Origin of the sequence: Variovorax sp. 22077 (assembly GCF_052044195.1) — a bacterium.
Lineage (GTDB): Bacteria > Pseudomonadota > Gammaproteobacteria > Burkholderiales > Burkholderiaceae_C > Variovorax > Variovorax atrisoli.
This window is the reverse complement of sequence record NZ_JBQEQC010000031.1, coordinates 1-54,293: the sequence shown is the minus strand read 5'-3', so window position 1 is coordinate 54,293 and position 54,293 is coordinate 1. Positions and strand designations below refer to the sequence as shown.

Below are 54,293 nucleotides of genomic sequence, written 5' to 3'. Positions count from 1 at the left end.
TGGGACCTCTATTCGGAAGCAAGTGGAATGCTGACACTACCGCCGAAAGCAAGATTGAACCGTGCGATAGCACACAGACCGAGCACCTGGGTCAAGCGATGATCTCGTTGACGGTCATCCAGCGCTGGTAGAGGTAGCTTAGGTGCCCGCCCTTCAAGGGGCGGAACCTCGATGCTGGCGGGCCGTCGCCGTCCAAGGCGCCTGCGAAAGTTCGTTCTCGAATCGAAAGCATGGCTTGGGAGCCTGACTGGACGCAGCGCGCAACTTCTTACCTCCGGTCCCGGCAAACGCCCAGAGTCAGAGAGCGACGTCGCAGCCGAATGGACCGGCAGCCAACATCGCAGCTTCACCAGGAATTCTTCCATATCCAACCACCAAGAAAAGAAGCCAGCCTCAACACCCGCAGCAGCAAAAACAGCAGGGCCAACCGTCCACAGGTCGAGCCTCATGAAGCCGACCCCATGCAACACCGCAAATCCTGACTTTCCAACGTTTTTGCTGCCCGCCGCTATCGGGCATTTCTCATGCCCGTGCCGAACACGGGCTTGTCGACGTGTCCCGTCTGCGCGGCGCAGCTGCCGTTGGACCTCACCGCATACCCGTTACGGCGAGGCGTTTTTCTCATCTCGCAAAAAGATGCAGGCGACGTTGCTGCTCGGGCCGAGCCGTTGCCCGTTCTCCCTTCGAACCTGCTCTTGAGGAACGCAGCGCTCATTGTGTGCGGCAACGCACAGACCGATCTTCTCGAGTTTTTTAACATGCCATCGTACTCAAGGGAGAAACGCCAATGACAGGTCAAGTCATCCACAGCGCGACCATCACGCTGAGGTTGCCGCTTTACACGAGCGTTGCAGAGGAAGAGTCCGCGTTGCAGGCTGCAGGCATTCCAATCGACGCGATCGGCAACGCAGCGTCCGGCTTTCTGTTCGTTCGGCACACAAGCGATCGGAGTAATCCGGCCAAGATCTTTCGCTGGTTTGCCGCCGAGGTCGGGCGTGCCCCCGCATAGGGTAAACGCAGTGAGCTTATGTTCGCTGGCGCACTGTCCCGAGCCGGGAACGTGTCTGGTCTGAGGGGACCCTTCAAGGGATTCTTCAGGAGGCATCTGCCACCGACCTTGACGCTACTCGGCGTATCGAGGTTGGCCGCATGCGATGGACCTGCCGCCGTTGTCGCCGTACCGGCTGCATCTGTCGCTGTACCTGCACCCGCAGCGCCTCCAGATGTAGCGGGCGTTCAAGGCATCGATGGAATGAAAGGCGAGACTGGCAAGCCCAGCGAGAGCACTGCTGTGACCGTCACACCTTCTTCGAAGCCCCCGGCGAAGTAAAGCGCAGCGGACTTTGCGGATGTCTGACGATTCCCTTCTGCTCGGCAGGCAAGCAATCTGGGCGAACATAAAGAAATTCTTTGCATTGAGGAAAGCGACTCGACTTCCACCGCCGAAGCAATACCGATGAAAAAAGGGGAGCTGCAATGGAGAGAGAAAGCGATAGCTTGGCAGCAAGCGAGGAAAGTCTGACGCGAAACTACTCGGGGCGTGGACAATTCGAGGCGCCGCCTCCGCAAAATGCAACTGAGTTTCAGTGGCCGCACTTTCTGGCTGGGCAACACGCCAAACCGGTACGAGTGGTGCTGGTGGCTTCGGATCCCTCGATCCGAAATGTGATCGCGCAGGAATTGCTTGACGATCGTCGCATCCAGCTCGAAAAGGCGAACACGTTGCGCGGGGGGCGATGCCTGTTGATACGACATGAACTTGACGTGTTGATAGTGGACGTTTGCCTCGTGGACGGCAGCGGCTTCGAGCTGATTACAGAGGCCAAGAAGCATCGCAGTACGCCTGAAGTCATTGCCATTTCAGCGCACCTTGACGAGGCTCAGGCCCTGCATGCGTTTGAGCTCGGAGCCTCCGGCTACCTGGTTCAATCCGCGTGGCTACAGAGCTACGCGCAGGCCGTCTTGCACGTGGTCAACGGCGGAGCTGCCGTCACTCCGACCCTGGCTCGCAGGTTGCTCGTTCACCTGAACCACTCGCGCGCCAATGGCAATCCTGTCCGGTCGCCGACTGGCCGCGCAACATTGACTGCACGAGAACTGGAGGTGTTGCAGCTTGTGGCCCTCGGGAACGGCGGCGACGCCATCGCGAAACAACTCGGGATCAGCCCCCAAACTGTCAACGTCCATATAAAGAGCATCTACCGCAAGCTGCAGGTCCACACGCGCGCGCAAGCAGTGAGTTGTGCGACGCACAGGGGCCTGCTGTAGAGCGGTTGCCAACTTGCGCAACGGCGGTCGATCGCCAGCCAGTCCTCGGGGCCGTGAAATCCTGGAGATTGTCGTTGCTGCTTTGGACAGCCTGGGGCGCGCCCTATGGCAAGCGCTCCCGCCGTACAGGGTGTGCCGGGCACTGGTTGCATCTTCAGCATCTGACTGCCGCGCCACCCTCTTAGATGATCGGCCTCCCAGCCGTTGCCTGCTGCCAAGGGACTCCCATGGACATTCAATGCTGATGCGGCTCGAACGCGTGACTCAGCCCTGGTGGCTCACGCCGTCTGCAGACTTGGCGGCGGCAAAACGCTCGATTGCCAGCGGCATGATCGAGGCGACTCGTGAAACGCAATGCGGGCTGAGAGCATTCGCGACTAAAGCAGTGCTTGTTCGCGCAATCACCCGCGAAGGCGCGTTGGCCATCGCCAGCGAAAACCCTGCTTGCGAAAGAAAACGCCATTTCCGGCCCCCTGCTTTGAGCGAAACGGGTACCGAGTTCTCGACATGCCGATGTGTGCGCTAGCGTACCAAAGAGGCCATTGCTGCCTATACTGGATGACGCTCTGCGCATGAACGCGGATCCCGATTCATTTCCAGAGCCGTCTGGAGCACGCGATGTCAGCTGCGATCGACCCGAGAAAAAACAGACTTCTGGCTTCTTTGCCCGAGGCCGAATGGCAGCGATGGCGGCCGAAACTCGAGGCGGTGGAAATGCCGTTGGGTCACGTGCTGTACGAATCGGGCATCGCGCTGAGCCACGTCTACTTTCCCACCAGCGCCATCGTCTCGTTGCTGTACGTGATGGAGAACGGCGCATCGGCCGAAATCGCCGTGGTAGGCAACGAAGGCATCGTCGGCATCTCGCTGTTCATGGGTGGCGAATCCACGCCCAGCCGCGCCGTCGTGCAAAGCGCAGGGCAGGGCTTCCGGCTGAGGGCGCAGGCCATCAAGGAAGAATTCACGCGTCCTCCCATCCTCCACCTGTTGCTGCGCTACACCCAGGCGCTGATCACGCAGATGGCACAGACGGCGGTGTGCAACCGACACCATTCTTTGGATCAACAGCTTTGCCGTTGGCTGCTGCTGAGCCTGGACAGGCTGGAGGGAAACGAGCTCGTGATGACACAGGAGCTGATCGCCAACATGCTCGGTGTACGCCGCGAAGGCGTGACCGAAGGGGCGCTCAAGCTGCAGGCGGCCGGACTGATCCGCTACGCCCGCGGGCGCATTTCGGTGCTGGATCGCCGGGGCCTAGAGCAACGCGCCTGCGAGTGTTACGCAGTGGTCAAGAAGGAATACGACCGGCTCCTGCCTGACGGCGTCGCGCCGTAGGTGCTGGGGCGGTGACGTCAGGCGTTCGCGGACACCGGTGCGCTGTGTGCGCCATCGAACGGTGAATTCCCTGCCCTTGTTGCAGACTCGTCCGGACCACGAGCACAAGGAGGGCGAGATTGACTGTCATCGAGAACCATCTGATCCGAATGCTTCCCGCAAGGGAGCGGCAGCGCATCCTGGCCATCTGCGAGCCTGTGCCCTTGATCTTGGCCGACGTGCTCTGCACGCCCGCAAAGCGCACGCGCTATGCCTATTTCCCCACGGAAGGCTTTATTTCTCTGCTGACATCGACAAGCGGCAGCCCCGAACTCGAAGTCGGCATGGTCGGGCGCGAAGGCATGCTGGGCGTGCAGATGGTGCTGGGCGTGAGCGCGACGCCCCTGCGTGCGATCGTGCAAGGGTCGGGAACGGCGTGGCGCGTCGACGCAGGAGCCTTCCGGAAGGAACTCGAACGCAGCCCGATGCTGCGGCGCGTGCTGAACCGGTATCTCTACGTGCTGATGATCCAGTTGACAACGTCGGCCGGATGTCTTCGCTTCCATCAGATCGGCCCGCGTCTGGCCCGGTGGCTGCTGATGAGCCAGGATCGCGCCCACGCCGACAGCTTTCGCATGACACATGAATTCCTTGCCTACTTGCTCGGCGTGCGTCGCGTGGGCATCACCGTGGCTGCCAACGCATTGCAGCACAGCGGGCTGATTGCGTACCACAGGGGCGATCTCACGGTGCTCGATCGCAACGGCCTGGAAATGGCGGCGTGCGGCTGCTACGAGGCGGATCGGAAGGCTTACGCCGACACACTGGACTCACGATAGCAGCCGGCGTCTCCATAGCAGATATTGCGATCGCAACGAGAGCCGTCAAAGAAGAGGTGCATGCCGCACCCGGCACTCGAGTGTTCCATCCGGAAGCACGTCTTCAAGATGTGGCGAATGACGATCGGAGAGATCGGGCGGCCGACAAGAAAACGCACTGCGGCAGGTACGTCGCCGCACCGGCGCGGTCGATCGGCTCGGGAACTCAGGCTGATCAAGACTTCGAAGCCGGGCTGAAAGCGCCGGCTTCACCGGTTCCCCGCCACTGTTGGTCGCACGCGGGCCTGCTTACCAGGCCCGCGTGACGGCGCATTCGGGCGAACCTTGACGGCGACGGACTACAAGCGGCTTCCGGCAGAGCCTTAGATTCTTCATGCGCAACACCACTGAAGGAAATCGATGGTCGACGAAGCTGACTCCGCTGCTTTCAATGACTGGTTGGCGGCGGAAGCTGCCGCCTACATGGCCATCCATCAGCTTCACCAGCACACGCAGGGCGGGCGTAAGGGCGTTCCGAGCCACCGCATCGAGCAAATTGCCAAGCTGCGCAAGGAGGCGGACCTCCGGTTCGCCAGCCTAGCGGGCGCGCCGAGCACGGCGTCGCCGCAGCCCACCACGATCGCGCCGGTGCGGCACGGGCGCAGGTCCCGCCCGGCCTTCGAGCTTCTCTCGCGGGTGCCTGTCGACCGGCCGAGGATCACCCCGGACAGCGTCTGCACCCCTGAAGGCGCGTGACTTCACACCTCTTCGTCCCGCCATCCTGCCCGTTGCTCGGGGCCCGATGAAGATCGCCACATTCAACGTCAACGGTGTCAACAGTCGCCTTGAGCGCCTGCTCGAATGGCTCGCCGAATCGAAGCCCGACGTCGCATGCCTGCAGGAACTCAAGAGTCCCGATGGCAACCTGCCCATCGATGCAGTCCACGGCGCAGGCTACGGCATCGTCGCGTTCGGGCAGCGTGCCTGGAACGGAGTCGCCATCCTCGCGCGCGGAAAAACACCGATCGACACCGGACGTGGGCTGCCGGGCATGGAAGCCGACACGCAGAGCCGCTACATCGAGGCGGTGGTTGACGGCGTGCTGATCGGCTGCCTCTACCTTCCCAACGGCAATCCGCAGCCGGGGCCGAAGTTCGACTACAAGCTGAAGTGGTTCGAGGCCTTCAACAGGCATGCGAAGAAACTCTTCGCGAGCGGCATGCCCGTCGTGCTGGCCGGTGACTACAACGTCGTGCCGACCGATGCCGACATCTATAACCCGGCCTCATGGCAAGACGACGCACTGCTGCAACCCGAAAGCCGGGCGGCGTTCGCAAAGCTTCTCAAGCAAGGCTGGACCGATGCGATCCGCACGTGCCATCCTGAGCGCGTACCGTTCACCTTCTGGACGTACTGGCGCAACCGCTATCCACGCGACGCCGGACTTCGCATCGACCATTTGCTGCTGAACGCGGAACTTGCGCCGATGCTTCGCAGTGCCGGCGTGGACCGCGACGTGCGCGGGCGCACCGGCGCGAGCGACCATGCGCCGGTGTGGATCGAACTCGACATGCCCAATGCGTAGACAAACGCGCATGCATCGGCGAGGTTCTCGGCAGCACGCGGATTCCGCGGCGCGAGCGCTGGCCAGACAGGCGAACCCGCCGCTGGACTGAAGGTCCGTCGGCGTCGCAGCGAAAGGGGCGGCGATGAGCCTGCTTACCTCCTGTACCCGAGCCGCTTCATCGCTTCAGCCAGAGGCTGGCGCTTCTTCCAATAACCCTCCCAGGGATCCACCGTCTGGAAGGAAAGGTACTCGCGCGCGGTTCGGATGTTCCATTGCGAACCGCTCTTGAGCTGTCCCAGGTCGTCCCAGGCCACCGGCATCGACACGCCCAGTCCGGGCCTCGCCCGCGCGGAGAACGCCACCGCCGTCGTCGCACCATGGCCATTGCGCAGGTAGTCGACGAAGAGCTTGCCGACACGATTGCTCGGCCCGCTCTTGGCCACAAAGCGTGTCGGGATCGTTCGTGCCAAGTGCTGGACGATCGCCTGCGAGAAGCCCTTGACGGTCTCGTAGTCGTAGCGCGGCGCCAGCGGGACGACCACATGCAGTCCCTTGCCGCCGCTGGTCTTGAGCCACGCCTGAAGGCCCAGGGCATCGAGCAGCGCGCGCACCAGCGTCGCAGCTTCTTGCACATGTTCCCAGCTCGTTCCTTCGCCGGGGTCCAGGTCGAACACCATCCTGTCGGGCCTGTCGACGTTCCTCGCAGTGGAATTCCACGTATGGAACTCGATGACGTTCATCTGCGCTGCGCCTGCCAGCGCCGGGGCGCTGCCGATCTCGAGCAGCGCCGCATGGCCGGGCCACAGGCCTTCGGGCAGTTCGGTGATGCCGGGAATGCCGATCTTCTCGCCATGCTTCTGGAAGAAGAGCTCCCCGCCAACCCCTGTGGGCCCGCGCACGAGAGAGCAGGGCCGCCCCTTCAGATGGGGCAGGATGAATTGCGCGATGGACTCGTAGTAGCGCACCAAGTCCAGCTTGGTGGCGCCAGTGGCCGCATCGATCACGCGCTCGCCATGGCTCACCTTGACGGAGGTGGCAGACGATCCACCGGCCTTCGTGCCAACCGGCGCGGCGGACGTCCCGAGCTGCCGGGGCCGCTCGCGCACGATGACCTTCGCCGGCTTGTCGTCGCGCAGTCCGATGAAGGACGCGTGCCGGATCTGATCGTCCGGCGTCCACTCGGCAAAGCTCACCTCCGCCAGCAGCCGCGGCTTCACCCAACGCTCGCTGCCAGCCTTGCGCCTGGACCAGCGGCCCGGCCTCGGGTCGCCCTTGTCGAACGGGGATGTGGCCGCGGCAAGCGGCAGCAGTCTCTGCTTGAGCTCGCTGGCCTCCTCGCTGCTCCAGCCGGTGCCTACACTCCCCACGGACACCAGCTTGCCGCGGTCATCGTGGATGCCCAGCAGGAGGCTTCCGACTTGGTCGGTGCGGTCCGTCCGGTCGGTGTAGCCGCAGATCACGAACTCCTGCCGCAGCTTGCACTTGAGCTTGAGCCAGGTTTCGCTGCGCCGGGAAACGTACAGCGCATCGGCGCGCTTGGCGATCACGCCCTCCATCTGCATCCGGCACGCGGAGCGCAGCAGCGATGCGGGATCGGCTTCGAAGTTGTCGCTGAAGCGCACGTGCTCGGTGGCTTTTTCCGCGAAGAAGTCGCGCAGCAGCTGGCGACGCTGCGACAGGGGCAGCGAGCGCAGGTCGTGCCCCTCGAAGAAGGGCACGTCGAAGACGAAGAACACGATGTGCTCAGCACCCTGTCCGCGGTCGAAGGCGTTTTGCAGCGCGTTGAAGTCTGGTGCGCCGCTGTCCCCGAGCACGACGATCTCTCCATCCAGGAAGCTCGCGTGAAGGCCCAGGCCGGCGAGCTCCTGCGCCAGCGTCGGCATGCGTGTCGACCAGTCGTGCCCACCGCGGGTGATGAGCGCGACCTTGCGCTTGTCGAACCGCGCCATCAACCGGTAGCCATCGAACTTGATCTCGAACAACCATTCGCCGCCTGCAGGGACGCCCGCGGCGAGGGTTGCCAGCTGCGGCTTGATCTCGGCGGGAAGCGCCGTCTTGCGCGCCGGCCTGGGTGGTCCTGACGCCTTCCCGGCGCGCTTCGCCGCAGGCGCATCCGTCTCGCGGCGGGTCGGCCGGAGGGGCTTGGCGATGACGCTGTCCGGCAGGGCCGTGATCACGTCGTACTCGGCATGGGCGCGCGCGAAGGCATCCTTCTTCTTGAACAGGATCCAGGGCTCCTGACGCTCGCCGCCCTTGGCGATCTTCACGAGCTCCCACAATCCTTCGAGTTTCTGGCCGTGCAGCCGGAACACCAGCTTCCCGGCGGCCAGGCCCGCGCGGGGGTCGCCCACAGGCTCCCACGTGCCGTTGTCCCAGACGATGACGGTTCCTGCGCCGTACTGTCTGGGCGGGATCGTGCCTTCAAATGAGGAATAGGAGATCGGATGGTCTTCCACATGGATGGCCATTCGCTTTTCCTTCGGGTCGAAGCTCGGCCCCTTGGGCACGGCCCAGGACACCATCACCCCGTCGAGTTCGAGCCGGAAGTCGTAGTGCAGCCGCGAAGCGGCATGCTTTTGCACCACGAAGGTCAGCGCGTGCGGGCTGGGCCGGCCACCATCGGCAGGCTCCGCGGTGACGGCGAAGTTCCGCCTGGCCTTGTACGTGGACAGCGCATCGTTCTTGGCCATCGGGCGTCCCTCTCGGGGCCGGCGTGCGTGTTCAGGCCGCCTTGCGGGTGGGGGCTGTCGCCTTCTTCGAAGCCGTCTTCGAAGCGGTCTTACGCGCGGTGCCGCCCGACTTGCCCGCCGCCCTGGCACCGCGCTTCCTCGCGGCGGGAGCGTCGGCCCTGGAAGCCTTGCCACCCTTGAGGCTGCGCTGGAGCAGCTCGGTCAGGTCGATCACGTTCGAGCTGTCCTCAGGTGCTTCTTCCTCGGGCTCGATCACGGTCTCGGTGTCCCCGGCCTTGACCTTCTTCTGAACGATCTTCATGACGGCGCTTTTGAACTCGTCCTTGAAGTCCTCCGGTTTCCATTTGCCGGACATGCTGTCGACCAGCTGCTCGGCCATCTTCATCTCCGCCGCACTCACGTTGGCGCCCTTCATGCCCGCGGCTGGCAGATCGAGGCCTTCCAGCGTCTTGACCTCGTCGCCCCATCGCAGCAGGTTCAGCACCATCGCCCTGCCGGAGGGCACCAGCACGGCCAGATGCTGCTTGGTGGCGATCACCACCTTGGCCAGGCCGACCTTACCGGTCTTCAGGAGCACCTCCCGCAACAGTGCATAGACCTTCTGGCCCTTGTTGATCGGCGCGACGTAATAGGGCCGCTCCAGATAGAGGAAGGGAAGCTCCTGCGCGTCGATGAAGCGCTGGATCTCGATCGTCTGGGTGGTGCGCGGGTAGACAGCTTCGATCTCCTCGGGCGAGATCACCACGTACTTGCCGTCTTCATACTCGAAGCCCTTGACGATGTTGTCCTTGTCGATCTCCCGACCGGTCCTCTTGTTGATCCGCTTGTAGCCGACCGGGTCCATGCTGCGCTTGTCCAGCCAGTCGAAATCGATGCCCTGCTCGATGCTCGCAGTGTGCAGACCCACCGGGATGTGGACGAGTCCGAAAGTGATGGCGCCTTTCCAGAGGGTTCTGCTGCCAGTGGCCATGTCGAGTTCCTTTTCAGCCGCGCAGGGAGATGCAGGGAAGTGAAGAAGCAAAGTGGCGTCGCAAAGCCACTTCGAAACCTCGACTTTTCCGGATCCAGCGCCCGGACCTTGTGGGACATCGGCGGTCCCGCAGGGCAGACAAGTGCCAGCGCCAACGGCATTCACTGCCCCGGCGATCACACGTCTGCCTCGCCCCCCGCAGCCAAGACATCGATCAGCGCCCGTGCTGCACGCGACGCCTGCCGGTGCGGTGCATGGATCACCGAGAACGGCCGGGATCGCCCGCGCGTCTGCGATAGCACCTCGACGGCACGACCCTGGCCGATCAGGTCGAGCGCGATGAAGTCATAGGTCTGACAGATCCCGAACCCGTTCAGGGCGAGCGAGACCACACCCAGGACATCGTCGGAAACCTGCAGGCCCCCTTGCGGCGTCCAGTCCAAGTCACGCCCCTCATCGCGCAGGATCCAGGGCGATACGCGGCCGGTGCTCGGCATCACGAACGGCAGGCAGGCATGCGCCGCCAGTTCGCCGATGCTGCGCGGTGCCCCCGCACGCGCAATGTAGGCCGGTGCGGCGAGCAGGCACATCGGCGCATCCTCGAGCTTGCGCGCTACCAGCCCGCTGTCGGGCAACTGGCCCATGCGGATCGCAAGGTCGTAGCCTTCGGCCACCAGGTCCACGTTCCGGTTGGTGATGTTCAGCTCGACGCGCAGTTGCGGATGCCGGGCGGCGAAGCGCCGCAACAGCACCGGCAGCCGGTGATGGGCGTAGGTGGTGGGTGCGCTCAGACGCACGCTGCCCGTGAGTTCGCTGCCATGCCCCTGCATCGCGCGTTCGGCGTCGTCGATCAGGGCGAAGGCCGCGCGCGACTGCTCCAGGTAGTGCCGCCCTTCGTCGGTGAGGCTCAGGCGGCGGGTCGTACGGCGCAGCAATTGCACACCCAGGCGAGTCTCCAGCCGCGTGATCGCCCGGCTGAGCACCGATGGCGTGGTCGCCAGGGCCACGGCAGCAGACGTCATGGAGCCTTTGTCGACCACCGTCACGAAGGTCTCGACATCGCCCAGGTGATCGAATTTTCGGCTCATCTTGCCTCCTGAAGAACAAGTCATTTCCCTGCAGGGCAGTTTATCGCCGTCATAGCCACTAATACATTCGATTCCACGGGCACCAGGCCCCTTCCCTCACTTCTTTCCAGGAGCACACGATGATTTCCACCGCCCCCTCCAAGCCGTTCGTCGAGCCGATTCGTCCCGTTCTGATGGTGCTGACCAGCCATGGCATCAAGGGCGCGACCGGCGAAGCGACCGGCTTCTACCTCGGCGAACTGACCCATCCGCTGGCCGAATTCGAAGCGGCAGGCATCCCTTTCGAGCTGGCGTCCATCCAGGGTGGCGAGCCGCCTGTCGACGGACTGGACCTCGATGACGCGGTCAATGCGCGCTACTGGCGCGACGACGCGTTTCGCGAGGCCCTTCGCCACACGCTTCGCCTGGGCGAGGTTGACCCTGCGAGGTACAGCGCGATCTTTTTCGCGGGCGGTCACGGCGCGATGTGGGACTTTCCGACGAACGACGACGTGTCCCGCGTCACACGCGAAATTTATGAGTCGGGCGGCGTGGTCGGCGCGGTGTGTCACGGTCCTGCGGCACTGGTGAACGTGACGCTCGGCAACGGTGCCTACCTGGTCGCTGGCAAGAACCTCAGCGCCTTCACCGACGACGAAGAGCGTGCGGTCAAGCTCGACGAGGTCGTGCCGTTCATGCTCGCCTCCACGCTCGTCCTGCGCGGGGCGTATCACCATCCGGCCCCGGACTGGACGGCCAAGGTCGTCGTCGATGGCCGGCTGGTCACCGGCCAGAACCCGCAATCCGCCGCGGGCGTCGGGGCCGCGATGCGCGACCTGCTGCTGCACCCGCTGGCCTAGTCGCGCAACGGCGCCAACACCTCCATCCCCGCGCTCCACATCACACCCAAGGTTTCTTCGTGCTCCATCGTTCCTTCCTGACCGCCGCGTTCGCGCTGGCGGCACTCCTCGCTCTTTCGCAAACTGCCAGTGCCGCCAGCGGCCCCAGACTCGAACGCTGGCGCAGCTATGCCGGGCTGAGCTGGCAGCCCTCCAGCGACAGTGCGAACCCCGCGCCATTTGCCGGATCGGTCGACGCGCCGATCGCGGGTCTGCATTTCGATGCCAACGGCACCGCGTACGTGAGCACCCCGCGCCTCATCTCGGCCGGCGCGCCGGCAACCCTCAGCAAGCTGGACACGCGCGCGCGAACAGGTCCCGCGCGGCTGACGGCGTTCCCTTCGGTGCAAGCCAACGCGATCGACGGCGACCCGCAACAGAGCCTGCGCAACGTACTCGGCTTCCACGTCGACCGAAGGAACGGCTGGTTGTGGGCCGTCGACATGGGCTTCATCGCCGGTGAACCCGAGGCACCGGAAGGCGCCCAGAAAGTGCTCGTGATCGATCTCGCGTCCGGCCGTACCGTCAAGCGAATCCCACTGGACGGTGTTGCCGACCGCAGGGGCAGCTTCCTGAACGACATCGCAGTCGACGAGCGACGCCGCGTGGCCTACATCTCCGACAGCGGCATGCGCAGCGCCCCACACAACATGGTGGGACTGATCGTGATCGACCTGGCTTCCAACCGGGCGCGACGCGTGCTCGACAAGCACCCGACCCTGCAGGTCGAGCCCGGCGTGAAGGTCTTTTCTCATGGCAGCGAGGTCTGGCCAGGCAACCCGCTTCTGCTTGGCATCAACGGCATCGCGCTGTCACCCGATGGCCGCACGCTGTACTGGACCGTGACCACAGGGACTCGTGCCCACGCGATCCCCACCGCGGTCCTGCGCAAGACCGATGCCACCGAGGCGCAGCTTGCCGCGTCGATCCGCGATCTTGGCGCCGTGGGCGGCAACACGGACGGGATCGTCGTCGATGCGCAGGGCGACCTCTACATCACCGATGTCACACGCAACGGGATCATGAGGTACAGCCCTCGTTCGAAGGCGATGTCGCTGATGGCGGCCGACGAACGCGTCCGATGGCCGGACACCCTGTCCACGCTGCCCGGCGGTGATCTGGTTTTCACTTCGAGTGCCTTGAACGAGCACTTCGCGGGCTCGGTCAAGGGCGGCGAGGAGCGCTACGACCTCTGGCGCCTGCCGGTCGCCGGCAGGAACGCGAAGGCGCGCTGAGCGCACGGTGTCCGCGCGCCAAGAGGAACCCTCGCGACGGCCCGCGGCGGCAGGCAGGAAGCGTCATCTCCAATGCGCCGCACCCTCCGCGCCGGGGACGCCACCACTCTGCTGGTTCAGCCACGCCCGGCCGCGCGCATAGAGCGCCTCGACCTCCGCCCCCTGCAGCTGCGGCATGTCGCGCTTCACGGCATAGCCGATCTGGGTCTGCACATAGGCCAGGTGACGATAGCCTGCGGGAAAGGCAGCCAGGCGGTCGGTGTCGAGTTGCAGCGGCACGGCGGGATCGACGGGGTCGATGCGGTCTTTCTCGTAGATGGGCTGGCGAACGACCAGGCCCCAGCGGCCATCGCGCTTCTCAAGGAAATCGTAGAAGCGCCCCGTGCACACCACGTCGCAGAGCACGCCCTGAACCTCCGCGCGCTGCGAGATCGTCATCTTGGTCTGCGCAATGGCGCGCTCGCCCGCCAGATCGATCGACGTGCCGCCGAGGAAATGCAGGATGCTCACTCCCTTGGCCATGCCCTCCTGGGTGACCCGGATGAATTCGCGCGCGGGCCCCTGGAACCAGGTCGCGTGCATGAAGCCGTCGTCGTGCCACACGGTGGCGAAGCGCTTCCAGTCGCCGGCATCGCGCCATACGGCCCAGTTCTCGATGAGCTCGCGGATCGCGAGCTTGTCGCTCCAAGCATCGGTCATGTCCATGTTCCTGTTCGATTCCCAAAAAACTCAACGTGACGGCAGCGAGCCGGTCTTGCCGGTGCGCAGGCGATAGACCTTGCCTGCGCCGACGGTGGCCACATACAGCGTGCCCGCTTCCGGCCCCCGCCCGAATCCCAGGTTGACCGGGCTTTCGTTGTGGGGCAGCGCAAGGCGCGCAGCCAGCACACCGCCCGGCGTCATCACATAGATGCCGGGTCCCGACGCGGCGCCGGGCAGCGCGAGGTACACGTTGCCTTCGCTGTCGGTGGCCATTCCGTCGACACAGCCTGACTTCTGAAGATCGAGCAACACGCGCGGCGCCTCCGGCCGGCCAGCCTCATCGAGCGGATACGCGACGAGGCCGCCCGCGCCGGTCCGGTCGAGCGCCGCCTGCCCCTGCTCGCCGAGCGCATTCGTACCGGGGTCGCACAAGCCCACGTAGAGGGTGCGCTGGTCGGGCGAGAGCTCGATGCCGTTCATCTTCGAGTTGTCGCCCAGGATGCGCGTGAGCGGCCACAGCCCCTTGGCGCCGGGCCCGGGCGGGTCGATCCTGTAGACGGCGTTGATGCGCTGCTCGATCGTTTCGGGGCCGAAGAGGCGAAGGTCCGAGAAATAAATGCGGCCCGCGCGATCGATCGCCACGTCATTGGGTGCGTTGAACTGGCGGTTCTCGTGGAAGTAGGCAACCACGCGGTAGGCGCCGGTGCGCAGGTCGGTGATGGAGACGCGGCGCCCGCCGTAGTCAGCCCCCTCGGCGGTGACCATCCGGTCCTGTACGTCGATGGCCAGGCCGGCGGCCATGTTGCTGGGCTCGCGGAAGATGCGCGGCCTGCCGCCGGGCGGCACGACCCAGATGCGGCCACCCTGCACGCCGCCCGCGTCCGAGCAGCCGACCGAACGCGTGATCTCGGTGAAGTACACGCTGCCATCCGAGGCGCTCGCGATGCCTTCCATCACACCGCAGCCTCCCGAATGAACGAGCTCGAAGCTCGGTGCGGGGAAGAACTCCTGCTGCCGCGCTGGTGTCGGCACTTCAGCGTGGCTTTGCAGGACGCACAGCAGCGTCGCAAGGATCATCGGCAGTCGCATGGCTCGGTCTCTCCTTTCGATCGTCAGGCGTGACGCTGCAGAAACGGCAGCACGTGCGCCAGCACCTCGTCGGGTGCTTCCTCCGCCATCAGGTGGCCGCAGTCGATGGCCGCGCCCTCCACGTGGTCGGCCCACTGGCGCCAGATCTCGACGGGGTCGGGCCGCGCGGTGTTGGATGCGCTCCACAGCACCTGCATCGGACAGGCGATGCGGCGGCCGGCGGCGAGGTCCTCGTTGTCGTGCCGAAGATCGATCGACCCGGCAGCCCGGTAGTCCTCGATCATCGCGTGGCGCACCGAGGGCTTGGCGAACGCACGGTGGTATTCGGCGAGCGCCTGCGGCGTGACCGCGTCGAACCTGAGCACCGCGCTGCGCAGCGACCAGTCGAGAAAGTACGCGGGATCCGCGTCGAGCAGGCGCTCGGGCAAGTCGAACGGCTGCGCGAACAGATACCAGTGGAACGCCTTGAGCCCGAAGTCCATGTTCGCGCGGCGCCACATCGCTTCTGTCGGAACCACCGTGAGCGAGGTGAAGGCACTGACCACGCCGGGCTGGTCGAGGCACAGCCGGTAGGCCACGCGCGCGCCGCGGTCGTGGCCGACGATGGCGAAGCGATCGAAGCCCAGCGACTTCATGAGCCGGACCTGGTCGCCGCCCAGGGTGCGCTTGCAGTGATGGATATGCAACGGATCGCCGCCGGGTCCGGTGCTGTCGCCGTAGCCGCGCAGGTCGGGCGCGACCACAGTGAAATGCCGGGCGAGCGCGGGCGCGACGCGGTGCCACGCCACATGCGTCTGCGGATAGCCGTGCAGCAGCAGCAAGGGCGGGCCGCTGCCGCCGACCTCGGCGTGGATCGTGGCATTGCCAAGCTCGGCGCGATGGACCTTGAAGCCGGGGAAGAACGGCGTGCTCATGGCTGCACCTCGCCGAAGAAGAAGTCGGCCATCGCCTCGAGCTGCTCGTTCATCATGTGCCGGCCGTGGACGATGCGCGCGCCGCGCGCCTGCGCCTCCAGGAGCAAAGGTGTGGTGGCGGGCTCCATGATGACCTCCGCGACCGTCTGCCCGGCCTGGATCGCCGAGAGCGCGAACGGCCATGCATCGCCCGGCTTCATGCCCATGGGCGTCGCGTTGACGACGAGCTCGCGAGGGCTCGCGGCATCCCAATGGCCCGCTGCATGTCCGAGCGCGCGCAGACGCTCGACCAGTTCCGCGCACTTCGCCGCATCGACGTCGTGCACGTCGATCGACGCCGCACCCGCCGCTGCCAGGGCCAGCCCGATCGCGCTGCCCGCGCCTCCCGCACCGGCCATGCCCACGCTGCGCCCCTTCACGTCGAAGCCGTTGCGCGAGAGCCCTGCAACGAACCCCGCACCATCGAGCAGGTCACCCTGCCAGCCATCGCTGGTGCGGCGAAGGACGTTCACGGCCTGAGCCTGCCTTGCCGACGGCATCAGCTCGATCGACAGTCCGGCCACGCGCTGCTTGTGCGGCACCGTGACAACGATGCCCGCGACGTTGCGCACCGCATGCAGCGCGCCCAGCAACGCCGCCACGTCGTCGCCGTGCACATGCAGCGGCACCAGCACCGCGTTGATGCCCCGCGCCTGAAGCAAGCGCGTCAATGGCAGCGGCGCCTTCACCTGTGCGATGGGGTCGCCGATGATGCCCAGGACGGTCGTTCGGCCGTCCAGTCGCAGTACGTCGAGGGTGTCATTCGTGGTCATGGTCATTTGCTTTCAGGAAATCCCGGGTGGCACGGTACGCTGCAGCGGCGCGCGCCTGCACGTCCAGCGTGGCCATGCGGATGGCGCTCGGCGCCTCGATCGAGAGGATGGCGTCGTCGTTCAATTGCGCCAGCAGGCGATGCACGGGCAACTCGCCCTCTCCGGGGAACAGGCGGTGCGCACGGCCCTCCTCGGCGGGCGACAGGCCCGGGTGGCGACGCGCGAGCGCATCGTTGACCTGCATGAAATCGCGGTCGACGTGCGGGCCGGCCATCTCGTCGGGCGCGCTGCCCGCGCGAAAGAAATGCAGCGCGTCGACGAGCACGCGAACCGCAGGTGAGCCCGAGGCGACGGCGAGTTCACGCGCGACGTGCAGAGAGCGTGCCGCCGTGTAGATCATGAACTCGAGTCCCAGCACGAGGCCGTGCGACTGCGCACGGGCCGCCAGTGCCCCGATGTTGTCCGCCGCGCGCACCAGGTCCGGATCGTCCACGTTGACCATGAGCCTGCGCGCGCCCAGCCGCTGGGCCGAGGCGAGCACGCCCGACAGCGCCTGCACGTCGAATCCCGGCCTGATCCGCACGATCTCGATGTCGTGCACCGTCATGCCCAGGTCGCGCACGCGTGCGAGCGTCTCGCGCAGCATCGGCCCGCCCTCCTCCATCGGGAACGGTGCTTCGCCGGGTCGCGCCGGCTGAAGGCGGATGCCGACCCCGCGCAAGCCCGCCGCATGCGCGGCCTCGACCAGCAAGGGCGGCGGCGCATCGAGCATGCCCAGATGCGCGAGCGAGAGACGGAACTTCATGCTGTCACCGGCACGCTGGCCTCTCGCAGCGGCACACCCTGTGCGCGCAGCAGGGACTGCAGCCGCGCCACATCCACGTCGCGCGGCAGCACGCCGCTGTCGACCGCCAGCGCCGCCGCCGTACCGGCCGCCTGGCCCGTGAGCCAGCACTGGGGGATCTCGCGCAGGAAGCCATGGGAGTTGGTGTCGCAGGCGATGTGCTTGCCGGCCGCGAGCACGCCGTCGAGCGACGCGGGTACCAGCGCACCGTAGGGCACCGAGATCGAGGGAAAGCGCGGCGACGGGCTCGGGCTGATGCCGATCTCGTCGGGCTCCACCGCGCCCGCGTCCCACGCGCTGCGCAGCACGCGCTTCACGCCGATCAGGCGCCGCCCGTGGCGGGTGCCGATCTGCGGAGCCATCAGCATGACCCACGCCTTCTCGAAGCCCGGGGCGTGCGCCCGATAGAAAGCCAGGTGCTCGCTCATACTCTGGCGCGACTCCCATTCGACCTGCGTCATCTCGTCCACGTCGAGCGCGCTGTATCCCGCCTTGCGCGGCCCGAGGAAGGTTGCGACATCGGGGCGCCAAGACACGATCGGCTTCTCGAAGCTGCCCAGCGCCTCGCGCCCTCGCGCCATGAAGGCCGAGAAGGCCTCCGGTTCGCCTGCCCTGAAGTCGAGCCAGCGCTGCATGTCCACCCCTGCGAAAAGCCACGAGGTATTGATGCAATGGTGGATGTCGTGCGCGTCGATGTCGGAATCGAAGGCCGCGCCCGCCGCCGCGTAGAGATCCCCCTCGCCGGTGGTATCCACCACCACGTTCGCCAGGATCGCGCGGCGGCCCTGCTTGCTCTCGAAGATCGCGCCCTTCACGCGACCCATCTCCTGGATCGGCGCGGCCATCCAGGCATGCAGGATCAGGTCGACGCCCGCCTCGCGGACCATCTGGTGATACACGCCCTTGAGCATCTCCGGGTCGATGGTCGGTGAATGCGTGACCACGCCGTGGAAGGCGGCCGTGCGCAGACCCCAATAGGCGGCGGCGTCGGGGTCCTGCGAGCCCCATTCGTCGCGCGGCGGGCCGGCCACGGCCTCGGCGCCCATGCGCGCCATGAACTCCGCGGCGAGTCCCTGGATGACATGCTGGCCCTGCCAGTCGCTCATGCGGTCGATCCAGATCACAAGGCCCCCCGTCGAAAGGCCGCCCAGGTGGTTGTAGCGCTCCAGCAGCACCACACGCGCACCGTTGCGCGCGGCCGCCACGGCGGCGGCCACACCAGACGGCCCGCCGCCCAGGACGAGCACGTCGCACTCCGTGTGCACGGGCACTTCACGCGCGGGCTCGGTGACGTGGCCGCCAGGTACGCGCTGCCGGCGCTGGCTCTGCCGGGCATTGACGTCGGAGCGAAAGAAATAGCGTTCTTCGGAGGTGAGGGTTCCCATCGCGGGCTTTCGAGAAAAAGGAAGGTAGGAGTGAACGAATGAATGAATGGGTTCAGGCGGCGAGCTCACTCAGCAGCATGTCGCTCAGCGGCCCCGGCGCGGTGACCATCGCGTCGTGGCCCGTGGCGAGCGTGCGCATGCGCCATCCCGCATCCGCGCGCACGCGCGCCTTGGTGGGCTCCAGCGTCGCGATCGGGTCGACAGTGCATTCGATGTAGGTCTTCGGCAAACCGTTGCCCACCGGCGCCCTCAGCTGCAGCGGCTGCAGGTAGGTGCCCACGGGCTGCGGCGTCATGCGTCGCTGCACCCAGGCTGCATCGGCAGGGTCTTTCACACCGAAGGCGGACGGCGGCAACGCGGGAGCGGCGCCCACGCCTGCACCGGTTTCGCGGATCGTCTTCAGGCGCTGCTGCACCACGGCATCGGGGAAGTCCGAGAACAGGCTCTTGCCGGAATCCAGCAGCAGCGCATCCAGGAACACGAGTTGACGCAGCCTGTCGCGGGCGCGGTCCGCCACGCCCGAGATCACGATCCCCCCATAGCTGTGGCCCACGAGCACGACGTTCTGCAGCTCCTCGCACTCGAGCAGATTGACGACATCGGCGATGTGCGTGTCGAGGTTGACCTGCGGCGACAGCAGATGCCGCCGCTCGCCGAGGCCCGTGAGCGTGGGCGCATGGACGGCGTGTCCCGCCGCGCGCAGCCGTGCCGCCACGCGCGACCAGCACCAGCCGCCATGCCAGGCACCGTGCACGAGTACGAAGGCCGGCCTGGACGCAGGATCGGCAGCGTTCTCGGTCGCCCGCACGGGCGGCACGAGCGCAGCGGCGGCGCCGGCCAGGCTGGTGGTGAAGAGCTGCCTGCGTTGCATCGCCCGCCTCCTATTCGGCGCGCGCGCCGGTCAGGCGGATCACGCCGCCCCACATCGCCGTGTCCTCGGCGATCTTGTGTGCGAGGATGCCGGGCGCGCTGCCGGCCGCGAGCCAGCCCTGTTCGAGCAGACGCTGCTTCACCTCGCTCGTCTGCAGGATGCGCGCGATCTCCTGCGAGAGCCTTTCGGCCACGGGTGCGGGCAGGCTCGCCGGACCGAAGACCGCGTTCCACGAGGCGACGTCGAAGCCTTGCCTGTCGAGCGCCGACTGGATCGGCGGCACGTCGCCCGAGCCGGGGAACGCCGCAGCCGTGCTGACGCCATACAGGCGCAACCGCCCGTTCTTCGCCTGCGGCACGGCGATCGACGGGATCATGAACGACAGGTCGATCTGCTTGCCCATCAGCGCCGTCGCCACCTGCGGAAAGCCAGGAAACGGCACGTGCACGGCGCGGATGCCCGTGTGCGTCTTCAGCAGTTCCATCGCAAGGTGCGAGCCCGAGCCCGGCCCGATGGAGCCGTAGCTGAGCTTGTCGCCCTGCGCCTTGGCGAACTCGAGGAAGCCGCGCAGGTCGGTGGCCGGCATCGCCATGCTTCCGGCCAGCACGAAGGGGCTGGTGGCCACGAGCGAGATGGGACGCAGGTCGCGCGCCACGTCATAGGGTGTGGAGGGCGTGAGCGCCTTGGCCGTGGTCAGCGGGCCGTTGCCCGTGAGGCCGATGGTGTAGCCGTCGGTGGCCCGCGCCACGGACGCCACGCCGATGCTGCCCGCCGCGCCGACCTTGTTGTCGACGATGACCGGCTGCCCCAGCGCTTGGCCGAGCGGTTCGGCCACGGCGCGCGCCAGCATGTCCGGCGACGAGCCCGGCGGAAAGCCCACGATCAGGCGCAGCGGCTTTTGCGGCCAGTTGCCCGCTGCAGCGCTCGCGGCTGCAGGCGTGAGCGAGGCCGGGAGGACCGAGGCGGCGAGCGTGCCGCACAGCAGGCGGCGCCGGTGCGAGGAAAAGTCGGGATCGGTGTGCATGGCTGTCTCCGTCGCTTGTTGTTTGATGCATTCTTGGGCCGCCATGCAGCGTGCAACGTGATACTTTATGATCCCTCGCATCACGTTTCGTGACGCCTTTCCCGGGAGTCCTGTGCCCGCATCCATCCCGCCGCGCGCTCCGCGCAGCCATACCGTCGACATCGATCTGCTGCGCGTGCTCGACACCGTGCTGCGCGTGGGCAGCTTCACCACGGCGGCCAAGGCGCTGTCGCGTACGCAGTCGGCGGTGAGCATGCAGCTCAAGCGGCTCGAAGAGCATCTGGGCGTGCAGCTCGTGGAGCGCGGCACGCGCAAGCTCGCCGCGACGCTGGAGGGCCAGCAGCTGCTGCCGCTCGCGCGCCAGATGCTCAGCCTCAACGATCAGCTCTTCCATGACATCGACGCGCAGGAGGTCTCGGGCAGCATCCGCATCGGCGCCATCGAGCACTACGCCACGCGCGTTCTGCCTGCACTCATCGCAGAGTTCTGCAAGCTGCATCCGCGCATCCACGTCGAGCTGCAGCACGGCGTTTCGTCGCTGATGCACAGGGAACTCGGCGCACGCTACGACCTCGTGATCGGCATCGGACCGGTGGGTTCGGGCGAGGGCCTGCGGCTGTCGAAGTCGCGCGTGGTGTGGGCCTCGACCGCGGGTTCGGCCACGCACCTGCAGCGTCCGCTGCCGCTGGCGCTGAACCCCGAGGGAGCGATGCTGCGCGACTGGGCCACGCACGCGCTCGACCAGGCGGGCATTCCATGGCGCATCGCCTACACGAGCACCACCGTCACGGGACTGGAGGCCGCCGTGCGCGCGGGGATCGCGATCGGCGTCTTCCGGGAAGCGACGATCTCCCAGCGGCTCAAGGTGCTCGGTGCGCGCGAGGGCATGCCTGCGATGCCCGAATGCGAGGTGTGGTTGGCGGCCACCCCGGGCCCGGGGCGCAAGGCGGTGGAACTGCTGGAGGCGTTCCTGATCCACAAGCTGCGCAAGGCGAAGCGCTGAGCCGGCAGCGGTCGCGGGAGGCTGCGCCGATGATGCGTGCTCTCGTTGTGGCATCGGTCTGCCCCACAGTGGCCTCCATGTGCCCTCCAGTATCCGACCGGGCCGAACGCCCCGGATTGGAGTTCGAATTGGGAAGCTTTGGTCTAACCTCAAGCATGCGGCGCAACTGCAGCGCCTGACAAAGCCGCAGGAGAAGGCACGCTGTCCCGCATGCGAAGTTCCAGCATCTTGAGCAGTGCACGCAGCGCGGCGCTGTTCTGACGGCGCTGTGTGTAGGCCGCATAGAGCCAGATGTCGCTGGGCATGAAATCCTGGAGAACCGGGACCAGATAGGCGCCTTCCACGTAGGGCTGCGCAAGCAGGTCGGGAACGCACACCGCGCCGATGTCCGCCAGTGCTGCGCCGATCAACGCGCTCGCATCGTTGGAGTCCATGCGTCCCCGGATGGGCACGTTGTACGGTTGGCCATCCACTTCGAATGCGATCTGTGGAGGCCCTGGCGTGACGGAGTATGCGAGGACATCGTGCTTGCGCATGTCATCGGGCTGTAGCGGGATGCCGCGCCGCGCCCAGTAGCGCGGCGTCGCGCAAAGTGTGAGCCCCATCCGGCGCAGGCGCCGCACGATCAGGTTCTCGTCGCCGATCCGCCCGAAGCGCAAAGCGATGTCGACTCCTTCGTCGACCAGGTCGATCATGCGGTTGCTCAGCTTCAGGTCGAGCTGTACGTCGGGATAGCAGGTGAGGAAATCTCCCAGCAGGCGCGGAAACGCGGTCTGGACCATCCCGTGGGGCGCGGTGATCAGCAGGCGGCCGCTGGGGTGCGAGCCCCGAGCCTGCAGCTCGCTCGTGGTCTGCTCGATCATCTCCATCAGAGGCGCACACCGCGCCTGAAGCAATCGGCCTGCGTCCGTGAGGGAGACCGAACGCGTCGAGCGGTTGAGCAGGCGCACATTGAAGCGGGACTCGAGCGTCGCAACGTGCTTGCTCACGCTGGCCTTCGAAATGCCGAGCCTGGCAGCCGCGCGCGAGAAGCTGCCTTGGAAGGCCACCTCCGAAAACGTCCTGAGAAGCTCGAACCCATCCATCTTTCATCCCGTCGCTTGCGAAGCGGCCGATTGCAGATGACTGCGCATCGTCCTCACTGGTGCGGCGCAGCGGAGCCGCTTTCCCATCCGCCACCCAAGGCCATGAATACGCTGACTTGGTACTCAACCAACCGGGCGTCCGACTCAGCCAGCGCGGCTTCGTGCGAGGCCAAGGTGCGTTGGGCGTCCAGCGCATCGAGCTGGCCGACCTTTCCGGTGATCAGCAGCGCCCGCGCCTGATCGGCCACGGTCAGGCTCTGGTCGCGCGCGGCAGCAAGAGCCGCATGACGATCAAGCTCGCGGGCGTAGGTGTCCAGCGCGGCTTCGGCTTCGCGCAGCGCATTCAGCACAGTGCCTTCGAATCGCGCGACTTCGCCGCGAGCCGTTGCTTCGGCCTGGGTGATGCGCGCTCGCGCGACACCCGTGTTGGGAAAGGACCAGCTGATCAGCGGCCCCACGCTGTAGCTCAAGGTCTCACGGTTGACGAACCGTTCGACAAAGCCGGCAGACGCCGATGAAAGGCCCAGCGTCACCTTGGGATAGAGATCGCCCGTCGCGACACCGATTCGCGCCGTCGCGGAGGCCAGGCTTCGCTCGGCCTGCCGCACGTCGGGGCGCCGGGCGAGAAGCGCAGCGCCGTCGCCCACTGGCAGCAGTCCAGCCACGCGTGGAGGCTGCTCGCAACGGCTGACGACCTCGGGAAAGTCGCGCGGCGGCGCACCCGTGAGCGTGGCGAGCCGGTACAGCGCCTGCTGGCGCCGGGCTTCCAGCGGGGGAATCGCAGCGCGCAGGGTTTCGAGCTGGGCGCGCGCACGCGCGGCGTCCATGGTGCCGGCCTTGCCCGCGCGCTGCAACCGCAGCGTCAGCCCGAGAGCGTCCTCCTGCAGGCGCATGGACGCCTGTGCCACGCTCAGCTGCAGCCCGGTTGCGCACACCGCGCCATATGCCTGCGCCGTGCCGCCGGCAACGCCCACGCGCACCAGGTCCACCGCGGCACGCGCGGCGCCAGCATCCGTTTCGGCAGCTTCGATGGCGCGATGCAACTGGCCGAACAGGTCCAGCTGGTAGGACACAGCCATGCCCATGCTGTAGTTGAGCCGGCTCGGAGGCGCATGATCGGCTTGCAGCACCGACAGGCCCGAGACATGACCGAAGCTCGGACCGCCACTGAGGGTGATCGACGGCTGCTTGCTCCCGCGCGCCTCTGCCTCAACGGCCATGGCACGCTCGAAGGTGGCCAGGGCTTGCCGCAGGTCGGTGTTGTGCGCCAGGGCCCGGGAGATCAGGCCGTCGAGCTGCGGGTCTTCAAAAAGACGCCACCAGTGCGCGGGCATCGTTGCATCCGATGTGGCCGCGCCGCCGGAGAGGAACGGCCCGGCCGACGCGGACTGCGCAGCGGTGAGCGCGGCCGGTGCGATGTAGTCGGGGCCGACGGGACCATGGACACAGCCAGCCAGCATCACACATGCGGCAGCGGTTGCAAGAGCAAGGACGCGAGGCGGCTTCATGATCGCGGCTCCTGAACGCGAGCCGGGGCGGCGGCGGAAGCCGCCCGAAGCCCCATCACCTCGACCGAGACAGTCTGCCCGACGACCAATCGAGCGTGTGCCGGCAGCGGGTCGAGCTTTACCCGCACCGGAACGCGCTGGGCGAGCCGCACCCAATTGAATGTGGGGTTCACGCTGGACAGCAGGTTGGCACCGGTGCTGCGGTCGCGGTCACCGATGCCAGCAGCAATGCTGTCGACCTCGCCTTCGAGCGAGGGTGCGTCCATGGGGGTCACGCGCACCCGGTCGCCCAGCCGGATGCGCGACAGCTTGTTTTCCTCGAAGTAGCCCTCGACGTAGATCGAACCGTCAGCCACGAGTGCCAGTGCGGGGTGGCCTGCCGTCGCATAAGCACCCTGGCGCAGATCCAGATTGGTGACACGGCCCGCCGCCGGCGCGCGCACCTCTGCGCGTTGCAGGTTCAGGCGCGCCAGGTCGAGCGCTACCTGCGCCTGGTGCAAGGCCGTTTCGGCCGCCAGCAGCGCACCCCTGGCCTGCTCGACACGCAGGCGCGACTGCTCGCGCACCTCCTGTGCGACCAGGCCCTCCAGTTCGTCGTTGCGGCGGCGCTCGCGCTGCGCCTGGGCCAGTGCGGCCCGCTGATTGTCGATGACGATCCGCTGCGCGGCGACTGCAGCCTCGGCCTGCTGCAGTGCCAGCCTGAAGCGGGCTTCGTCGATCGAGAAGAGCAACTCGCCTGCCATGACCGCCTGGTTGTCGCGCACCGCCACGACGGCCACCATGCCCGAAACATCAGGCGCCACCTGGACCACGTCGGCCCGCACTCGGCCGTTGCGTGTCCAAGGCGCCAGCTCATAGTGGTCCCAGAGTTGCAGGGCGGCCCAGCAGGCGCCTGCAACGACGAGCGCGGTCAGCAGCATGCGCAAGAGGGATGGAGCCGGGCGCGACAGCCAGGCGGGAAAATGGACGGAATTGGTATTCATGTTCGAGCAGCAGGACAACGGGTCGGTTCAGGAAGAGATAGCGCGGGCCAGCCAGACCAGCGCATACAGCGACAGGAGGTACAGCCCCAGATCGAAGAGCGGTGGATGCCACACCCACCGGTAGACACCCAGCAATGCCAGCAGGCGGCGAACCCACCAGGAGCAAGCCATCGCTCCCCCGGCGAGCAGGAGCAGGCCTGGAACGTAGATGCCGAAGAAGCTTGTTTCGATCATGGTTGGAGGTCCGAAGGCGCAGCAGGAAAGAGATCCCTGCGCAAACCCACAAGGGCCGAGACAGCGGGCTCGCACGCAGTGCTTGCGAGGCAAAGGGCCAGCAGCCGGTCGATCTGCGGCAACAGCGCGTCGAGCCTCGCCGGCGATCCCGTGACTTGGGCGAGAAAGGCTCGCTCGAGCGCGGCCAGCAGCTCGCGCACAGGTATTTCGGGCAGCAGGTGGCGATGCTGCTGCAGAACGCCGATGCTCGCGCCGATTCGAAGTTCGCGCATGGCGAGCTGTGCCGCATCGCCGCCCTGGTATGCGGCATCGCCAGCAGTGCGCGGAATCAGCAGCGCGATGCGGTCCAGCATGCGACCGGCGAACGCGTCGCGCGCCAGCGCGCGTTTCGAGCGCGCTGACATCCCGGCCATTCCAGAAAGATCGCGCCAAGTGGCCCGGTGGATGCGCCGCGTGCTCCATTCGCTGCTCACGCTGCGCATGATGGCGGTAACGCGTGCGGCAATCAGAGCACCGGCGAAGAGCGCCATGTTGCCCTCGAGAAAACTGACCCAGTCGGCGCTGCCAATGTCTTGCAGTGCCAGCGTGCCGGCCACGCCGAAAAACATGCCCAATGCCGTGAGACTGCTTGCCGGACGCGCGAGGTAGCCGCCCACGACCAGGAACAGTGGCGCAATGCACAGCACCAGCATGCCGAAGTCGTGCGCCAGCGGCATGACGCCAAGGATGTAGAAGGCAGACACCGGCATCGACCACAGCAGGGCGACCAGGAACTTGTGCATGCCCGGTACGGGGTCGTCCATGGTGGCGAAGAAGCTGCAGAAGACCGCTGCCGCCATGGCCATCGACGATCCCGCGCGCCAACCGCTGAAGATCCACGCCGCGCATGCAATGCAGGTGGAAAGCACGACCGTGAATGCGGAGCGCAGCGCCAGGCCCTTGTCCACGTGAAGGACCGAACGCCACGAAGCATCTCCCCGCTTCGGAGGCGGCGCATGACCGGCCAGCCCGGCGGCGATGTCGGCGCGAAGCGCATTGCACCGGCGCCATCCCGCGACCAGCTCGTCTATATGGGCAGCCGCGTCGATGCTCAGCGCACGCACCCAGGGCGAGTTCCGCCGGTCCGCGACCTCCATCCGGACAGCGGCACGGAGGCCGTCCAAGGCGCCGGACGGCGGGCCGGCATCGAGACAGGCGCTGCCTTGCACCATGGCCCGCGCGACCGGTTCGGGCACGCCGTCTGTTGCATCGCGCAAGGCTGCGAGCCGGTCCTCCAGGGCCGAGAGCGAAGGCGTCAGTGCTGCGAGACCGTCGTGCAGGTCGCCCACGGCATGCCGCGTCCATCGCAGGCCGCCGTTATCGAAGGGCACGTGGGTTGCAAGCAGGCGCAACTGGGTGATGTCGGTGGCGATGCGCCGCCTGTCCTGTACCAGCCGCTTGCGAACCTCATCCTCGGCACCAAGGCTCATCAGGTCGCCGGCCCATCGGCGCACATCGCCCAGCGCGCGGTCGATCAACCCGAGCAGTGAAGGCGCGAGGCTGGCGGGTAACAAGATGCTGTGCACGAGGCTCGCGCAGACGATGCCGAGCGCAATCTCCTCGGTTCGGGCGACGGCGGTATCGAACATCGCCGCGGGCGCGTCCACCAGCGGAAAGCCGATCAGCGCGGCAGAGTAGCCTCCGAGCATGAAGGCATAGGAGCGCGCGCTTCGGTCCATCAGCGACAGGTAGAGGCACGCGCCCACCCACAGCGCAAGCGCGAGCGACAGAAGCACCGGCGACCCGGACAACGACGGGATCAGCACCACGGTGGCCGCGCATCCCAGCACGGTCCCGCACAGGCGGTAGAGCGACTTCGAGCGCACATGCCCCGCGAGGGGATGGGCAACGATGTACGCGGTCATCATGGACCAGAAGGGCCGGGGCAGCCCGAAACGACTGGACAGGTACAGCGCGAGCATGGCCGCGAAAAAGCTCTTGAGCGAGAAGAGCCACTCCTGCTTGGAGAAACGAGGCCGCTTGATCATGCGGCGCCCCGGAAGACCGGGTTCGAAGCAGTCGATCCGGCTTCGAACTTGTTGCGAATCATTTGCATGTATCGATGCTATGCATCTGCCTGCGAGGCAAGAATCGTAAACTTGGACAAATGATTTCTTTTTTAGGTCATCCCGGATGAGCCGCTGGGTCCATGTGACGCCCCGCACCAGCCTCGACCTGGACTACGAGCCATCAGTGCCCGTCATGGCACATCGCGTGGATGTCGAGGAGCGCGAGCGCGAGGTTCCGATTCACGTGCATCGCTCCGGCCAGCTGGTCATGGCGCTGCGCGGGGCGGTTTCCTGCGACGTGCCCGGTGCGATGTGGATGGTCCCGCCCCAGGCGGGCGTGTGGATTCCGGGCGGAACGCCGCACAGCAACCACAGCACGGCGAACGCGGTGATCTTCTACCTGTTCGTTGCGCGCGATGCCGCGCCCTTGCCCGCCAGCTGTTGCACCTTGCGCATCAGCCCGATGCTCGGCGAGATGATCCAGTACCTGGCGGAACAACCGCCCTCCTACGAGCCCGGCGGGCCGACCGATCGCCTCGCCCACGTGCTGCTGGACCAGCTCTGCGCCATGCCGAAGGAGGAAGTCTCCTTGCCCATGCCCGAGGATGCGCGGCTGCGAAAGGTGTCGCGCGCCATGATGCGGGACCCGTCCGACCGCCGTACGCAGAAGGATTGGGCCCACCAGCTCGGCATGAGCGAGCGGACGCTGAACCGGCTGTGCACAGCCTTGACCGGCCTGAGCTTCGGCCGCTGGCGGCGCCAGCTGCACATGATGGTCGCGCTTCGGGAGCTGTCCGGCGGCGCGACCGTGCAGCAGGTCGCCTACGACCTCGGCTATGAATCGCCGTCCGCCTTCATCACGATGTTCAAGAAGGCTTTCGGAAAGCCTCCCGCCACCTACATCAACGACCGGCTGCTGGCGGCAGGCGAAGGGCGCTCGCCGGCCGAGCCCGCGCCTGTACCCATGCCGCCGCAGGCCCCGACGTCACGCCCTCACCGGTAGGCACGGGCCTGGGTCACGCCGCCATCCACCACCAGCGTGGCGCCCATCACGTAGTCACCCGCGCGCGAGGCCAGGAAAATGGCTGCGCCCGCGATGTCGTCGGGCGTGCCGATGCGCCTGGCGGGGATGTGCTCGGACAGCGCCGGCCCGTGATCGCGCGCGTTGCGGTTCATCTCGGACGGGAACGCTCCGGGCGCAATGGCGCTGACCGCGATGTTGTCCTGCGCCAGGCGCATCGCCATGCGCCGCGTCAGGTGAATCACGCCTGCCTTGCTCGCCACGTAGGAATAGTTTTCCTGGGGATTGAGCCCGATGCCGTCAGTGGAAGCGATGTTGATGATCTTCGCCACGCGCGCCCTGGCCGCGGCGCGCAACGGTCCGGCGAGCGCCTTGGTCAGGAAGAAAGGCGTCTTCAGGTTCAGATCTACCACCTTGTCCCAGCCGCTTTCCGGAAAGGCATCGAAGTCCTCTCCCCAAGCCGCGCCTGCGTTGTTGACCAGGATGTCCAGCGTCGATTCGTGACGGGCATAGGCGTCGGCCACGGCCTGGCAGCCTGCGACCGTGGACACGTCGTGCGGCAACGATACGCAGTGGCCCTTGTTCGCAAGTTCCTGCGCTGCGAGATCGCAGGCCTCAGCTTTGCGCGCGCTGATGTAGACGCGTGCGCCGTGGGCCAGAAACCCCTCGGCGATCATGCGGCCGATGCCTCGCGAGCCGCCCGTGATGAGGGCCGTGCGGCCCTGGAGCGAGAAGAGATCCTGCGCGCTCATGGCAATGCCGCGACCGCGGTAGCGCTCGTGGAGGCGCCCTCTGCGCCCTCTGCGCCCTCCGCTTCGAGACGCGATCGCCTCACATAGGCCGTTCCATCGAGCAGCCGGCGGGCCGTGCGCGTGAAGTGCACCTCGCGCACCGTCCATTCATTTCCGCCCAGGTGCTCGACGTTCGCGAAGATCCTGAGCACCCCGCTCGGGTGGCCGATGCGGATGCGTGCGGGACCGGCATGCGTGCCGCGCGCGTCGGCGGGAATCGTTCCCGCGATCTGCGCCGCCACCGAAAGGCAAACCGAGCCGCCGCCTGGGAAGGCCTTGTGCATCGCACCGCCGTTGAGCACCATGCGCGCGACGAAGTCGATCTCCGACGCCTGGACGATGCGGTCGCCCGCGATGGTCCGGTAGTCCTGCGCTTCGCTGATGAGGATCTGATAGGGCGTCAGTGTTCCTGACGCCGGGAGATTGCAGCGTTCGACGGCCCAGCGCCTCACCTCCTCGGCCATCTCGTAGATATCGGGGCTGAGCTGGCCCGGCAGCTCCGTGCCCGCGATGCCCAGATCCGCCGCGCGGATGAACACGCACGCCGTGCCGACGTCCACCACCGAGACCGGTATCTCACGGCCGAGCTTCGAGATGTGGACCCAGTCGCGCGCGTTGCCGGTGGGCAGCAGCCTGCCGGTCGTGGAGCCGCTGGTGTCCGAGTAATCCAGTGCGACCTCGGCGCCCGTGCCGGGCACGCCGTCGACTTCGCTGTCGCCTTCCACGCGCGGCTCGCCGTCGGCGCACTGAACCGCCATCCGCAGGATCTTCCCGGTGTTGGTGTTGTGGACCCGGACCGTGGTGACAGGCTCCTGCACGGGAACCAGCCCCTCCTGCAATGCATAGACCCCGGTGGCTGAAGAAATGTTGCCGCACACGATCTCGAAGCTGACGGTCGGCTGGTCGATGCCGATCTGCACGAAGGTGTAGTCGATGTCCGCATCGGGGCGCGATGGCGGTCCGATGATGGCGCACTTGCTCGTCAGGATGTCTGCGCCGCCGAGCCCGTCGATCTGGCGCACGTCGGGGCTGCCGAACAGCGCGAGAAGAAATCGGAGACGCGCCTGTGGATCGGTGGGCACGTCGCGCTGCGAGAGAAAAACAGCCTTGCTGGTGCCACCGCGCATCATGGTGACTGGTACGCGAATTTGTTCTTTCATCGGCTCAGTATGCAGATCGCGCCAGCCGCTGTCCTTTCAGTTCTGTTGGCCATTGTTTAGCTGGGCTGCATGTGTCGAATCGTTCAGCTGCGCTAAAGAATGCCCAGCAGAAATCCAATGACCGAGGGGGCCTGGATCTCGATACTTTCCTTCGCTGTGGCGAGCTCCACACGAACAGGAGACACCTTTGAAGATCATCAAGCGAACGGAATCCCCCTTCCGTGAAACCCCCGGCGGCATGGTGCTCGTCGCGACCCGCGTGGCCGGCCAGCCGGCCCAGTTCCCGCCCATCGAATTCACCCACGACGACCAGACGGTCGAAGACATCGAGCTCGGGCCCATCGGCTCTCTCTACAGCTTCACGATCGTCCACCCCGGCAAGGACAAGCAGCCCTACGGCCTTGCCATGGTCGACTTCGAACCCGGCGTGCGTGCGTTCGGCCGGCTGCTGTACGGCGGAGAGCCGCCAGCCATCGGTGCCCGCCTGCGGGTGGTGTCCTTCGCGTTGCCGGACGGCACGCCCGACTATGCATTCCAGGAGTGATGCGCCATGAAGCAACCACTGATCACCGGCGTCGGCATCACCGACTTCGGCCGCTTCCCCGAATTGACCGAAGAGTCGATGGCCCAGGCCGCCATCCTCGACGCGCTCGCCGATGCCGGCACGCAGCTCGGCGAGGTGCAGGCGTTCTACTGCGGCAACGCGCTCGGTGCCATGCTGCCCGGACAGCGCGCGTTGCGTGAACTGCATGCCGGCGGCGGCGCGGTCTACAACGTGGACAACGCCTGCTCCAGCGGAGCCACCGCGCTGAATCTCGCGCTGCAGGCGCTCAAGGTCGGCCAGTACGACACCGTGGTGGTGTTCGGCATGGACCACCTGAGCAGCCTCGGCGGCGGCCCGCTGCAGCTCAGCCAGAAGGACTGGAACAACAGGCGCGGGATGATCATGCCCGCGCTGTACGCGATGCGTGCCAAGCGCTACATGCACGATCACGGCCTCGCGCTGGAGACGCTGGCGGACATCTCGGTCAAGAACCGCAAGCATGGGGCCTTGAACCCGATCGCCAAGTTCGCCAAGCTGGCGAGCCGCGAGGAGGTGCTGGCGTCCCGCCCGGTGGCCGAGCCGCTCACGCTGCTGCAGTGCTGCCCCGCCGTGGTGGACGGGGCCGCGGCCCTCGTGCTCAGCACCAGGCCCTCCAGGGGCGCCGCCAAGCCTGTGCGTGTGCTGGCGTCCGTGGTGCAGTCGGGCTTGTTCGAGACCGCGCCGGTCGACATGACCGAGGCCGAGATCACCGCGCGTGCCGCCCGGCTGGCCTATGAGCAGGCCGGCATCGGGCCCGAGGACCTCAGCCTGCTGGAGGTGCACGACGCGTTCACCATTTCCGAGCTGCTCTATTACGAAGCCCTCGGCCTCTGCAAGCGCGGCGATGCGGCGAGCCTGCTGCAAAGCGGCGCGACCGCCCTGGGGGGCCGCGTGCCGGTCAACCCCAGCGGCGGACTGATCGCCAAGGGTCACCCGCCAGGTGCCACCGGCGTCGCGCAGGTCGTGGAGGTCTGCGAACAGCTGCAAGGCCGTGCCGGCGCCCGGCAGGTGCAGGGCGCGCGCATCGGCCTCACGCAGGTCACGGGCGGCGGCATCTGGGGCGTCGATCACGCCGCCTGCTCGATCAACATTCTTTCGCTCTGATGGCAGTCTCCATGAACCAGACAAACACCACCACGCCCGCCTCGCTGCAGGGCCTCGTCGCCGTCGTGACCGGCGGCGCCAAAGGCATCGGCCTGGGCATCGCCCGGGAGCTCGCACAGGGGGGCTGCCGCGTCGCGCTGTGGGACTTCGACGACGCCGCGCTGAACGAAGCCGAGCGGACGTTGTCGAGCGAAGGTGCCGACGTGACCACCTTCAAGGTCGACGTCAGCTCCGTGGACCGGGTGGAGGCGGCGGTGGCCCGGCTGCTGGCATCGCACGAACGCATCGACATCCTGGTCAACAACGCAGGCATCGGCGGCGACAAGCTGGTCTCCAAGATGGATCTCGCGTTCTGGAGCCGCGTCATCGAGATCAACCTGACTTCGCAGTTCATCTGCGCCAAGGCGGTCCTGGCGCACATGGCGCAGAACCGCTTCGGGCGCATCATCAACATCGGCTCTCGCGCATGGCTGGGCAATCGCGGCCAAGCCGCCTACTCGGCGTCCAAGGGCGCAGTGGTGAGCCTGACCCGCTCGCTGGCGCTCGAATATGCGCGCAAGGGCATCACCGTCAACGCCGTCGCGCCGGGCATCGTGGAGACGCCGCTGTTCGCGACGCTCACCGAAGAAGTGCGCCAGAGCCTCCACAAGACCGTGCCGATGGAGCGGATCGGCCAGCCGCAGGACATCGCCCGCGCGGTGCGGTTCTTCGCGGAACCCGGCGCGAGCTACGTCACCGGCCAGCTCCTGTACGTCTGCGGCGGCCGCAGTCTCGGCAGCCCGTCGGTATAGAGCCGGATCGCGCCGACAGAAATCGAACAAGGCTGAAGATCGCATGCTCGCGAATGCATTGACCGGTTTGAAAGTGATCGACTTCACGCAGGTGATGGCCGGGCCGACATGCACGTTGTGCCTGGCCGACCTCGGCGCCGACGTGGTGAAGGTCGAGACGCCCACGGGCGATCTCTCCCGGGCCCTCTCGCCATGGGTCAATGGCGAGGGCGTCGCATTCCTGGCGCTGAACCGCAACAAGCGCGGCATCGTGCTCGACCTGAAGCAGCCGTCGCACCGTCAGGCCGCGCAGGAACTGATCGCGCAGGCCGACGTGCTGGTCGAGAGCTTCCGTCCCGGCGTGATGGCGCGCTTCGGACTCGACTACGCCTCGGTGTCCGCGGACAACCCGCGGCTCATCTACTGCTCGGTCTCGGCATACGGCCAGCATGGCGCCAGCAGGGATCTGCCCGGCGTGGACGGCGTGCTGCAGGCCGTGAGCGGCCTGATGAGCGTCACCGGGGCGCCCGATGGAGAACCCTGCAAGGTGCCGGTGCCGGTCGTCGACCTGGTCACCGGCTCGCTGGCGGCCATCTCGGTGCTGGCCGCCCTTCAGGAGCGGCAACGCACCGGCCTCGGCCAGCATGTCGAGGCCAGCATGTTCGCCAGCGCGATCGCACTCCAGCACGTGAGTTTCGCGTCCTACTTCGCCGACGGCGTCGCGCCCGGACCGCAAGGCAATGCAGCGCCCTACTCGACGCCCAACGAGGCACTGCGATGCGCCGACGGGTGGATCATGGTCGCCGCCTACCACCCTGCCCGATGGCAGGCGCTGTGTGCCGCCATCGGTGCACCGGAGCTCGCCTGCGATCCGCGCTTCGCAGAGAACAAGAGCCGCCTGCAGCACCGCCAGACGCTGCTGCGCGAGCTGGAAGCCCGCATGCTCGCGCACCCGCGCGCCTTCTGGCTGGAGAAGTTCACGGCGGTGGACATCATCTGCGGCCCCATCAACGACTATGCCGAGGTGGCGCAGTCGGCCCCCTTCGTCGAGGCGGCGCTCGCGGAAAGCGTGCAGCACCCCGTCGCCGGCACCTTGACGCTGGCGCGCAGCGTGCTCGGCGCGGTGGGCGAGCGGCCGCGTGCGCGCCGCGCCGCGCCCACGCTCGGCGAGCACACCCGCGAGGTGCTGGCCGCGCTGGGCATGCCAGCCGGCGCCATCGACTCGGTGGCCGCGACCAGCCCTTCCCAGACCTGAAGAACGGAAAACCATGCCCATCGTCTACACAGTCCAGGATGGCGTCGCCATCGTCACCCTGAATCGGCCCGAGGCCATGAACTCCATCGACCCGGAGTCCAACGAGCAGCTGCTCGGCATCTGGGACCAGGTCTGCAACGACGAGGACGTGCGCGTGCTCGTCCTCACCGGTGCAGGCGAGCGTGCCTTCTGCACGGGGGCGGACCTTAAGAAGACGATGCCGTCGGGCGATAGCGTCGCGCATGAAGTCTTTCGCGGCGGCAACCGGCACTTCAACTTCGGCACGCTGCACACCGACAAGCCCGTCGTCGCGGCGATCAACGGTTATGCCCTCGGCGGCGGACTCGAGCTGGCCCTGCTGGCGGATATCCGCATCTGTTCGGACAACGCCCAGTTCGGCCTGCCGGAGGTGCGCGTCGGCAGCATTCCGGGCGCGGGCGGCACGCAGCGCCTGATCCGCGCGGTAGGCCAGTCCGATGCCATGTGGATGCTGCTGACGGGTGAACGCATCGACGCCGCCGAGGCGCTGCGCATCGGTCTGGTCAGCAAGGTGGTGCCGCTTTCGGCGTTGCAGGAAACGGCCATCGAGCTCGCGCGCAGGATGGCCGCCAATGCCCCGCTCGCGATGACGGCCGCCAAGCGCCTCGCGATGAACGGGCGCGAACTGCCGCTGGCCGGCGGGCTCGCGCTGGAACGCCAGGCCTTCGGGCTGCTCAGGGACAGCGAGGACCGGCTGGAGGGGCGCCGCGCCTTCGCCGAGAAGCGCGCCCCGGTGTTCCGCGGCCGCTGAGTTCCTCGACCGGAGGACGACGGCGTCGAAGAAGACACCGCCTCCGGCTTGCCCGCCCTGCCCTTCCTGCATCCGGACGACCGATCCGACCTTTCTTCTGGAGCCTCCCGTGAAGACACCGTCTGCTTCCTGGCGATGCAGCCTCGCACTCGCCATCACCGCCTTCGTCGGCGCACCGCCGGTCATCGCCCAGCAAGCCAGCCGGCCACCGGTCAGGATCCTCGTGGGCTTCTCGCCAGGCGGCACCCTCGACGTGGTGACGCGTGCGCTCGCGGACCAGCTGCACGGCCCGCTCCACCGCGCGGTCGTGGTGGAGAACAAGCCGGGCGCCGGCGGAAGGATCGCGATCGACGCGATGCGCGCCGCACCGGCCGACGGCAGCGTGGCCATGCTGTGCCCCGACTTCTTCACGTCGATCTACCCCTTCGTCTTCAACAAGCTCAACTACGACCCGCAGCGCGACATCCTCCCGGTGTCGACGGTGGTCGAGTTCGCGATGGCTCTCGCCGTGCCCTCCTCCTCGCCGGTCAAGACCTTCGGCGAATACGCCCAGTGGGTGCGCGCGCATCCGCAGAGCGCCAACTTCGGCCATGCGGCCTCGGGCGGACCGACACATTTCCTCGGGCTGCAGATCGGCAAGATCATCGGGACGCCGCTACAGGACGTCCCCTTCCAGGGCGCCGCTCCGATGATCGTGAACCTTGCCGGCGCCAACATCGCGGCGGGCACTTCCACGGTAGGCGACTTCGCGCAGCACCACGATGCCGGCAAGCTGCGCGTGCTCGCCGTCACCTCGGCCCAACGATCCGCGCTCCTGCCGAACGTGCCGACCTTCGCCGAGCTCGGCCGCAAGGAACTCACCACGGCCGGCGTGTTGGCCATCTGTCTGGCACCCGGCACGCCGGCACCGGTCGTCGCCGAATGGAGCGACGCCGTGCGAAAGGCCGTTGCGACCGAGCAGTTCGCGAAGAAGGTCGGCGCGCTCGGTTTCGTGAGCAGGGGAAGCTCACCCACCGATGCACGCGCCAGTTTCGCAGGGATGCGCGCATTCTGGGAGCCCGTGGCCAAGGCCTCGGGGTTCAAGGCCGACTAGCAGGCCCCCTTGGAGGCGCCTAGCGGACCGACCGGATCCACTCCCTGAACAGCCGCACCGGGGCGGTGGCCGCCTTCATCGGGTCGCAGACGAGGTAGTAGCCGAGCTCCGTCCGAGCCATGTGGTCAACGGCGACCACGAGGCGTCCGGTGCGCAGGTCGTCTTCCACGTAGGCACGCTGGGCCATCGCGATGCCCAGGCCATCCGCCGCGGCCTGATAGCACAGTGCGGCATTCGCCAGCGTGATGCCGCGCGAGCGGGCGGGATCCGCGAGGCCGGCGGAACCGAACCAGAGCGGCCAGGCTTGCGGCCGCATCATGGAGTGCAGCAGGTTGGCCTGCAGCAGGTCGCGAGGTGTCTGCAACTGCCCTGCCTGGCCCGGTGCGCAGACCGGGACGAACTCGTCGTCGAAGAGGTGGTCCAGCTCGACGTCGGCCCACTCGCCCATGCCATGGCGGATGGCGCAATCCGCGCCTTCGAGCCGCATGTCGTCGGCCATGGCGATCGTTGCGATCTCCAGTGCGATGTCGGGATGCTCCGCGTAGAAGCCATGCAGCCGAGGAACGAGCCAGCGGATGGCCAGGCTCGGCGTCACCTTGAGGCGCAGCCTTCTTTCGCTCCGATGCTCGTCCAGGTCGCCGAGCGCGTCCTGCAGGCGGTCGAAGGCATCGCAGACGCGGTGGGCGAGCCTTTCGCCCACCGCCGTGAACCCGATCTCGCGGCCGGACCGCTGGAACAGCTGCACGCCCAGGCCGGCCTCGAGCTGCTTGATCTGCTGACTCACGGCCCCGGGCGTGACGTGAAGCAGCTGAGCTGCCCGCGAGACGCCCTTGGCCCGGTACACCGCATCGAAAGCCCGCAGCGGACTCAGGAAAACACGAAGGTTCTGCATGGCGGATCTCAGCCGTGCCGCATTCAGCTGCCGCTGCCGATGAAAGCGCGAACCGGTGACGGCATGCGCAACCACGACCGGGATAGCGATAACGATCGCGCAGCAGGCATCGGCCTCAGCACTTCTGGATTCCGATGGTGCGGTTCAGGAGTTCCTCGTCCTCGCGCAGCGCGGCTGCCGAGCCGGCATAGGCGGCGACGCCGCGCTCCAGCACGATGACATTCGTCGAGAAGTCGAGAACGACGTCCACGTGCTGTTCCACGAGGATGCATCCGACCCCGAGCCTGTCGCTCATGCGGACGATGGCGTCCATCAGCTCCTCGCGCACCATCGGGGCCAGACCCTCCAGCGGCTCGTCGAGCAGCAGGATGCGCGGCTGCCCGACAAGCGCCCGCGCCACAGACAGCATCTGCTGCTCTCCGCCCGACAGTTGGGTGCCGCCGTTGCGCCGCCGCTCTTTCAACCGCGGGAACAACTCATAGACCGCGGGAAGCGCCGCGCCGGCCGAGCGCCCCTGCAGGCCCGACAGCAGGTTCTCCTCCACCGTGAGCGAAGGGAAGATGTCCCGGCTCTGCGGCACGTAGCCCAAGCCGGCGCGGGCGCGGGCGAAGGTGGTGGCGCCGCTGATGTCCTTGCCGCCGAAATGGACGCGCCCCTTCATCAGGTCGGCCAGGCCCGTCGCGGTTGCGAGCGTCGTCGTCTTGCCGGCGCCGTTGCGCCCGATCAGCCCCAGGCGCTCGCCTTCGCGCACGCTGAAGCTCAGATGCTCGACCACGGGCACGCCGGCGTAGCCGGTCGTGACGTCGTCGAACCGAAGTTCAATGGGAGTGCTGGGCATGGTGGCCGTCTCGTCCGAAGTAGATTTGCTTGACTTGTTCGTTGGCCGCGACTTCCTGCGGCGACCCCTCCACCATCACCGCGCCGGCAACCAGGACGATGATGTGCGAGGCGAAGCGAAACACCAGGTCCATGTCGTGCTCGATGAGCAGCACCGACAGGTCCTTCGGAAGGCGCTCGATGGCGCTCATGATGCGGCCGCCTTCGCCCTGCGGCACGCCCGCGCCGGGCTCGTCCAGCAGCAGCACCTCGGGTTTCACGGCGAGCGCGAGTGCGATTTCCGCAAGCCGCTGCTCGCCGAGCGCAAGCCGCCCCACCACCCGGTCCGCAAAGGGGTTCAGGCCCAGCATGCCGAGCGTCTCGTGGACCTCGTCGTGCACGCGCGCAGAACGCGCCGGCGAAGGCCACCACTGCATCGAAGCGCGCAGCCGCTGGAGCACCGCGACCTTGACGTTTTCCGCCACGGTCAGGTCCTTGAACAGCCGGCTGATCTGGAACGTGCGGACGATGCCGCTGCGCACGCGTGCGTACTGCGGCAGCTGCACGATCGAGCGGCCGTCGAGCTGGATGTCGCCGGACTTCGGACGGATCGCTCCGCTGAGCAGGTTGACCAAGGTGGTCTTGCCGGCGCCGTTCGGCCCGATCAGCGCCGTGCGGGCGCCCTTCGGGAGCGACAGCGTGACGTTCTGCGTCACGGCCAGGCCGCCGAAGGAGTGGCACAGGTTGCGGGTTTGCAGCCGGGGAGTCATCGGGCTCCTCCCTTGCCGGTCAGACGCCTGGCGTACGCCGCGGCCCGGTCCAGGAGCCCGATCAGGCCCTCGGGCAGGACGATGAGCACGAAGATCAGCATCGAGCCGATCACGAAGAGCCAGTGGTACGGGTTCAATGTCGATGCGATGTGGTGGATGGTCATGTAGGCGACGGTGCCGAGCACCGCCCCCGACAGGCGGCGCGTGCCGCCCAGGACGATCATGACCACCACACCCGCGGACGTTGTGAAGTCGAGCATGAAGAGATTGGCCACCTTGCTGGTCTGCGCGGTCAATGCGCCAGCCAGGCCCGCCACGACGCCGCCGATGGTGTAGACGGCCAGCAGGTGCAGGTACACGCGCCCGCCCAACGCCTGGACGCGGCCCGGGTCCTGCCGGATCGCCCTGGCCGTGAGGCCGAAGGGCGACTCGACCAGGTTGCGCACGAGGAAGTACACCAGCACCAGCGCGCCCAGCGCGTAGAAGTAGCCGGTGTGGCCCATGAAGTTGAACTCCCAGATGCCGAACAGCGGTGCGACCTCGAAGCCGGCGAGTCCGTCGTCGCCGCCGGTGAGCCATCGGGCCCAGTTGGCGAGCTCGAGCAGCAACTGCGCCACGGCGATGGTGAGCATGACCAGCGTGAGCTTGGTCGAGCGCAGCATCACGGCACCGCTGAGCAGCGCGATCAGCCCTCCGCCCAGGCCGCCGAGCAGCAGCCCGACGACCGGATCGGCCGTCAGGTAGAGCGCGGTCCAGCCCGCCACGTAGGCACCGGCGCCGTACAGCGCGGCCTGGCCCAGGGTGGCGATGCCCGCCTGCCCGAGCACGAGGCTCAGCGACAGCGCGAAGATGGACATCGTCGCCATGTTGGTCAGCAACCCCAGGTCCTGCGGGAACAGCACGAAGGCCAGCAGCCCCACCAGCGTCAGGACGATCTCGGCGCGCAGTTGCTTCCACGGGCGGGCACGGGGCGGCGCAGCCATTGCCATGGGCGGAATCACCGCGCTCATGCCTGCCTCCCGAACAGCCCCTGGGGCCGGAACAGCAGGACGACGATCATCGTCAGGAAGAAGGCAGCCGATGCGAGCTGCGGAACCATGTATTTCATCGAGGTCTCCACGATGCCGAGCAGCAATGCTGCGAAGAAAGAGCCAAAGACATTTCCGTTTCCTCCCACGGCCACGACGGCCAGGAGGATCACCAGGTACTTGGAGGCGTAGGTCGGCTCCATCGGCAGCATCTCGGCCCCGGCAATGCCGCCCAGCGCCGCGAGCGCCGCACCGATCGCGAAGGTGGCTGCGTAAATCTTCGTCGTGTCGATGCCGATGGCCCGGGCGATCGGCGCGTTGTCGACCGCGGCGCGCACCCGGATGCCGAAGGACGACCGGTCCACGGCGAGCCACAGGACGGCGACGACCAGCAGCCCACAGGCGACGACGATGAGCCGGTGCCGGGGAATGGAGCGAAAGCCCAGGTCCACGGTGCCGCCGAACGCCTCGGGAAGCGCCACGGAGGTCACCGACGATCCGAACATCAGGTTGACCGCCGCGGTCGCGACGAACATCAGTCCGATCGTCACCAGCATCTGATCGAGGTCGTCGCGGCGGTAGAAGCGGCGCAGCAGCGTGCGCTCGAAGATCACGGCCAAAAGGGCCACCAGGGCGATCGCCATCACGAAGCCCAGCCCGATGGGCACGCCCAGGCGCTGCGGAATGCTCGCCGCGAGAAAGCCGCCGAGCATCGCGAAGGCGCCATGGGCCAAGTTCACCACACGCATCAGGCCCATCGTCATCGACAGGCCCACGGTGATCATGAACAGGATCATGGCGTACGTCACGCCGTCGATCAGGATGCTGCTGAGAAGCGCGAAAGACATTCTGCAGTCTCTGCGTTACTTGGCCGTGCCCTGGATGCGTCCGTAGTCGGGCTGCATCTCGAAGGTCCGGAACTCGCGGTTGACGAAGCGCCCCGACGGCTCCTTCTCGACCACCCGCATGTAGACGTTCTGCACGAACTCGCGGGAGGTGGGGTCGATCTTCACCGGGCCGCGCGGGCTCTCCCAAGAAAAGCCCTTGGCGGCGGCAAGGGCCCTGGGCCCGTCGCGCTTGCCGTCCGTCGCCTTGACCATGTGATAGATCACATGCAGGCCGTCGTACGCATTCGCGAGCTGGACGGTCGGGATGGCCTTGGAGGCCACCTCTGCCAACGCCTGGACGGCCGCATTGTTCAGCGGCGAGTTGTGCGTCGCCGAATAGAACATGCCGGTCTCTATGCCCAGCAGCTCGGGGCCGATCGCGCGCAGCTGGTCTTCATCCGTCTCGCCCGTGCCCAGGAAGCGCACGCCCGCGGCCTTCAACCCCGCTTCGTTGAAGGCCTTGATCATTGCGTAGGTGGCCGGTCCCCCAGGACCGAAGACGTACAGCGCATCGGGCTTGAGCGCCTTCACGCGCTGCATCAGGGGGCCGAAGTCCGTCGTCTTCAGCGGCGCACGAATGGCCTCGAGCAGCTTGCCGCCTCCAGCGACGAAAGCGGTGTTGAAGGCCTTCTCGGCGTCGAGGCCGGGGCCGAAGTCGCTGACCAGCGACACGACGTTCTTCACGTTCTTCTCGAGCGCGTACTTGGCCACCGGCACGGCCATCTGCGGCAGCGTGTAGGAGGTGCGCAGCAGGTAATCGGACTTCTCGAGGAGCGACGAGGTCGACGCATTGAAGATCACGACGGGCACCTTCGCCTCCTGCGCGAGCGCGGCGACAGCCAGCGTATCGGGCGTGAAGTACAGGCCGGCGATGTACTGTGCCCCTTCCTTGATGATGAGCTCCTGGGCCAATGCCTTGGCCTGCGCGGGGTTGATATCCGGCAGGTCGCGGTAGATGACTTCGATCGTGTGCCCGCCCGCAGTGGTGCCATTGAGCTTCTGGTAGGCCTTGGTCGCTCCTTCCCAGGTCTGCCCCACTGCGGAAAAAGGTCCGGACATGGGTGCAATCACACCCACCTTGATGACGTCGGCGCGGCTTTGCAGCGCGAGCGTCGCGAGTGAGACCGCGAGCGCGGCAACGAGTTTGAGGGTCATCTTCTTCTCCAGGTAGTGGGGTCGCTGGCGGGCATTCGCCCGGGGTTTTGACGAGAGGTGGGTCGGGAGTCTTGGGGCGCGGCCTGGCTTCAGGCCGGGATGCCCTGCGGCCGCGCTGCCTCGGTCGCCTGCAGTGCGGCGTCGCGCGGCATCAGGGTCGCGTACTTCTGGTCCATGTCGAAGAGGTTGGCTTCGTGCGCCTGCAGCGACCGGTCGCCCACGCAGTCCGTGACGACCAGGGGGCGAAAGCCGTGGCACATGGCATCGACCACGCTGGCGCGGACGCACCCGCTGGTGGTGCATCCCGCGATCAGCAGCGTCTGCACGCCGCGCTGCGACAACCAGGACGCCAGCGAGGTGCCGAAGAAGGCCGACGGATGGATCTTGCGCAGCACCAGCTCGCCGCTGCGCGGCTGCAGCTGCGCGACGATCTGGCTTTGCGGCGCGTCCTCGCGCAGGGCCAGGATGGGCGGCACCTTGAGCGCGAAGATGTTGGCGTCGGCGCCGTCGTCCTGGTACACGACCCGCGTGTGGACGATGGGCCATCCGCGCTCGCGCGCGGCGGCCAGCAGGCCGCGAGTGCATTCGATGGCCGGCTCGATGTTGCCGCCGCCGAACGTGAGCGGGTCGGCGAATCCGTTGACGAAGTCGATGATCAGCAGGCCGTACGGCGCCTTCGGCGCGACGGCATTGCCGAAGCCCTGCTTCTGGTAGATCTCCGGATCGGCGCTCATCGGAAGGCCTCGTCGATGACCTTGCCGTCGCGAACCACGACGACGTCGTCGAGCTTCACCGTGCAGTTGCGCAAGGGAATGTCCAGGTGGCAAGGCGTGGTGCGAGGCCCTCCGGCCTCGTTGTTGGGGCCCAGCGAAAACAGGAAGTTGCCTTCGAACGCGCGCGCGTCCTGACCGGATGTGGCTTCGCGGTCCACCAGCGACAGCGTGTGCCAGTAGCAGCGCGGCTGCATGCCCCAGCCGATGTGCGCGATGGCGTAGGCCTCGGGGTCCTTGTAGGCCTCCATGAACTCGCGCAGCAGGGCGGCGTCGATGTCGCCCTCGATGCTGCGCACGAAGCCTTCACGCAGCTGCATGGTGACCTTTTCCGAGACGTAGTTCTTCTGCGGCAGCAGGATGTCGCCGCGGTCTATGACGATGGTGCCGTCGCTGCCGCCCTCGTTGGCGAATGTGAAGAGAAAACCGCTGGGCCAGTGGTCCCAGCGCCCAGGCTCCTCGCAGAAGCCGTACTCGGAAATAGTCGGGTAATCGCCGAGCTTGAAAGTCACGTCCGTGCCGGCAGGCGAGGTCACGTGCATCTTCTTGGCGGCCTTGAGCAGCTTCGACGCGGCGAGCACGCGCTCGCGATCGGCCTCGGTGGGCACTGCCCGCACAAGCACCTCGGGCGGCTCGACGGCCAGGAGGATCTTCGTTCCCGACTCGAGGATCTCCATCTGCTCGGGCGAGAACAGCAGCAGCATCAGGTCCAGGACGATGTCGCTGTTCTTCATGGCCGCGAGCGCGACCGGGTTGTTGGTGAGGGGCGTCTCCCCCAGGTAGTTCATCAGGTCGCGGCTGGGTGCCTTCTCCGCATTGATGGGCTGCAGCTCGATCCTGGTGACGACCGCGCCCGCGGCCTGTGCCGCGATCGTCGCGGTCTGCAGCGTCTGCGGATGGGTATGGGGACCGCACAGGATCGAGACCTTCTGGCCGCGCTCCACCTTGCTGAGCTTCAGAACCTCGTCCCAGGCCTTGACCATTTGGTAATCGCTGACTGGCATGTTTCGTCCTTTGTTTGAAAGTGTCAGATCTGCAGGAGCGCAAGGTCCTGCGGGCTGCCGAGCTTGAAGAGCCGGCGGGCATTGCCGTGGCATACCTGCTCGCGGGTGCGCGCGTCGAGCGGCGCCTGCTCTATGAATTCGCAGGCCTCGGCGGTGGACTCGTAGGGGTAGTCCACGGAGAAGAGAACGGCATGGGCGCCGAGCTCGCCGATGGCGCCCAGCAGTGCCGGCGCGGAGCACACGCCGGACGTCGTGATCAGGATGTTGCTGCCGATGTACTCGCTGGGCCTGCGTGCCAGCTTGATGCCCGAGGGGTACGCGGCGAAGCGGCTGTCGATGCGCCAGCGTTGATACGGCAGGGCCTCTCCCATGTGGCCCAGCAGCAGGGTCAGCCGCGGGAAGCGGTCGAACACGCCGCCGAACAGCAGGCGCAGTGCGTGCCCTGCCGTCTCCACGCCCCAGCCCCAGGTAGCCCCCTGGAGGACCGGCATGCCCTCCAGCAATGCCGGCGGCTGGCTGAACGCGTTGGGGTGCAGATAGATGGGCACGCCGAGTGCCTCCGCGCGCTCCCAGAACACGTCGAACTCGCTGTCCTCGTAGTAGCGGCCCAGGGTGTGGCCGTTGATCAGCGCGCCCTTGAAGCCGCACTCGACCACGGTGCGCTCGAGTTCACGCGCTGCGGCCGCCGGGTCCTGGAGCGCGACGTGTGCGAAGGCGCCGAAGCGCTGCGGATGGCGTGCCACGCGCTCGGCGAGAAATTCGTTGTTCTCGCGTGCGCGCCGCACCGCGGCAGCGCCGTCCGTCTCGGCCTGTACGCCGGGCATCGTCTGCGACAGCACGGCGTACTCGATGTTGCCGGCGTCCATCTCGGCCAAGCGCTGGTCGTCGAAGTCGCTGAGCCTGGCATCGAGCCGGGCCACGAAGTCGGCCGGCAGTGCGCGCGTGTACTTCGCTGAGTAGGCGTCGAAACCGGGAGCGCTGAAGTGCTCTTCGAGCGCGATCTTGGGGGTTGGATTCATTAGGGTCCTCAATGGATTCAGGCCGGGTACGCCAGGGCCGTGTCGAGAATTTCGGTGTCGTGCACCACTTCGCGGCTGGCAATGAGCAGCCGTCCGCCGTCGCGCACGAAGCGGTCGTGATAGATGCCCGCGAGATGCACGGTGGAAGGCCCCTCGACCAGGGTCTGCATCAGGATGAAGGGTGTCTGCGAGCTGATCGTGTCGTCCGTCTCTTGCAGCACACGCGTGATTCCCAGCACATGCAGCATGTGCCGTGGCGCGAACATCTGCGAATGGGCTACCGCGAGCGCGCGGTCGGTGATCATGTCCAGGCCCTCGCAGTAGACGAGGCCCACAGGCATGTCCAGCAGCGCGTTCTGGCGCGAGGTGATCCGGTACGTCGCCTCCTTGCTGAAGAACTCGGGCCAGCGCTCGATGTCGTTGGCATCGAGGGCGGCGCAGTACTCGACGTGGAAGCAGTCGACCTCCGCGCGCAGCTCCGCAGCGCGGCGCGGCGAGATCGTGGACCTGGCGTAGGCGAGCCGATCTTTCATGCTGCCATCTCCGCGACACGGATGCCCATGACTTCCCGGTAGTACTGGTAGAGCGACCGGATGCACGACTCCGAGATCAGGTTGCGCGCCGTTCCCTGGTGGCCCGCATCGAGCTTGACGACATTGTTGTCGGTGGACGAATTGCGGATGCCCTCCTGGACGAACTTCAATGCCTCGTTGTCCTCGAGGCCCAGGAAGCCGGAGGGTCCCATCAGGTTGCCCTGCCTAAGGCGGTGCCGCGTCATCTCGGGCGTGTCGTCCTCGTAACCGAACATGGTCCACTGCATCACCATGCTGTTCGGGCCGTTGGGAATGATCTGGCGCACGCCCATCGTGTTCATCTGGCGCTGCACGATCAGGTTCGGCCACATGGTCATCATGTTGGCGGACCAGGGCGAATCGAACTCGCGCACGTAGTCCAGGAACCGCTCGTCGCGCAGCCGGAGGTTGTCGCTGAACGACCGCATCTCCGCCTTGTCGTCGGCGGCGACCGTGGCATAGACCTGATCGGGCTTGGACGACGCCATGTAGCCGTGCCGGCCATGCTCCTTGTCGGCGAAGACGATCGACTTGATGCCGGGCACCAGAAGGCCGAACACCACGAGGAACGAATGCAGCAGCGTCGCGTGGTACGGGTCCTTGAGGTTCTCGTGGTACATCTTCCAGTTGCACGGAAGCTCGTTGCGGCAGTAGCCCAGGATCCTGAGCTTCCTGCCCGAGAACGGAACGTCGAACTCCTCGACGATCTCCTTGGTCATGTACTCCTCCAGCGCCGGCGTCTTGTCGGAGTAGGTGGCGAACACCACGCCGTTGCGTGTGGCCACGCGCAGCCGCCGGGTACCGTGCTCCGCATTCTTGAAGTCCGGCGGCATGCCGCCGACCTTGTTGATTCCACGCTTGAACGGAACGCCCTGCAGGTTGCCCTTGAGGTCGTACGACCACTGGTGATAGGGACAGACGAACTCCTTCGCGTTGCCATGGCTGGAGCGGCAGAATTCGGCGCCCCGGTGGGCGCAGCGGTTCTCGAAGACGGAGATCGTGTTGTCTTCTGCGCGAACGATCACCACGGCCGTGGCACCGACGTAGCCTCGCTTGTAATCGCCGGGGTTCGGGATCTCGGCCTCCAGCGCGACGAAGTTCCAGGTGTCACCGCGGAAGATGCGCTCGATCTCCTGGTCATAGATGGCCTGGCTGGTGTAGACCCAGTCCGGAATGTTGTTGAGCGCGTCCGCGGGCCAGACGCACTGTTCCAGGGGCGGGTTCTTTCGGGCATTCGTGATGCCGATGACCGCCTGCGATTGATACATGAAAGCTCCTTAGGCTGTGAGGGGTGGTTGAACGGTGGAAGGGGCGCCGCCTCGCATCTGCCTGGCCCATGCGCGCAGATCGGTGGCGTCCCGCTGGAATTCGTCGAGCGGCACCGGCTGCCGCCGCTCGAAGAGGGGCCGGATGGCGCGCAGATCGGCGCCGGCGTTGATGGCCACGCCGTGCAGCGGAACGCCACCGCGGTGGCCGATCCACAGCACCTTGCCGGCGGCCGGATCGCCGCGGCGCACGTAGGCGAGACCGGGGCCCGGCAGGCCCAGCATCTGGATGTTGTGTCGGCCCTGGTCGGTCCAGAACCAGGGCACCGCCGGTGCGGGTCCGGCCGCACCGAGCATGGCGGCCGCGGCGGTGCGTGCCTGCTCGTTGGCGTTCTGCCAGGACTCCAGGCGCGTCGGCGTCGCGTGTCCCGGGCGTTGCTGGCTGGTGCAGTCGCCGCACGCGAACACTTGCTCGTCGCTGGTGCGGCACTGCGCGTCGACGAGAACGCCGCCGCCCGCAGCGATCGCCAGGCCCGCATCGCGGGCCAGTGCGTCGTTGGGCGAGAGGCCGATGGCGACGACGATCTCGTCCGCCTCCAGATCGCCGGCATGGGTCGACAGGCGCATGCGGCCGTCGGGCAGAGGGTGGACGTCTTCGAGGGCAGAACCGAGCAGCAGTCGCGCGCCGGCCTGCCGCAGACCGGATTCGAGCCACGCAGACGCTTCCGGCGGAAGAAACCGATCGAGCAGGGACGTCGCGCGCTCGATAACGGTCACCGCCGCGCCGGCCGCCAACGCGGAGTTGGCGATCTCAAGGCCAAGAAAGCCGCCACCCAGGATCGCGACCCGTGGCTTGCCCTGGAGAGCGGCGCGCAACCGCCGCGCGTCGTCGAGGGTGCGCACGTAGTGCACGTGCGGCCGGCCGGCCGGTGCGCACGCCAGCGAGCTGGCCTCGCCGCCCGTGGCGATCAGGCACATGTCGTACGGCAGCACCAGGCCGTCGGCAAGGTGAACCTGCCGCTTCGAAAGATCCAGGGCTACCGCATCGGCGTTGCTTCGCAGATCGATGTCGCCAAGTGCCCAGGCGTCCCGCGCAAAGACATCGAGGCTCGGCTCCTCGGCCGCGACCAACACAGCCTTGGACAACGGGGGACGCTCATACGGCCTGTGACGCTCACGCCCCAGCATCGTGATGCGTCCGCGGTAACCGTGTTCGCGCAGCGCATGGGCGGCGACCGCCGCAGCCTGCCCTGCACCAACGATGACGATGCCGGGCGATGTCATTTCGCAGCCGGCGACATGACGTAGACGTCATCGCCTTCCTGCTTCACGGCGTGCGTGCGCAGGTCCACGGTGACCGGCGCGCACATCGCCTTGCCCGTGCGAATGTCGAAGCGGCCCTGGTGCAGCGGGCATTCGACACAGCCGTCCTCGACATAGCCCTCCGACAGCAGCGCGGTGGCATGTGTGCACATGCTGTCCGTGGCGAAGAACTCGTCGTCGATACGAAACAGCGCGACCCCGTGGCCTGCGACGTTGACGGTTTTCGCTTCATCGTTTTTCAGCTCTCGCGCAGAAGCGACTTTGATCCAGTTCATGGCTCCATCCGGTGATTTCCGGACCTCTCAAAAAATAGTCAGTGAACTGTCATATTAGTTGGCTGTGCTCGCGATTTCAAGTACGGGTTTTTACTGTCCGATGCTGCACCACATTGGCTCTGACGGGCCCTAAGAGAACGCCATAAAAGGGCGAAAATCCAATGTAGTTGCACCAACTTTGCGAGTTCTTGCTGTTAGGGTTTGCATCGACAGAAGCTGTCTTCCATTGCGTCGACATCGGCCATATACTTGTGCACGTGAACTGTCATATCGTGCGGCTCAGATGTCGAAACGCACGTTGGCGATGAAGGCCCTTCTGCGGGGTGCGGCGAAGAGACCTGTTCTTGCGCGTCGATCACCTGGGCATTGCCGGGCATGGGCGGATTCGATGGAGTCCGGCACCAGGAAACCAGTCAAAAAAAGGAAACGCATGGACCGAGCAGACATTCCGGCGAGGCTGTTGAAGCGCGAGGGCATCGGCGCCCGGGTGCCTCGCAAGGAGGACGCGCGCCATCTCGTGGGAAAGGGCAACTTCGTAGGCGACTTCGTGCTGCCGGGCCTGCAGGAGGTCGCGTTCCTGCGCAGCCCGCTCGCGCACGCGGTGGTCACCGGCGTCGAGATTCCCGAGGCGCTCGCGGGCAAGGTGTTCGTGCGCGACATGATGTCGGATGCGGCGGACATCGGATCGCCGTCTTCGGTGCCCACCTACCAGTACTCGGCGCTGCCACCGTTGGCGTCGGGCAAGGTCCGTCACGTCGGCGAGGCTGTCGCGATGGCAGTGGCTCCGACGCGCGCCATCGCGGAAGACCTGCTGGAGGAAGTGGAGGTCGCGTACGACGAGCTGCCCGTCTACCACAGCACGGATTCCGCCCTCGCGGCCACGGGGGAGTTCATGCACCCCGAATGGAAGGACAACGTGTTCCTCACGCTGCGGGCCGATCGCGACTTCGAAGAACTCGCTGCGAAGGCGGAGGTGAAGGTCAGCCGCACGGTCGAGCTGTCGCGCCAATGCATCGTGCCGCTGGAGGGCAAGTCCGTCCTTGCCTACTGGGACTTCCAGACCGACCAGCTCGTGGTCGTCAGCGCCACCCAGGTCCCCCATCTGCTGCGCGTGGGCATCGCGCAGCACCTCGCGATGAACGAGGAAGCCGTTCGGGTCGTGTCCCCCGACGTCGGCGGCGCCTTCGGCTACAAGGGACAGCTCTATCCCGAAGACCTCTGCGTCGCCTGGCTGGCCAAGACCTATCGCACGCCGTTTCGCTACCTCGAGGATAGGCGCGAGCACCTGATCGTCGGCGCCAACACGCGCCAGCATCACTACCGGCTCACGGCCTATGCGGACCGCACGGGCAAGCTGCTGGCGCTGGACGCCGTCATCACCATCGACGGCGGCGCTTATTCCTACTATCCCTTCTTCGTCGGCCTGGAGCCAGGCCAGGCGATCGGCAACCTGCCCGGGCCCTACAGCTTCCGCGGCTATCGGTGCGAGACCCTGTGCGTTGCGACCAACAAGCCGGGGTTCATGGCCTATCGCGGCGTGGCGCGCACCGGCGTCTGCTTCGCGATCGAGCTGCTCATGGACGCCGTGGCCCGTGAGGTGGGGCGCGAGCCCTGGGAGGTGCGGCTGGAGAACCTGGTCCCGGCCTCGGCCATGCCCTATGTGAACGTGGCCAACAAGCACTTCGACAGCGGCGACTTCCCGGCAAGCCTGCGCCGCGCCGTGGAGATGATCGGACTGCAGGCCGTGCGCGAGCGCCAGGCGCGCGGCGAGCCCGACGGGCGGCTGATCGGTTTCGGCACGGCCACCTACACCGAGCAGTCCGCCCACGGCACGACGGTGTTCGCGAACTGGGGCCTGCCAGTGGTGCCCGGCTTCGACCAGGCGGTCGTCAGGATGACCGCGGACGGCGGACTCGAAGTGCGCGTGGGCGTGCACTCGCACGGCCAGGGCATGGAGACCAGCTTCGCGCAGATCGCCAACGACGTGCTCGGCATTCCGGTGTCGAGGATCCGGGTGGTGCACGGGGACACGGCACTCACGCCGTTTTCTTCGGGCACCTACGCCTCGCGCGCCACCGTCATGTCGGGAGGCGCCATCTCGGTCGCGTGCAAGGAACTGCTGCCGCGCATCCAGTCGATCGCCGCCTACCTCATGGGTGTGGATGCGCAGACCGTCGCATTGATCGAAGGACGCGCCGTGTCGGGCGACAAGTCGATCCCGCTGTCGGAGGTCGGGGGCGCGTGGTACCTCACGCCGCAGGACCTGCCCGCCGACGTTCATCTCGGCGGCCTGGAGGTGTCCCGTGCGTACAAGCCCAAGGTCGATACCGGCACCTTCACCTATGCGACGCATGCGGTGGTGGTGGCCGTCGACACCGAAACCGGCGAGGTCGAGATCCTCGACTACGTGGTCGTGGAGGACTGCGGGACCATGGTCAATCCCATGATCGTGGAAGGCCAGACCATCGGCGGCATTGCACAGGGCATCGGCACCGCGATGTACGAGGAGAGTCCGTACGACGAACAGGGCCAGCCGCTGGCCTCCACCCTGGCGGACTACATCCTGCCGGGCGCCACCGAGGTGCCGCGCATCCGCATCGACCATTTCGAGACACCTTCGCCGCACACCGAATTCGGAGCCAAGGGCGTCGGCGAAGGCGGTGCGATCGCGCCGCCGGCGGTGATCTTCAACGCGGTGAACGACGCCCTGCGCGGCACCGGCGCTGCCGAGGTGCTCATGACGCCCCTGACGCCACGCCGCCTGCTCGCGGCCCTCGAAAGCGCGAAGCGCGAAGAGGAGCACGCCCGATGAAAGCGCCGAAGTTCGCATACACGCGCGTCTTTGATGTCGGCGAGGCGATCGCTGCGCTGGCAGCAGGCGCAGGCGCCGCGAAGGCCATGAGCGGGAGCCAGTCCCTCGGGCCGATGCTCAACCTGCGGCTGGCGCGGCCTGCCCAGGTGGTCGACGTCGCGCAGATTCCCAGCCTGCGCACCGTCAGCCGCAAGGGCGACTGGATCGAGATCGGCGCCGCCGTCACCCATGCGGAGATCGAGGACGGCGTGCACCCGCCGCTGGCCGCGCATCCCATGCACCAGGTCGCAGGCGGGATCGCCTACCGCGCGATCCGCACCCGAGGCACCGTGGGCGGCAGCCTGGCGCATGCCGACCCCGCGGCCGACTGGGTGGTGGTGCTGGCGGCCCTCGGCGCGCGCATGATGGTCAGGTCGCCGCGCGGCGAACGCACGATCGACGCCGATGCGTTCATGCTCGGCGCCTACACGACCGTGCTCGAGTCCGATGAACTGATCGTGTCGGTCGCCGTGCCCTCGGAGACATCCTCCACGCATTGGGGATATCACAAGGTCTGCCGCAAGCCGGGCGAGTTCGCGGAGGCCAGTGCGGCAGTGTATTTCGACGCTTCGCGCGAGCGTGCGCGGATCGTCCTCGGAGCTGCCGACGGCCCTCCCCTTTTGCTGCTTGCGCTCGCAGCCGAGATCGCGCGCAACGGTGCCGGCGCGGCTGGCCGCGAGTCGCTGCGCTCAGCCGTGCGCGCTGCGCTCCCTGAACGCGACGCCATCGACCGGAAGCTCTTCACCGCCTGCCTGGAACGCGCACTCGAGCAGTCCGGCGTCCTGGCGGGCGCCAAACACGCGGAGTAAAAAGACTTGGACCCGATTTCCATTCAAGTGAACGGTCGCAGCATCAGCCGGCCGGCTGAGCCCAGGGTGCATCTGGGCGATTTCCTGCGCGACGAACTGCGCCTGACCGGAACGCACCTCGGCTGCGAGCACGGCGTGTGCGGCGCCTGCACCGTGCTCGTCGACGGCCAGCCCACGCGCTCGTGCATCACCTTCGCCGTGGCATGCGAAGGCCGGGAGGTCACCACCATCGAGGGCTACGAAGACGATGCGGCGATGCAGCGGCTGCGGCAGGCATTCACGCGCCACCATGCGCTGCAATGCGGCTTCTGCACGCCGGGAATGCTGACCACGGCACGTGACATCGTGCTTCGCCTGCCCGACGCCGACGAAGCGCGCGTGCGCCTCGAGCTGTCGGGCAACCTGTGCCGCTGCACGGGTTACCAGGGCATCGTCGACGCGATCCTGGACGTGCTCCAGCAGCAGCGAGACACCCCCGACGCGCAGTTCGAGCAGCTGCGCCAGCGACTGGCCGCACCGCGAATGATCGCGCTGAAACGCGTTGCCGCAGCGGCGCCCGCCGAATCGCCGGTGCCGTCGCCCGGCAGGACCGCGGCATCCGGCTCTGCCGCCGCGGCGGACATGGCGGAGGTCGATCCCGTGGCGATGGCCAAGGCCAAGGCGAAAGGCAACGCCATCGAGGTTCATTTCGACGTGCCTCATCCGGTCGACCGGGTGTGGGCATTCATGGGCGACCTGCCCGCGGTGGCGTCCTGCCTGCCGGGCGCGACCATCGACTCGCACGAGGGTGAAAAAGTCAAGGGCACGATCGCCATCAAGTTCGGTCCGATGTCCGCAGCCTTCGCCGGCGCGGCGCGGCTGGAGCGCGACGACGCCGCCCGGCGCGCCGTTCTTCGAGGTGCGGGCCAGGACAGCCTGAGCAAGTCGCGCACGCAGGGCGACATCACCTATCGGCTCGAAGCGCTCACCGCCGACAGCACCCGCGTCCACGTGGACATGATCTACGCGCTGCAGGGGCCGCTCGCGCAGTTCTCGCGATCGGGGCTCGTGAAGGATTTCGTACGCCGCATGGTGGCGGACTTCGGCAAGCAGATCTCCCGCAGGCTGAGCGGGCAGGCTGCTTCGGTCGACGAGTCGCAACCCACGGTCTCCATGGCCGCAATGATGTGGAGCGTGCTGTGGAACCGCATTCGAGGCTGGTTGGGAAGGCCGCCGCAGTCATGAGACCGTTCGTGCCGGCTGCCGCATCCCTTCCAGCGCAGCGGCGAAGCTTCGTGTCGATGCCGTTTGCGCCGCCAGCCGGAACGGCAGCGGGAGTGGGATCGGTCGGTGAATGCAACACCTCGGAGTCGCAATGAGTTTACTTCTTCATGGCTACCACGTGCGCGCCAACGGGGTGCGGCTGCACCTGCTGCGCTATGGCGGCCAGGGCCCGCGCATGCTGGTGTTGCCCGGCATCACGAGCCCGGCCATCACGTGGGGCTTCGTCGCCGAGCGACTGGCTCGCCACTTCGACGTCCATGTGCTGGATTTCCGCGGGCGGGGCCTGTCCTCCAGCGTGCCCGGCATAGACGCCAGCCTGGATGCCATGGCGGGCGACGTGCTCGATCTGCTGGAGGTGCTGGGGTGGTCGTCCGTCACGCTGCTGGGGCACTCCATGGGAGCGCGCGTCGCGATCCGCGCCGCGTCGCGCGACGCGCGCCGCCTCGACAGGTTGCTGCTGATCGATCCGCCCGTCTCCGGCCCCGGCCGCCGCCCCTATCCCGTGCCGCTGTCGTGGTACGTGGATTCCATCCGGATGGCCATCCAGGGCATCACGGCCGACGAGCTGCGTCCCTACGCGCCGACCTGGACGGACGAACAACTGCAACTGCGCGCCGAGTGGCTCCACACGTGCAGCGAGGAGGCGGTGGTCCAGGCGCATGCCGGTTTTCACAGCGACGACATCCACGCCGATCTGGCGAGCCTGCAGACGCCCGGGCTGCTCATGACGGCGGGGCGCGGCGGCGTCGTGCTCGCCGAAGACCTGGCGGAGATCGAAACCCTCGCACCCCACCTGAGGCAGTGCACGGCGAGCGATGCCGGCCACATGATCCCATGGGACGACGAGCTGAACTTCCACCGCCTGTTGGGTGAGTACCTCGAGCTCGACCTGCCGTAGCGGCGGGCGTTCTCGTTCCTATTGCATATGGGGGAGCCGATACACTCGCCGGCTGACACTATTGGCGATCTCGAGATGATGACGAAGCGTTCTCCCGCCCGGAAGAAGACAGGTGGCACCACCGAGGTGGAGGCGCCAAAGCCCAAGGGTCCAGAGCCATTCAATCCGCTGCGCGAAGTCATGTGGCGGCGTCCGGGATTCCTGATCCGCCGGCTCACTCAGATCGGCCAGGCGATCTTCTTCGATCTCTGCAAGTCCGAGAGCATCACGCCGCTGCAGATCGGCATGTTGACCGCGCTTTCGATGAATCCGTGGCTCGATCAGAAGGCCCTCGGCCGCGAGCTTTCACTGGATCGAACGACGACGGCCGAAGTGGTCAAGCGCCTGGTCGACAAGGGACTGGTCGAGACGCGCGTCAATCCGGACGATCGTCGATCGAGGCTGTCGGTGATCACCAAGGACGGACTGAACCTGATCAACGGCCTGCAGGAAAGCATCCACCGCTCGCAGGAACTCCTGATCGAGCCGCTGTCGCCCGAGGACCGCGCCGTCTTCATGAGGTTGCTCGCTCAGCTCGTGGATGCCCACGAAAAGATGGAGAAGCAGGACTAGCCCGTCTGGCTTGAAGCTTCGCGTCGTCCTGCCGTGTGCCCGGCGCCCCTGTTCGGGAGTAGCCGAGTCTTTCATTTACCTTGGATCTGCTTCGAAAGAAAAATCGAGATGAGTTACGTCGCGCCCCTCAAAGACATGCTGTTCGACATCGAACACCTGGCCAACATCGGCGAGATCGCGAAGCTGC

At 66.8% G+C, this 54,293-nt stretch carries 55 protein-coding genes (1 of these 55 running past the window's edge); 23 read left to right on the top strand and 32 right to left on the bottom strand.

All coding sequences use genetic code 11. The annotated features are described in order from the left end of the window. Window position 1: a 1-nt sliver of a hypothetical protein gene (locus ACTJLF_RS31165; RefSeq protein WP_126185658.1), read on the bottom strand. Its footprint begins 272 nt before the window's first position; only 1 of the gene's 273 nt is visible here; only part of the start codon is in view: it crosses the left edge, with 1 base visible at window position 1; its stop codon lies off the left edge, out of view. 786 nt (window positions 2–787) lie between these two features. Between ACTJLF_RS31165 and ACTJLF_RS31160 the strand changes: the two genes are divergently transcribed. From ACTJLF_RS31160 to ACTJLF_RS31130, 7 genes are all read left to right on the top strand, one after another. Further along, entirely contained in the window at window positions 788–1,009 is a 222-nt protein-coding gene (locus ACTJLF_RS31160; RefSeq protein WP_126185659.1) for a hypothetical protein, read from the top strand. Window positions 1,010–1,476: 467 nt separating this feature from the next. Further along, a complete protein-coding gene (locus tag ACTJLF_RS31155) occupies window positions 1,477–2,268 on the top strand; it encodes a LuxR C-terminal-related transcriptional regulator (RefSeq protein ID WP_440884597.1) in 792 nt (263 codons plus the stop codon). 238 nt (window positions 2,269–2,506) lie between these two features. Further along, on the top strand, window positions 2,507–2,794 hold the full coding sequence (locus tag ACTJLF_RS31150) for a hypothetical protein (protein ID WP_440884596.1): 288 nt from the start codon (window positions 2,507–2,509) through the stop codon (window positions 2,792–2,794). 92 nt (window positions 2,795–2,886) lie between these two features. Further along, window positions 2,887–3,603: a Crp/Fnr family transcriptional regulator gene (locus tag ACTJLF_RS31145; protein WP_132802396.1), complete on the top strand. Its 717-nt coding sequence runs from the start codon at window positions 2,887–2,889 to the stop codon at window positions 3,601–3,603. A 119-nt stretch (window positions 3,604–3,722) separates the two neighbouring features. Then, on the top strand, window positions 3,723–4,421 hold the full coding sequence (locus ACTJLF_RS31140; protein ID WP_132802393.1) for a Crp/Fnr family transcriptional regulator: 699 nt from the start codon (window positions 3,723–3,725) through the stop codon (window positions 4,419–4,421). Between the two features lie 399 nt (window positions 4,422–4,820). Next, the gene (locus ACTJLF_RS31135; protein WP_126185662.1) at window positions 4,821–5,156 is read left to right on the top strand and encodes a hypothetical protein; all 336 of its coding nucleotides are present in this window, start codon (window positions 4,821–4,823) and stop codon (window positions 5,154–5,156) included. 46 nt (window positions 5,157–5,202) lie between these two features. Continuing rightward, window positions 5,203–5,985 (top strand): exodeoxyribonuclease III, encoded by a 783-nt coding sequence (locus tag ACTJLF_RS31130; protein ID WP_132802387.1) that lies wholly within the window; start codon window positions 5,203–5,205, stop codon window positions 5,983–5,985. 134 nt (window positions 5,986–6,119) lie between these two features. Here the strand turns inward: ACTJLF_RS31130 and ligD are convergent, their stop codons facing one another. The 3 genes from ligD to ACTJLF_RS31115 all read right to left on the bottom strand — a co-directional run bounded on the left by ligD (window position 6,120) and on the right by ACTJLF_RS31115 (window position 10,715). Continuing rightward, complete coding sequence (gene ligD, locus ACTJLF_RS31125) at window positions 6,120–8,657, bottom strand: DNA ligase D (RefSeq protein WP_440884595.1); 2,538 nt, start codon at window positions 8,655–8,657, stop codon at window positions 6,120–6,122. A 31-nt stretch (window positions 8,658–8,688) separates the two neighbouring features. Then, complete coding sequence (gene ku / locus ACTJLF_RS31120) at window positions 8,689–9,627, bottom strand: non-homologous end joining protein Ku (protein WP_440884603.1); 939 nt, start codon at window positions 9,625–9,627, stop codon at window positions 8,689–8,691. Window positions 9,628–9,803: 176 nt separating this feature from the next. Then, entirely contained in the window at window positions 9,804–10,715 is a 912-nt protein-coding gene (locus ACTJLF_RS31115; protein WP_440884594.1) for a LysR substrate-binding domain-containing protein, read from the bottom strand. A 119-nt stretch (window positions 10,716–10,834) separates the two neighbouring features. Here ACTJLF_RS31115 and ACTJLF_RS31110 point away from each other — a divergent pair, with 119 nt between their 5' ends. Together ACTJLF_RS31110 and ACTJLF_RS31105 are read left to right on the top strand one after the other, a co-directional pair. Further along, complete coding sequence (locus ACTJLF_RS31110) at window positions 10,835–11,554, top strand: type 1 glutamine amidotransferase domain-containing protein (protein WP_126185666.1); 720 nt, start codon at window positions 10,835–10,837, stop codon at window positions 11,552–11,554. Between the two features lie 59 nt (window positions 11,555–11,613). After that, the gene (locus tag ACTJLF_RS31105) at window positions 11,614–12,828 is read left to right on the top strand and encodes an L-dopachrome tautomerase-related protein (RefSeq protein WP_440884593.1); all 1,215 of its coding nucleotides are present in this window, start codon (window positions 11,614–11,616) and stop codon (window positions 12,826–12,828) included. Between the two features lie 63 nt (window positions 12,829–12,891). On the opposite strand, the gene ACTJLF_RS31100 is transcribed toward ACTJLF_RS31105, so the two are convergent. From ACTJLF_RS31100 to ACTJLF_RS31065, 8 genes are read right to left on the bottom strand one after another with little or no spacing between them, the layout of a single operon-like run. Further along, entirely contained in the window at window positions 12,892–13,533 is a 642-nt protein-coding gene (locus ACTJLF_RS31100) for a nuclear transport factor 2 family protein (RefSeq protein ID WP_126185668.1), read from the bottom strand. 24 nt (window positions 13,534–13,557) lie between these two features. Next, complete coding sequence (locus ACTJLF_RS31095) at window positions 13,558–14,619, bottom strand: SMP-30/gluconolactonase/LRE family protein (RefSeq protein ID WP_126185669.1); 1,062 nt, start codon at window positions 14,617–14,619, stop codon at window positions 13,558–13,560. Window positions 14,620–14,642: 23 nt separating this feature from the next. Further along, entirely contained in the window at window positions 14,643–15,533 is an 891-nt protein-coding gene (locus tag ACTJLF_RS31090; protein WP_126185670.1) for an alpha/beta fold hydrolase, read from the bottom strand. Further along, on the bottom strand, window positions 15,530–16,345 hold the full coding sequence (locus ACTJLF_RS31085) for a shikimate dehydrogenase family protein (RefSeq protein ID WP_354328029.1): 816 nt from the start codon (window positions 16,343–16,345) through the stop codon (window positions 15,530–15,532). Before ACTJLF_RS31085 ends, ACTJLF_RS31090 begins: the two co-directional genes overlap by 4 nt. Then, entirely contained in the window at window positions 16,332–17,150 is an 819-nt protein-coding gene (locus tag ACTJLF_RS31080) for a sugar phosphate isomerase/epimerase family protein (protein ID WP_354328030.1), read from the bottom strand. The genes ACTJLF_RS31085 and ACTJLF_RS31080 overlap by 14 nt, the downstream gene beginning before the upstream one ends. Beyond that, the gene (locus ACTJLF_RS31075) at window positions 17,147–18,574 is read right to left on the bottom strand and encodes an FAD-dependent oxidoreductase (RefSeq protein WP_126185673.1); all 1,428 of its coding nucleotides are present in this window, start codon (window positions 18,572–18,574) and stop codon (window positions 17,147–17,149) included. The genes ACTJLF_RS31080 and ACTJLF_RS31075 overlap by 4 nt, the downstream gene beginning before the upstream one ends. 52 nt (window positions 18,575–18,626) lie before the next feature. Continuing rightward, window positions 18,627–19,445 carry an alpha/beta fold hydrolase gene (locus ACTJLF_RS31070; RefSeq protein WP_440884592.1) on the bottom strand — a complete coding sequence of 273 codons (819 nt, stop codon included), beginning with the start codon at window positions 19,443–19,445 and terminating at the stop codon, window positions 18,627–18,629. Between the two features lie 10 nt (window positions 19,446–19,455). After that, on the bottom strand, window positions 19,456–20,469 hold the full coding sequence (locus tag ACTJLF_RS31065) for a Bug family tripartite tricarboxylate transporter substrate binding protein (RefSeq protein ID WP_416491361.1): 1,014 nt from the start codon (window positions 20,467–20,469) through the stop codon (window positions 19,456–19,458). A 112-nt stretch (window positions 20,470–20,581) separates the two neighbouring features. Here ACTJLF_RS31065 and ACTJLF_RS31060 point away from each other — a divergent pair, with 112 nt between their 5' ends. Next, a complete protein-coding gene (locus ACTJLF_RS31060; protein WP_164713568.1) occupies window positions 20,582–21,472 on the top strand; it encodes a LysR substrate-binding domain-containing protein in 891 nt (296 codons plus the stop codon). A 149-nt stretch (window positions 21,473–21,621) separates the two neighbouring features. Here the strand turns inward: ACTJLF_RS31060 and ACTJLF_RS31055 are convergent, their stop codons facing one another. The 5 genes from ACTJLF_RS31055 to ACTJLF_RS31035 are packed head-to-tail and all read right to left on the bottom strand — an operon-like array spanning window position 21,622 to window position 27,309. Beyond that, window positions 21,622–22,557: a LysR family transcriptional regulator gene (locus tag ACTJLF_RS31055; RefSeq protein ID WP_126185676.1), complete on the bottom strand. Its 936-nt coding sequence runs from the start codon at window positions 22,555–22,557 to the stop codon at window positions 21,622–21,624. 53 nt (window positions 22,558–22,610) lie between these two features. Then, on the bottom strand, window positions 22,611–24,065 hold the full coding sequence (locus ACTJLF_RS31050) for an efflux transporter outer membrane subunit (protein ID WP_440884591.1): 1,455 nt from the start codon (window positions 24,063–24,065) through the stop codon (window positions 22,611–22,613). Next, window positions 24,062–25,048: an efflux RND transporter periplasmic adaptor subunit gene (locus ACTJLF_RS31045; RefSeq protein ID WP_440884590.1), complete on the bottom strand. Its 987-nt coding sequence runs from the start codon at window positions 25,046–25,048 to the stop codon at window positions 24,062–24,064. Before ACTJLF_RS31045 ends, ACTJLF_RS31050 begins: the two co-directional genes overlap by 4 nt. 27 nt (window positions 25,049–25,075) lie before the next feature. Then, window positions 25,076–25,282 (bottom strand): DUF1656 domain-containing protein, encoded by a 207-nt coding sequence (locus ACTJLF_RS31040; RefSeq protein ID WP_019657138.1) that lies wholly within the window; start codon window positions 25,280–25,282, stop codon window positions 25,076–25,078. Continuing rightward, window positions 25,279–27,309, bottom strand: coding sequence for an FUSC family protein (locus ACTJLF_RS31035; RefSeq protein ID WP_440884589.1), 2,031 nt, complete (start codon window positions 27,307–27,309; stop codon window positions 25,279–25,281). Before ACTJLF_RS31035 ends, ACTJLF_RS31040 begins: the two co-directional genes overlap by 4 nt. A gap of 145 nt (window positions 27,310–27,454) precedes the next feature. Between ACTJLF_RS31035 and ACTJLF_RS31030 the strand changes: the two genes are divergently transcribed. Then, window positions 27,455–28,333 (top strand): AraC family transcriptional regulator, encoded by an 879-nt coding sequence (locus ACTJLF_RS31030; protein ID WP_019657136.1) that lies wholly within the window; start codon window positions 27,455–27,457, stop codon window positions 28,331–28,333. Here ACTJLF_RS31030 and ACTJLF_RS31025 read toward each other — a convergent pair. Both ACTJLF_RS31025 and ACTJLF_RS31020 read right to left on the bottom strand, forming a co-directional pair. Next, window positions 28,324–29,103, bottom strand: a complete 780-nt coding sequence (locus ACTJLF_RS31025) for an SDR family oxidoreductase (RefSeq protein WP_019657135.1) — start codon at window positions 29,101–29,103, stop codon at window positions 28,324–28,326. The two genes, ACTJLF_RS31030 and ACTJLF_RS31025, sit on opposite strands and share 10 nt — an antisense overlap. Beyond that, the gene (locus tag ACTJLF_RS31020; RefSeq protein WP_416491368.1) at window positions 29,100–30,302 is read right to left on the bottom strand and encodes a 2-methylaconitate cis-trans isomerase PrpF family protein; all 1,203 of its coding nucleotides are present in this window, start codon (window positions 30,300–30,302) and stop codon (window positions 29,100–29,102) included. The genes ACTJLF_RS31025 and ACTJLF_RS31020 overlap by 4 nt, the downstream gene beginning before the upstream one ends. A gap of 187 nt (window positions 30,303–30,489) precedes the next feature. Here ACTJLF_RS31020 and ACTJLF_RS31015 point away from each other — a divergent pair, with 187 nt between their 5' ends. The 6 genes from ACTJLF_RS31015 (at window position 30,490) to ACTJLF_RS30990 (ending at window position 35,897) form a co-directional block, all read left to right on the top strand. Then, the gene (locus ACTJLF_RS31015) at window positions 30,490–30,846 is read left to right on the top strand and encodes a Zn-ribbon domain-containing OB-fold protein (protein ID WP_440884588.1); all 357 of its coding nucleotides are present in this window, start codon (window positions 30,490–30,492) and stop codon (window positions 30,844–30,846) included. A 6-nt stretch (window positions 30,847–30,852) separates the two neighbouring features. Further along, window positions 30,853–31,989: a thiolase family protein gene (locus tag ACTJLF_RS31010; protein WP_440884587.1), complete on the top strand. Its 1,137-nt coding sequence runs from the start codon at window positions 30,853–30,855 to the stop codon at window positions 31,987–31,989. A gap of 11 nt (window positions 31,990–32,000) precedes the next feature. Further along, a complete protein-coding gene (locus tag ACTJLF_RS31005) occupies window positions 32,001–32,780 on the top strand; it encodes an SDR family NAD(P)-dependent oxidoreductase (RefSeq protein WP_440884586.1) in 780 nt (259 codons plus the stop codon). A gap of 43 nt (window positions 32,781–32,823) precedes the next feature. Further along, a complete protein-coding gene (locus ACTJLF_RS31000) occupies window positions 32,824–34,014 on the top strand; it encodes a CaiB/BaiF CoA transferase family protein (protein ID WP_440884585.1) in 1,191 nt (396 codons plus the stop codon). 13 nt (window positions 34,015–34,027) lie between these two features. Then, window positions 34,028–34,804 (top strand): enoyl-CoA hydratase/isomerase family protein, encoded by a 777-nt coding sequence (locus tag ACTJLF_RS30995; protein WP_440884584.1) that lies wholly within the window; start codon window positions 34,028–34,030, stop codon window positions 34,802–34,804. 109 nt (window positions 34,805–34,913) lie between these two features. Beyond that, window positions 34,914–35,897, top strand: coding sequence for a Bug family tripartite tricarboxylate transporter substrate binding protein (locus tag ACTJLF_RS30990; RefSeq protein ID WP_440884583.1), 984 nt, complete (start codon window positions 34,914–34,916; stop codon window positions 35,895–35,897). A 19-nt stretch (window positions 35,898–35,916) separates the two neighbouring features. Here the strand turns inward: ACTJLF_RS30990 and ACTJLF_RS30985 are convergent, their stop codons facing one another. The 13 genes from ACTJLF_RS30985 to ACTJLF_RS30925 all read right to left on the bottom strand — a co-directional run bounded on the left by ACTJLF_RS30985 (window position 35,917) and on the right by ACTJLF_RS30925 (window position 47,673). Beyond that, on the bottom strand, window positions 35,917–36,789 hold the full coding sequence (locus tag ACTJLF_RS30985; RefSeq protein ID WP_354413705.1) for a LysR substrate-binding domain-containing protein: 873 nt from the start codon (window positions 36,787–36,789) through the stop codon (window positions 35,917–35,919). A gap of 115 nt (window positions 36,790–36,904) precedes the next feature. After that, window positions 36,905–37,627, bottom strand: coding sequence for an ABC transporter ATP-binding protein (locus tag ACTJLF_RS30980; protein ID WP_019657126.1), 723 nt, complete (start codon window positions 37,625–37,627; stop codon window positions 36,905–36,907). Beyond that, window positions 37,608–38,375 carry an ABC transporter ATP-binding protein gene (locus ACTJLF_RS30975; protein WP_440884582.1) on the bottom strand — a complete coding sequence of 256 codons (768 nt, stop codon included), beginning with the start codon at window positions 38,373–38,375 and terminating at the stop codon, window positions 37,608–37,610. The genes ACTJLF_RS30980 and ACTJLF_RS30975 overlap by 20 nt, the downstream gene beginning before the upstream one ends. Continuing rightward, complete coding sequence (locus tag ACTJLF_RS30970) at window positions 38,372–39,385, bottom strand: branched-chain amino acid ABC transporter permease (RefSeq protein ID WP_126185691.1); 1,014 nt, start codon at window positions 39,383–39,385, stop codon at window positions 38,372–38,374. Before ACTJLF_RS30970 ends, ACTJLF_RS30975 begins: the two co-directional genes overlap by 4 nt. Further along, a complete protein-coding gene (locus ACTJLF_RS30965; protein ID WP_440884581.1) occupies window positions 39,382–40,251 on the bottom strand; it encodes a branched-chain amino acid ABC transporter permease in 870 nt (289 codons plus the stop codon). Before ACTJLF_RS30965 ends, ACTJLF_RS30970 begins: the two co-directional genes overlap by 4 nt. Window positions 40,252–40,266: 15 nt before the next feature. Further along, window positions 40,267–41,445: an ABC transporter substrate-binding protein gene (locus ACTJLF_RS30960; RefSeq protein WP_440884580.1), complete on the bottom strand. Its 1,179-nt coding sequence runs from the start codon at window positions 41,443–41,445 to the stop codon at window positions 40,267–40,269. An 89-nt stretch (window positions 41,446–41,534) separates the two neighbouring features. Further along, window positions 41,535–42,179, bottom strand: coding sequence for an isochorismatase family protein (locus ACTJLF_RS30955; RefSeq protein ID WP_019657121.1), 645 nt, complete (start codon window positions 42,177–42,179; stop codon window positions 41,535–41,537). Next, entirely contained in the window at window positions 42,176–43,219 is a 1,044-nt protein-coding gene (locus ACTJLF_RS30950; RefSeq protein ID WP_354328047.1) for a 2,5-dihydroxypyridine 5,6-dioxygenase, read from the bottom strand. The genes ACTJLF_RS30955 and ACTJLF_RS30950 overlap by 4 nt, the downstream gene beginning before the upstream one ends. A gap of 23 nt (window positions 43,220–43,242) precedes the next feature. Next, complete coding sequence (locus tag ACTJLF_RS30945) at window positions 43,243–44,238, bottom strand: amidohydrolase family protein (protein WP_145759903.1); 996 nt, start codon at window positions 44,236–44,238, stop codon at window positions 43,243–43,245. Between the two features lie 17 nt (window positions 44,239–44,255). Then, window positions 44,256–44,771, bottom strand: coding sequence for an aromatic-ring-hydroxylating dioxygenase subunit beta (locus ACTJLF_RS30940; protein WP_440884579.1), 516 nt, complete (start codon window positions 44,769–44,771; stop codon window positions 44,256–44,258). Further along, window positions 44,768–46,078: an aromatic ring-hydroxylating dioxygenase subunit alpha gene (locus ACTJLF_RS30935; protein ID WP_126185697.1), complete on the bottom strand. Its 1,311-nt coding sequence runs from the start codon at window positions 46,076–46,078 to the stop codon at window positions 44,768–44,770. Before ACTJLF_RS30935 ends, ACTJLF_RS30940 begins: the two co-directional genes overlap by 4 nt. Before the next feature lie 9 nt (window positions 46,079–46,087). After that, the gene (locus tag ACTJLF_RS30930; protein ID WP_126185698.1) at window positions 46,088–47,359 is read right to left on the bottom strand and encodes an NAD(P)/FAD-dependent oxidoreductase; all 1,272 of its coding nucleotides are present in this window, start codon (window positions 47,357–47,359) and stop codon (window positions 46,088–46,090) included. Beyond that, window positions 47,356–47,673, bottom strand: a complete 318-nt coding sequence (locus tag ACTJLF_RS30925) for a non-heme iron oxygenase ferredoxin subunit (RefSeq protein WP_126185699.1) — start codon at window positions 47,671–47,673, stop codon at window positions 47,356–47,358. Before ACTJLF_RS30925 ends, ACTJLF_RS30930 begins: the two co-directional genes overlap by 4 nt. 430 nt (window positions 47,674–48,103) lie before the next feature. Here ACTJLF_RS30925 and ACTJLF_RS30920 point away from each other — a divergent pair, with 430 nt between their 5' ends. From ACTJLF_RS30920 to ACTJLF_RS30895, 6 genes are all read left to right on the top strand, one after another. Next, window positions 48,104–50,485, top strand: coding sequence for a xanthine dehydrogenase family protein molybdopterin-binding subunit (locus tag ACTJLF_RS30920; RefSeq protein ID WP_440884578.1), 2,382 nt, complete (start codon window positions 48,104–48,106; stop codon window positions 50,483–50,485). Beyond that, on the top strand, window positions 50,482–51,333 hold the full coding sequence (locus ACTJLF_RS30915; RefSeq protein WP_440884577.1) for an FAD binding domain-containing protein: 852 nt from the start codon (window positions 50,482–50,484) through the stop codon (window positions 51,331–51,333). Before ACTJLF_RS30920 ends, ACTJLF_RS30915 begins: the two co-directional genes overlap by 4 nt. Before the next feature lie 6 nt (window positions 51,334–51,339). Continuing rightward, window positions 51,340–52,557 carry a xanthine dehydrogenase family Fe-S subunit gene (locus ACTJLF_RS30910; RefSeq protein ID WP_440884576.1) on the top strand — a complete coding sequence of 406 codons (1,218 nt, stop codon included), beginning with the start codon at window positions 51,340–51,342 and terminating at the stop codon, window positions 52,555–52,557. A 130-nt stretch (window positions 52,558–52,687) separates the two neighbouring features. Continuing rightward, window positions 52,688–53,494: an alpha/beta fold hydrolase gene (locus ACTJLF_RS30905; protein ID WP_440884575.1), complete on the top strand. Its 807-nt coding sequence runs from the start codon at window positions 52,688–52,690 to the stop codon at window positions 53,492–53,494. A gap of 75 nt (window positions 53,495–53,569) precedes the next feature. After that, window positions 53,570–54,106, top strand: a complete 537-nt coding sequence (locus tag ACTJLF_RS30900) for a MarR family winged helix-turn-helix transcriptional regulator (protein ID WP_440870992.1) — start codon at window positions 53,570–53,572, stop codon at window positions 54,104–54,106. Between the two features lie 108 nt (window positions 54,107–54,214). Then, window positions 54,215–54,293, top strand: a 79-nt coding sequence (locus ACTJLF_RS30895; RefSeq protein WP_440884602.1) for an acyl-CoA dehydrogenase N-terminal domain-containing protein, incomplete at its 3' end; no start/stop codon positions are given.

What these genes read in the sequence shown, in the direction of transcription:
- ACTJLF_RS31160 (WP_126185659.1), top strand. Translation starts at nt 788, where the DNA reads ATGACAGGTCAAGTCATCCACAGCGCGACCATCACGCTGAGGTTGCCG.
- ACTJLF_RS31155 (WP_440884597.1), top strand. Translation starts at nt 1,477, where the DNA reads ATGGAGAGAGAAAGCGATAGCTTGGCAGCAAGCGAGGAAAGTCTGACG.
- ACTJLF_RS31150 (WP_440884596.1), top strand. Translation starts at nt 2,507, where the DNA reads ATGCTGATGCGGCTCGAACGCGTGACTCAGCCCTGGTGGCTCACGCCG.
- ACTJLF_RS31145 (WP_132802396.1), top strand. Translation starts at nt 2,887, where the DNA reads ATGTCAGCTGCGATCGACCCGAGAAAAAACAGACTTCTGGCTTCTTTG.
- ACTJLF_RS31135 (WP_126185662.1), top strand. Translation starts at nt 4,821, where the DNA reads ATGGTCGACGAAGCTGACTCCGCTGCTTTCAATGACTGGTTGGCGGCG.
- ACTJLF_RS31130 (WP_132802387.1), top strand. Translation starts at nt 5,203, where the DNA reads ATGAAGATCGCCACATTCAACGTCAACGGTGTCAACAGTCGCCTTGAG.
- ligD (WP_440884595.1), bottom strand. Translation starts at nt 8,657, where the DNA reads ATGGCCAAGAACGATGCGCTGTCCACGTACAAGGCCAGGCGGAACTTC.
- ku (WP_440884603.1), bottom strand. Translation starts at nt 9,627, where the DNA reads ATGGCCACTGGCAGCAGAACCCTCTGGAAAGGCGCCATCACTTTCGGA.
- ACTJLF_RS31115 (WP_440884594.1), bottom strand. Translation starts at nt 10,715, where the DNA reads ATGAGCCGAAAATTCGATCACCTGGGCGATGTCGAGACCTTCGTGACG.
- ACTJLF_RS31110 (WP_126185666.1), top strand. Translation starts at nt 10,835, where the DNA reads ATGATTTCCACCGCCCCCTCCAAGCCGTTCGTCGAGCCGATTCGTCCC.
- ACTJLF_RS31100 (WP_126185668.1), bottom strand. Translation starts at nt 13,533, where the DNA reads ATGGACATGACCGATGCTTGGAGCGACAAGCTCGCGATCCGCGAGCTC.
- ACTJLF_RS31095 (WP_126185669.1), bottom strand. Translation starts at nt 14,619, where the DNA reads ATGCGACTGCCGATGATCCTTGCGACGCTGCTGTGCGTCCTGCAAAGC.
- ACTJLF_RS31090 (WP_126185670.1), bottom strand. Translation starts at nt 15,533, where the DNA reads ATGAGCACGCCGTTCTTCCCCGGCTTCAAGGTCCATCGCGCCGAGCTT.
- ACTJLF_RS31085 (WP_354328029.1), bottom strand. Translation starts at nt 16,345, where the DNA reads ATGACCACGAATGACACCCTCGACGTACTGCGACTGGACGGCCGAACG.
- ACTJLF_RS31080 (WP_354328030.1), bottom strand. Translation starts at nt 17,150, where the DNA reads ATGAAGTTCCGTCTCTCGCTCGCGCATCTGGGCATGCTCGATGCGCCG.
- ACTJLF_RS31075 (WP_126185673.1), bottom strand. Translation starts at nt 18,574, where the DNA reads ATGGGAACCCTCACCTCCGAAGAACGCTATTTCTTTCGCTCCGACGTC.
- ACTJLF_RS31070 (WP_440884592.1), bottom strand. Translation starts at nt 19,445, where the DNA reads ATGCAACGCAGGCAGCTCTTCACCACCAGCCTGGCCGGCGCCGCCGCT.
- ACTJLF_RS31065 (WP_416491361.1), bottom strand. Translation starts at nt 20,469, where the DNA reads ATGCACACCGATCCCGACTTTTCCTCGCACCGGCGCCGCCTGCTGTGC.
- ACTJLF_RS31055 (WP_126185676.1), bottom strand. Translation starts at nt 22,557, where the DNA reads ATGGATGGGTTCGAGCTTCTCAGGACGTTTTCGGAGGTGGCCTTCCAA.
- ACTJLF_RS31050 (WP_440884591.1), bottom strand. Translation starts at nt 24,065, where the DNA reads ATGAAGCCGCCTCGCGTCCTTGCTCTTGCAACCGCTGCCGCATGTGTG.
- ACTJLF_RS31045 (WP_440884590.1), bottom strand. Translation starts at nt 25,048, where the DNA reads ATGAATACCAATTCCGTCCATTTTCCCGCCTGGCTGTCGCGCCCGGCT.
- ACTJLF_RS31040 (WP_019657138.1), bottom strand. Translation starts at nt 25,282, where the DNA reads ATGATCGAAACAAGCTTCTTCGGCATCTACGTTCCAGGCCTGCTCCTG.
- ACTJLF_RS31035 (WP_440884589.1), bottom strand. Translation starts at nt 27,309, where the DNA reads ATGATCAAGCGGCCTCGTTTCTCCAAGCAGGAGTGGCTCTTCTCGCTC.
- ACTJLF_RS31030 (WP_019657136.1), top strand. Translation starts at nt 27,455, where the DNA reads ATGAGCCGCTGGGTCCATGTGACGCCCCGCACCAGCCTCGACCTGGAC.
- ACTJLF_RS31025 (WP_019657135.1), bottom strand. Translation starts at nt 29,103, where the DNA reads ATGAGCGCGCAGGATCTCTTCTCGCTCCAGGGCCGCACGGCCCTCATC.
- ACTJLF_RS31020 (WP_416491368.1), bottom strand. Translation starts at nt 30,302, where the DNA reads ATGAAAGAACAAATTCGCGTACCAGTCACCATGATGCGCGGTGGCACC.
- ACTJLF_RS31010 (WP_440884587.1), top strand. Translation starts at nt 30,853, where the DNA reads ATGAAGCAACCACTGATCACCGGCGTCGGCATCACCGACTTCGGCCGC.
- ACTJLF_RS31005 (WP_440884586.1), top strand. Translation starts at nt 32,001, where the DNA reads ATGAACCAGACAAACACCACCACGCCCGCCTCGCTGCAGGGCCTCGTC.
- ACTJLF_RS31000 (WP_440884585.1), top strand. Translation starts at nt 32,824, where the DNA reads ATGCTCGCGAATGCATTGACCGGTTTGAAAGTGATCGACTTCACGCAG.
- ACTJLF_RS30995 (WP_440884584.1), top strand. Translation starts at nt 34,028, where the DNA reads ATGCCCATCGTCTACACAGTCCAGGATGGCGTCGCCATCGTCACCCTG.
- ACTJLF_RS30985 (WP_354413705.1), bottom strand. Translation starts at nt 36,789, where the DNA reads ATGCAGAACCTTCGTGTTTTCCTGAGTCCGCTGCGGGCTTTCGATGCG.
- ACTJLF_RS30980 (WP_019657126.1), bottom strand. Translation starts at nt 37,627, where the DNA reads ATGCCCAGCACTCCCATTGAACTTCGGTTCGACGACGTCACGACCGGC.
- ACTJLF_RS30975 (WP_440884582.1), bottom strand. Translation starts at nt 38,375, where the DNA reads ATGACTCCCCGGCTGCAAACCCGCAACCTGTGCCACTCCTTCGGCGGC.
- ACTJLF_RS30970 (WP_126185691.1), bottom strand. Translation starts at nt 39,385, where the DNA reads ATGAGCGCGGTGATTCCGCCCATGGCAATGGCTGCGCCGCCCCGTGCC.
- ACTJLF_RS30965 (WP_440884581.1), bottom strand. Translation starts at nt 40,251, where the DNA reads ATGTCTTTCGCGCTTCTCAGCAGCATCCTGATCGACGGCGTGACGTAC.
- ACTJLF_RS30960 (WP_440884580.1), bottom strand. Translation starts at nt 41,445, where the DNA reads ATGACCCTCAAACTCGTTGCCGCGCTCGCGGTCTCACTCGCGACGCTC.
- ACTJLF_RS30955 (WP_019657121.1), bottom strand. Translation starts at nt 42,179, where the DNA reads ATGAGCGCCGATCCGGAGATCTACCAGAAGCAGGGCTTCGGCAATGCC.
- ACTJLF_RS30950 (WP_354328047.1), bottom strand. Translation starts at nt 43,219, where the DNA reads ATGCCAGTCAGCGATTACCAAATGGTCAAGGCCTGGGACGAGGTTCTG.
- ACTJLF_RS30945 (WP_145759903.1), bottom strand. Translation starts at nt 44,238, where the DNA reads ATGAATCCAACCCCCAAGATCGCGCTCGAAGAGCACTTCAGCGCTCCC.
- ACTJLF_RS30940 (WP_440884579.1), bottom strand. Translation starts at nt 44,771, where the DNA reads ATGAAAGATCGGCTCGCCTACGCCAGGTCCACGATCTCGCCGCGCCGC.
- ACTJLF_RS30935 (WP_126185697.1), bottom strand. Translation starts at nt 46,078, where the DNA reads ATGTATCAATCGCAGGCGGTCATCGGCATCACGAATGCCCGAAAGAAC.
- ACTJLF_RS30930 (WP_126185698.1), bottom strand. Translation starts at nt 47,359, where the DNA reads ATGACATCGCCCGGCATCGTCATCGTTGGTGCAGGGCAGGCTGCGGCG.
- ACTJLF_RS30925 (WP_126185699.1), bottom strand. Translation starts at nt 47,673, where the DNA reads ATGAACTGGATCAAAGTCGCTTCTGCGCGAGAGCTGAAAAACGATGAA.
- ACTJLF_RS30920 (WP_440884578.1), top strand. Translation starts at nt 48,104, where the DNA reads ATGGACCGAGCAGACATTCCGGCGAGGCTGTTGAAGCGCGAGGGCATC.
- ACTJLF_RS30915 (WP_440884577.1), top strand. Translation starts at nt 50,482, where the DNA reads ATGAAAGCGCCGAAGTTCGCATACACGCGCGTCTTTGATGTCGGCGAG.
- ACTJLF_RS30905 (WP_440884575.1), top strand. Translation starts at nt 52,688, where the DNA reads ATGAGTTTACTTCTTCATGGCTACCACGTGCGCGCCAACGGGGTGCGG.
- ACTJLF_RS30900 (WP_440870992.1), top strand. Translation starts at nt 53,570, where the DNA reads ATGATGACGAAGCGTTCTCCCGCCCGGAAGAAGACAGGTGGCACCACC.